This window comes from Kordia sp. (assembly GCF_050633145.1).
Taxonomy (GTDB): Bacteria; Bacteroidota; Bacteroidia; order Flavobacteriales; family Flavobacteriaceae; genus Kordia.
In genome coordinates, this window is the sequence record NZ_JBOEFY010000016.1 from 1 (window position 1) to 56224 (window position 56224).

Sequence of the window (56224 nt, forward strand, 5' to 3'; positions counted from 1 at the left end):
CAAAGGATTTAGAGAATGATTTGGAATCTATTCCTATACGCTCTAAAAAAGGGCATAAGCTAGTTAAAGATATCTTAAAATATTCTTAATATTTCTTATTAGTCTTAGCTTATTGTTAATTTCACTGTCAAAACTAATTAATACAAAATATGTTAAGAAAAATACCACTATTTCTATTGGGAATGTTGTTGATTTCTGTGACTTCTTGTTCTACAGCTAAGAAAGCTTCAGCAAGTAAAAAAGGAGCAGTAGCAGCATCAAAACCAAAGAAAAAACCAAAAAAAGGAGGAATTCAACCTTATAGTAAAGTTATTACTAAAGATGCAAAAAGTGATGAGGGACTATTTACAGTTCATGAAGTAGATGATAAATATTTCTACGAGATTCCAGATTCTCTTTTTAACAGAGAAATGTTAATGGTAACAAGAATTGCAAAGACAGCTTCAGGACTTGGTTTTGGAGGTGGAAAGCAAAATACACAGGTACTTCGTTGGGAAAAAAATAAAAAGAAAGTTTTATTAAGAGTTGTTTCTCATAGTGTAGTTGCAGCAGATTCTTTACCAGTACACGAAGCAGTTGTAAATTCTAATTTTGAACCTATATTATATGCTTTTCCGATTAAAGCATTTAGCAAAGATTCTTTGAATACAGTTATTGATGTAACTCCTTTGTTTTCAAAAGATGTAAAAGCATTAGGTATTCCTCAATTTAGAAGAAGACAATACAAGATTTCACGATTAGATGCTTCTAGATCATATATTGATAAGTTAAAGAGTTATCCATTAAATATTGAAGCAAGACACATTAAAACATATAATGCTGGTTCGCCTCCATCAAATGGAAGTGTAGGTTCTATTTCTGTAGAAATGAGCAACTCAATGATTCTATTGCCAAAAGAACCTATGAAACGACGTTATTTTGATGAACGTGTAGGTTGGTTTACAAGTAGCCAAGTTGATTATGGATTACAGGCGCAAAAAAGTAAAAGACTTACGTTTTTAGATCGTTGGAGATTAGAAGTAAGAGATGAAGATATTGAAAAATTCAAAAGAGGAGAGTTAGTTGTACCTAAAAAACAAATTGTTTATTATGTAGATAGAGCAACTCCAGAAGAATGGAAGCCATATATCAAACAAGGAATCGAAGATTGGCAAGTAGCTTTTGAAGCTGCAGGTTTCAAAGATGCAATTATTGCAAAAGATCCTCCAACAGTAGAAGAAGATCCAGATTGGAGTCCTGAAGATGTACGCTATTCTGTAGTTCGTTATTTAGCATCTCCAATTCCAAATGCAAATGGACCTCACGTAAGTGATCCAAGAAGTGGAGAAATTCTTGAAAGTGATATCAATTGGTATCACAATGTAATGAGTTTATTAAGAAACTGGTTCTTTATTCAAACAGCTGCAATCAATCCTGATGCACAAACATTAGAATTTAAAAATGAAGTAATGGGACGTTTAATTCGTTTCGTATCTGCTCACGAAGTAGGACATACTTTAGGTTTACCTCACAATATGGGAAGTAGTGTTGCATATCCTGTAGAAAAATTACGTGATGCTGCATTCACTAAAAAGTATGGAACAGCACCATCAATCATGGATTATGCACGTTTTAATTATGTAGCACAACCTGGAGATGAAGGTGTAGCATTGATGCCAAATATTGGTCCTTACGACAAGTACTCTATTAGTTGGGGATATCGTCCAATCTTAGACGCTAAAACTGCTACTGATGAAAAGAAGACATTAGATAAGTGGATTTTAGAGAAAGCAGGAGATCCAATGTACAGATTTGGTGGACAGCAAGTTGGAGATATAGTTGATCCAAGTTCTCAAACAGAAGATTTAGGAGATGATGCAATGAAAGCTAGTGCTTATGGTATTGCAAATCTTAAGAGAATTGTTCCAAATTTAATTAAATGGACTGCTAAAGATGGTAAAAACTATGATGATTTAGACGAAATGTACGGACAAGTATTAGGTCAGTATAGTCGTTATATGGGACATGTTTCTTCTAATATTGGAGGAGTTTATGAAAATTTCAAAACATACGATCAAGAAGGAGCTGTATACACACATGTAGCAAAAGAAGATCAAAAAAGAGCATTGAAATTTATCAATGAAGAATTATTCCAAACACAAGATTGGTTATTAGATAAAAACATATTTAGTAAAACGCAATATTCTGGAACTACAGATAGAATTAGAGGATTGCAAGTACGTACACTAAACAAGGTTTTAAGTTTAGGAATACTTGCACGTTTAATGGAAAATGAAACATTAAACGGACGTGATTCTTATACTATTTTAGAAATGATGAAAGATTTACGCACAGGAGTTTGGACAGAGTTACGCTCAGGAAAAACGATTGATGCGTATCGACGCAACTTACAAAGAGCTCATATTGATAGATTAGCATATTTAATGACAGCTAAAAGTCAAAGAAGAAGTCCTGATTTTGGTGGAATTTTCAAGAATACACCACACAACACAAGTCAATCTGACTTACGTTCGGTTGTTAGAGCAGAGTTAAATACTCTAAAAAGACAAATTAGAAATGCAATTGGTCGTACGAGTAACACAATGAGTAAGATACACTTACGTGATGCAGTTGAACGTATCGATGCAATTTTAGATCCGAAATAATATATTTCTCACATACATTATAAAAAGCAGCTTTCGAGCTGCTTTTTTTTTTGCTGCAAAGACAGGAATAAGGACTTTAATTTTTTTCTAAACAATCAACTAGTAATTATTTTTATACATAATTCCCCTTAAGATATGTATGCAATAATTGACTGTAATAGTTTTTTCGCTTCTTGCGAAAGGGCTTTTAATCCTGAGTTGATGGGCAAACCATTGGCAATATTATCAAATAATGATGGCTGTGTTATTTCTAGAAGTAGAGAAGCCAAAGCCTTAGGAATTCCTATGGGCGCACCACTTTTTAAATACAAACAAATCATTGCCGAAAAAAACATTCAAGTACGTTCGTCAAACTATTCTTTATATGGCGATATGAGTGAACGTGTGATGAAACTTCTTGAAAAATTTTCACCCGAAGTAGAAGTATATAGCATTGATGAAGCATTTTTGAAACTGCCTGAATCAAACAACTATCAAACAATAGGATTTACCATAAAAAACTACATCTACCAATGTACAGGAATTCCTGTGAGTGTTGGTATCGCACCGACAAAAGCATTATCAAAAGCGGCAAATAACATCGCAAAAAAGTTTCCCCAAAAAACAGATGGATATCATGTGATTGATACCGAAGAGAAACGTGTTAAAATGCTCAAATGGTTACCAGTAAAAGATATTTGGGGAATTGGACGCGGAAATACCGAACGCTTACAACTCAAAGGCGCACAAACAGCGTATGAGTTTACAAAACTCACAGACGATTGGGTAAAACGAAACATGTCGATTGTTGGCTTACGACTCAAAAAAGATTTAGAAGGTGAACCTACCATTATGATGGATGATGGATTACAAAGCAAAAAAGTAATTGCAACGACACGGAGTTTTGAATTTACATTTTCAGACAAAGAAAACATGAAAGAACGCATTGCTACTTTTGCATCTCGTTGTGCTGAAAAGCTACGCATGCAAGATTCTTCCTGTAATATTGTGATGGTATATTTAAAAAGCGATCGAAACAAACGAGACGCATCACAATACAGAGCTAGTAGAATCTTAACATTACCTTATGCAACAAACTCCACACTAACCATCAATCAATTTGCACAAAAAGCATTGCATGAAATTTTCAAACCTAATATCAAATACAAAAGAGCAGGCGTAATTTTAATGGGACTAGTAAAAACAAATGCATTACAGCTAGATTTATTCAAAAATGAAGATCCAAAACACAAGCAATTAATGAAAACGATGGACACATTAAATGACAAATATGATGGACGAAAAATAAAAATGGCAAACCAAGATTTACAACGTACATGGAAAATGCGACAGGCACATTTATCACCAGAATACACAACAAAATTTAGCGACATTATAACCTTAAACTGTGATACGATTTAATTTAGCGGAAAAATGAACACACAAAAAAATCATATAGCACTCACATTTTACAAATCCATTCAAGGAAACATAAAACTTCAATATGTAGAAGAAGGAATTTCAGCAGGATTTCCGTCACCAGCAGACGATTTTAAGAACAAACGGATCAGTCTAGATAAAGAACTCATCAAAGATGAGAACACAACTTATTACGCACGTGTTAGTGGTGAATCAATGATTGGTGCAGGTTTAGATAACAACGATTTATTAGTAATAGACAAAAGTATTCCTCCAAAAAATGGAAAAATTGCCGTGTGTTATGTAGATGGAGAATTCACAGTAAAGCGTTTAAAAATAACCAAAGAGTGCGTATATCTCATGCCCGAAAATGAAAACTACAAACCAATAAAAGTTACCAAAGACAAGCAATTATTAATATGGGGAATTGTTACCTATGTGATTAAGAAAGTATAGCTACAGATAAATATAAGTAACAATTGTAACAAAATGTATACTCATATAGTCTAGTAAATATCTAGTACAGATGTATTATTTTCTAACAAACCATATTAGCAATCATATAAATGAATATAAACATAAACATAGAAGACTTAGAATTAACAGTCAAAAGAAAGTATAGTTATAAATACAAACCTGAATTTTCAGAATCGTTCACTACAGAAATAAAGGACAATCAAATTATACCATTGGTAATCGAAGTTTTTGAAAAATTAGAATGGCCAATTGTATTTGCAGATGAAAAATCAATAGAAGCAAAAAGGCAAAACAATTGGGGAAAGTCTACAGAAAAAATAACAATTACCAAAAAAGCTTCTGGAAGAATAGAAGTGCATAGTAAAACGATTGAAGGAAATTTTATAGACTTTGGAAAAAACTCTAAACGTACAGGGTTATTTGTTTTGCTTTTTCAAAAGTTTGCAGATGAATATGGAAAGACTGATAAATTAGTCGAGATACAAACGAAGTACGAAAAAGAAAAAAGTTGGGAAGACTATGAAGTTCCTTCCAAATTGCCAAAACCAGGTGTTTATAAGAAGCCTAATTTAGAATTGTCAGTAATTGGCGGACTTATCATTGCTATAGTATTTGGGATACTCATTGCATTACTAACCCAAAATTTTACATATATCATCGGAATATATGAATTAGGAATAGGATTTGGAGTTGGTTACTTACTAGGACAAGTTTTAAAGAAAACGAACTATATCGAATTTAGAACACTTAGTATTTTACTTGCTGTAATGATGGTACTCATATTAATTACCAATCTTTTCACACAATACTTATTAATCACAGCTGAATTTGGTATCAGCGGAGTGAGTTTTGTTGAATTTCTAAAACTCCGCTTTGAAAGTGGATTAACGATTAGAGATTTAAATGTTGGATGGATTGGATTATTAGTAAGCTGGTTATTTCAAATAGTTTTTCCGTTTTTCATCGCACAAGCAAAAATGGCAATAATGGTCATGAATAATGAAATAAAGAAAGTGCCAGAAACAGTACTTGAATATACAATCTATTTATTTGAAACAGGAAAAACTGAAAGCGAAGTAAGAGCTGAATTATCACAAAAAGGTTGGAAAAAAGGAACGGATCAAGACAGTATTTTTAATGCATTTGGTGCGATTCATGAATTTAAAGAAAGCTATCGCGAATAGGATGATAATTTATATTATTGTTTATAATTAATAACAATATCTTAGAAAGCAAATTAGAACTAGTCAAATGGCAAAAAGAAAATCCTATACAGAAGAAGTAGAAAAACTATCTAAAGCTATAGATATCTCTATAGAAGCCTATAAAAAACATCCGCCAAATGGTTGGACTCAAGAACATATAGAAATGGTGACTTCTCATCTTGAAGAAGACAAAGTTAGAAGACTTGAAGCAACAAAGAAATTTAGAACAATGGCGTCTTTAAAATATGATATTGAGGCAGTTTTTACCTATTTTCAAGAAGCGTCAGGTACAACAGTTGAATATTTTTGGACAAAAATAAAAGAAGCTGAACTTGATTATACAAGAGAGAATAAATTAGAAAAAATTCTAAATAGAGGAAAAATAAAAGATGCTATTGAGTATAATTATGTAACAGATATGCTTATGGTTGCTGAGCAAACAGGTTTAACCACCACAACTCAGACGGAACAACTCAATAAAATGCTTGACGATTATGAATCTAAAAAGAAAAAATAACCTTTGGAAGTCTGAATTACGATTCAAACTTCCAAAAGTTATTTTAATAAGGGATATATACTATCGTCCTTCCACTAACTGAGCTGTAAATGGTACTTGACGTAATTTTGGAGCGCTAAACCCTTCCATTTTTACACACAATCCAAAAGCGATTAATGCAGATGAAATAGCACCTTCTTGCCAACCAGGTAATGCAGACAATTGATCGCCTACAATATAAAAACCATCGTCACCTTCTTGCAAAGTATTATAAACCCATTCGGCAGATTCATGTTGCGCATGTTCTGCACGTTTCAAAATAGTACGTTTTCTAATGCGAAGAATATCATGGTAATTCAAATTAGGATCTTTTGTCTGATCATCAATCTTAGTCCAATCTACCCAACCGCCACGTTGCGTTTTAATATTCTGCCAAGCTACTGTAAGTCCATGATTCAACTGTTTAGCAAATTCCTCTCCGTGTAGTAGTGCAGCTTGATCTCTAGCTTCTTCAATTCGCCATGCAGGATCATGATCTCCCCATTCTATAGCATTATCAGAAAAATTATATGCGCCAGTTAAAATTCCTAAATTTTGGTGATAATCATTCGATGGATACCACATTTGTACCATAGATTGATTTGTCCAAGAAATTCCTCCAAAAATTGGAACCGTATTTTTATCTGCTGGATCTTGCCAATACTTACGTTTACTCTGCCAACCTACTTTTACAGTTGGACGTAAAAAGTCTTTATGATCAAACACAATATTCAAGGCTTTTTCAAAATCAGGATTCTTAAACAAACCGTTAGTAATCTTATCTTGTAATAACGGAATTGGCATATTGCTAAAACACTTATTTGCAGTAATGGTTTCCTGAGTTTCTCCATTTGTATAATTCACAATATAGCGATGCCCTTTTCTAATAATTTTAGTTACAGGTGCACTTAATACAATCGTTCCACCTAACTTTTGTACTTCAACAGCTAAAGCTCTCACAATCATATCCATTCCGCCAACAGGTTGAAATGAAGTTTGTTGCCACAGAAAATCATCTGGTTGGTAAAAACTCAAATTCCAAAACTCAGATTCTAACATTGTTGTAAAATCGAGCTTCGGCATAATATTTTCTTCTTCTCCCAACATAGTTTTTCCAGGCAATTCTGTATAACCAGATCTTGAAGTCTTTTCAAAAATGCCGCTTTCGCTCAAATCGCCAAACTTTTTCAACCATGCTTTAAATTTATCTTCATTATCTTCTTCTGCGTCTAAAGCGTCCATTAAAGGTTTTACAAAACTCAAAAACTCCTTATATTTCGTAGGATCGTTACTTTCTTCAATCACATCTAACAAGCTAGGTAAGGCGTATAAAAATTGCGCAAAATAACCTCTAGGATCATTTGCCAATCTTCGGTTGACAACTGTAGTTGGTTTCTCTTTCGCATTTAAAAAACTTTTGCCGTCATACACCACATTGGAACGACTTTGCATGACGTATATTTCCAATTTCACGCCAAGTGTTTTACAATAATTCAATACATCGCGATGTGCAGAAGGAATACGTCCAGGACCACAATTCAAATACGGTAAATTGTACATATCTTCCACAGTAAAATTGCAAGTTTGTGTATAACTTGTGCCCGGTTTATTTTCGGGATTTTCGGTAAAACTATCACCTGGGCGTACGGTCAAACTACGTCCGCCAATTCTATTTTCTGCTTCCAAAATAGTTACTTTAAACTTTGTGTTTTTTAGCAATTCATACGCAATTGACAAGCCTGCAACGCCGGCACCAATTACAATAACTTCTTCGCCTTCACCAATATTTGAAGAAAAAAGCGTAGCGCCAGACTTTCGTTCTAAAATTTTTGTGTTGTCTAAATTCGTTGTGAACATTTCCAGTTCACCGCCACGTTGATCAGTTTTTCGTAAAAAGGTCATTGTAGATGCTAATGTACTTTCATCCATGATTGTAGTTTTTTTAGGTGATTAATAATATGGTATGTTTGAAAGTTAGGGAAAAAATTTCAGAGTATGTAGTATAAATATGAACTTTAAATTAAAACTGAATAGACTTAAATACTTTCTAAACGATTTTGATTTGCATTCTAAAAAAGGTATTTTCAACATTAGATTCGCAAATAAGAATTATGAAGGATGTACTATATGTAATTGCAAAACTCAAATTGTACAAAACAGAAAATGGAGGAAGGCAAACTCCAATAAATACTGGATATAGACCTAGTCATGTATTTGAATATAAAGAAAATTCAAGAGACTTTGTAGCAGGTTATATGGGGCAAATTAACTTTGATATAGATGTAATCCATCCTGGAGAAGTTGCAAATGTAGAAGTCATGTTCTTAAAGCATCAAAATATAGAAAGCTTCCTGAAAAAAGGAAGAGTTTGGTGGATTCATGAAGGTTCACGCGTAATTGGAAAGGCAAAAATTTTAGAAGTTCTAAATGTAGAAGACTAAAATTTATAAAAGAATAAAAACGAAAACCATTGATTTTTGAAAACCATATTTTAGAAAAACCATTAGCAGATTATATTGAATCTATCTTCTATTTTAAAGGCTTTATGCCAGATCATTCTATAGAAAGAGTAGTGCCAACAGGACATCTTTTTATCATATTTGAATTGGATGGTTTTGAAAGGAATACGTTTAATAATGAAACGCTACAACCCAATGGAAACTATAAAAATGTATGGATTTCAGGAATGCATAAAAATCACTTGACCATTTCGGCGCATCAAGATTCTGAAATGTTCGTAATTCAATTCAAAACCAATGGCGCGTATCCTTTTATAAAAACACCAATACACGAATTGAATAATAAAGTTATAGATGGTCAAGAATTTTTTGGTGATGACATTCTAGATTTAAGAACTCAAATTATAGAAGAAACAGAAATTGCTGACAAATTTACAAAAGCCGAAAACTGGTTGCTCAATAAATTTGAAATAAAGAAGACAGCTCCTATAGAAGTTTCAAATGTACTTTCTCAGCTGCAAATAAAACCTGTTTCAGAAACAACTACAATCATTTCTTCCTATCCAAACTCTCAAAAACATTTGATCAATCAGTTTAAAAAATACTTTGGGTTGACGCCAAAAGTATTTCATAGGATTTTTAGATTTAATGAAATTCTAAAGCAAATACACAACAAGCAGCATCTAAAGTGGTCACAAATAACGTATGAATTTGGATATGCAGACCAATCGCACTTTATCAAAGAATTCAAAGAATTTTCTGGGTTCAATCCGCAAGAATTTATAAACTCAGATTATCATAACGACGATGAAACCAATTTTTTCCCTATTGATAGAAAAGGTTAATTTTTTACTATCGTGGTAACTTTTTAATTTCTTAATTTGTATTTCTTACTTTTTAAATCATGCAAAAAATACTAATACAAACTATTCTTCTTTGCTTTCCTTTACTATTGATGGCACAAGAAATTACGGAAAAAAGAGTGCAGTCTACAATAGATTCTTCACATACAAACAACTTAATCCTAAAACAAATTTTTGAGGTAAATGTACCGTTAGATTCTGTTTGGAATGCCTATACAACAAAAAAAGGCTGGGAAAGTTGGGCAACAGCCAAAGCAGAATTTGATTTTAAAATAAACGGTATCATAAAAACAAATTATAACAAAAACGGAACAATTGGAGACGATGCAACTATTACACTACATATTGTAAACTACATTCCTAAACGAATGCTCACACTTCAAGCTGAACTCAACAAGAACTTTCCTGCCTTTATGAAAAAAGATGCGAAGGACTTATTTAACATGATTCTTTTTGAAGAAATCACGCCAACCAAAACAAAAGTAATCTCGTATGGAATTGGGTATAAAAACAATGAGAAATACATGTCTTTGATGAAGTTTTTTATTCAAGGAAATGCACAATCATATCTTAATCTTATATCGTATTTAGAAACCGGAAAACCTTCAGTAAAATATTAAACTATGGACAAAGCACTTCAAACAATGATAGACAACATGCCTGAAAAAACAGGTAAATCTTTAACCGAATGGAAAGCAATGCTAAAAACAAAATCATTTGCAAAGCATTCTGAAGCTGTAAACTTTCTTAAAAAAGAACACGGTGTAACACATGGTTTTGCCAATACAATTGTTACATTATCAAAAGAAGAAAAAACAACACCTGATGGACTTGTAGATACGCAATACAAAGGAAAAGAAAGTTTACTTCCAATGTACAAAGAGCTGCTAGCTGTTGTGAGTGATTTTGGTGACGATGTAACTATTACACCTAAAAAGACAAGTGTAAGCATCATAAGGAAAAAACAATTTGCACTCATAAAACCTGCAACCAAAACCAGAATTGATTTAGGTTTAAAACTAAAAGACAAACCCATTACGGAACGACTTGAAAATTCTGGACCATTCGGAACCATGTGTACACATAGAGTAAAATTGACTGATGTAAACCAAATTGATGCTGAATTAAAAGAATGGCTTCTAGAAGCGTATCAAAAGGCGGAATAACTAAATGAGTTATTGGTTTTAGTATTGAGAAGTTTCAGAGTATAACTAGAAGATCAAATTAATAAATCTAAAAAGTTTAAGTATTCAAACTAAAAGAGAAAAACAAATTAACCAGCTGCTAAAATACTAAAAGGTGAAGTTGCGTCTAAAAGCAAAACAAGTCTAACAATCTAAGAGCGTCAGCGATCTAAAAATCCAAAAGTAAAGCGCGTCTAAGAAGTCTAAAAAAAACTGGCTGAGCGAAGCCGAAATCACGCTTTAATAAAACCCTCATACTCAAAATAAAACGCTTCAAACTTTTGCATCGTTTCGTTGAGGAAGACCATCGTTTCTTGCCATGTATTTTTATTGTGGATAGAAACGTTGTGTATCTCTAAATAAATCCTTGAAATCTCTTTGCCGTTATCCAATACATGATCTTCTGCAAAAATAGCATCAGGAAGAAACTCATCGGTCAAAATAGTTTTAAGCGAAATCATCTTGTCCCAGTACTTAATACGATTTTCAATATTCTGATCTTCAATATCAAGCGTGACCATTGCTTTCTTCTTATCGAAATAAAACTTAAAAGAAAAATCGCGAATCTTTGTATTGTACAAAATCCACTTTCGTGGAAATGATTTTCCAAACGAAATCCAAAAATCTTCTCGTAACTTTCTTGATTCAGCTTTACTAAACATGAAAAAAATGTAATTTTTTTTCATTCCGCGCTTTTACACTGAGCTTATCGAAGTGTAACACAGAACCTATTATTAAACAAAATGCAGTAGACTAAGCTTATATAAAATAAGCGATCACAGTAGCACTAATAATCACTAATAACTTTGTCAAATTAAACTTATGACCTTCCGAGCTTTCAAACAATATCGTAGTCGAAATATGTAAAAAGATTCCAATCACCAAAGCAGTAATCTCGTTTTGATATACTTCTAAAAACGTTAGTTGTTCAGACAAAAAGCTACCCAAAGGTGTCATGATGGCAAACAAACACAAAAAGGTCAAAATAGACACTTTCGACATTTTCGATTGATAAAAGAAAGTCGTCAAAATAATAGCTACAGGAATTTTATGCACTACAATTCCGTACACCAAATGATCGTGATGATGCATTGGAAAACCTTCTAAAATGGCGTGAATACTCAAACTTATAAACAAAAGCCAAGGAAATACGCTGCTATTTTTATGTATATGTACATGTCCGTGTTCGGCTCCTTTAGAGAAAAATTCTAGGAAAATTTGCAGCAGAATTCCTGCCATCACAAAAATTCCATAACTGCTTTTATACGAGCTAAAAACGTTTGGCAATAAATTAAAAACCGTAATTGCTAACAAAAAAGCTCCACTAAACGCTAGCAACAACTTCATATGTTGCTTTTGGCGTAGTTTAAAAACGGTTACAAAAATAAATCCTAACACTACAGAAAGGATAGGTAGTAAGTAATTCATCATTTAAAAATCATAATCAGTCTGTTCGAAGTCTTTCTATGAAACTTTCCCAAACTATAATCCCCAAAAATAGCTAATAAATCAATAGCAGCCGCGGCAAAATACGATTCAAAATCTTTTAAGCTCAAAGCTTTCACCTTTTCAGTATAATGATGATCGCGTCCATCGGCTTCAAAACGAATATCTTTATAAATAAATCCGTCTTCTACATAGCGATGCAAGCGAAAAATAATTCCGTCAACTTCTTTGACTTCATTTTCTACCAAATTCTCAATAATAAAATCGGCATTCAAAAAATCAATCACACCAAAACCGTTTTCATTAAGCTCAGCTTTAATGGACTTAATCGTACGTAAATTATCAGATTCATGTTCAAAATAGCCAAAACTCGTAAACAAATTAAACACGGCATCAAACTGTTTCGGATACGGTTTACACATATCGTGCACTTCAAAACGAAGCGAATCATTCGCAAATTCAGAAGCGTGCGCAATACTGTTTGGAGACAAATCGACTCCTGTAACATCATAACCCATCGTATTCAAAAACACAGAATGTCTGCCTTTTCCACATGCCAAATCTAAAATAGTTCCATCTTCGGGAATGTTTAAAAACTCCACCAAATGTTTCATAAACGCTTCCGCTTCATCATAACCTCTATCCTTATAAAGTATATGATAATACGGAGTGTCAAACCACGACGCGTACCAAGTTGTATCTTCTGTCTGCATAATTTTATTTTGTCATTCTTACGGTATCATTGAGCAAAGCTGAAATGAAAGTAAGAATCTCATAATGATTAAGGTATCTTGAGCGGAGTCGAAAGATTCTTAACCCAATTTGTGCTTCACAATTATTAAAGTGCAAAATTAACATATTTTGTACTTCTATGGTCGTAGCAAACACGAAATAATTTCACAAATGAAAAACAATACTGCAATCGGCAATATTTTAAGACGAAATTTATTTCAAGAATAACAACAAGTAAGTACTGCAACTTGGTGCATTGCTTTTTAAAATGAGTTGCTCAATAAGTGTTTAGTAAACTATAGATAATTCCGTGAATTGCGTGTAAAACCTATATTGTTAACTTCTTATAATTCCGTGAATTGCAGTTAGTGTTCCTATTATAGGCATCCTTTTGTAGCTACTTTTACTCCTGAATCAAAATATGTTTTATAAAATGAAAAATATGAAAAATAAAATTTATGCGCTCTTAGTACTCGTTTTAGTTTCCTGCGAAAATGAACCTGCGCCAATAATAACGTTAAGCAGTGAAAAAGCTATTCTAAGTTTTAGTATTGATAGTATGGATGCATCCATAAATCAAACTGACAAAACAATTACTCTTGTATTGCCAAGCGGAACAGATATTACCGCCGCAGCGCCATTGATTACCATATCTGACAATGCAACGATTTCTCCAGACTCAGGTGTAGCTCAAGATTTTTCTGGTCCTGTACTATATACAGTTACAGCGCAAGACATGAGTACGGTAACATATACCGTTAATGTGACTGTAACTACAGTAGTACTTAGTGCCGAAAAGCAGATAACTAGTTTTAGTGTCAATGCTGTAGATGGAACCATTGATGAAGCTGCAAAAACAGTAATGATTACATTGCCTTTTGGAGCAGATGCTTCTTCATTAAGTCCTACCATTACTATTTCAGATCTAGCAACGATTTCCCCAAATTCGGGAGTAGCTCAAGATTTTACAGGGCCAGTTATGTATACTGTTACCGCAGAAGATAGCAGTACTGTAAATTATACAGTTACAGTTACTGTAACACAAAGTACCTGTGCAAATCCTGCAAATATTTATACGTTTCAGTACAACGGTAAAACTTATGAATTGGTAAGAGAAAATAAAACGTGGGCAAATGCGGCTGCTTGTGCTGTAGATAGAGGCGGATACTTAGCAGAAATTAATGACGCTGCAGAAAATACGGCTATTTTTAACGAGTTGATGAACAACGCTGGTATTTCATTAAACAATACAGTATCTAATAGTGGTGGCGCTGCATCGTATGTATTTTTAGGCGCAAATGATATTGCTTCCGAAGGTGTTTGGGTATGGAATGGAAATAATGACGCAAGTACAACACAATTCTGGCAAGGTGATGCTAATGGAAGTGCTGTTGGCGGATTGTATAACAATTGGGGAACAGAACCAGATAATTTTGCTGGAAACCAAGATGCTTTAGGAATAGGATTAAATGTGTGGCCACAACCTACTGGAGGATTAGGAGTAGCAGGTCAATGGAATGATATTCCTGCTTCTGACGCACTGTATTATTTAATAGAATTTGATTAAAAATTAAGACATAAATAAAAAAAGTCCAACAATCTGTTGGACTTTTCTATTTGTGAATTCTAAAATTCTAGCTTTCTTCTTCTCCTACAGTTTCATTCTGTGTAGTTACAGAACCTGTATCTGCGTTTCCGTAAACAGGAGTTTCATTTCTTAAAATGTCAATAACACGCGCAAAATTTTCTGCGTTCATGTATGGAGTTTCTTTTCGGTTATTTCTAAAATCTGTAAAGTAGAACTTCCCTAAATCTACTTTCGGATCCCAAAGTGCTTGATAACCGATTAACTTTGTCCAACCTTTGGTTCCTTGTGGATGATGTGGCATAACTTTTTTTCTTTAGTGGTTAATAATATATACCACAAATATATTGGGTGTAAGAAAATTACACAGGAGGGAAATCACCCTTATTGCTCTGGTGCTTAGACTGTTTTGTATAGGGGAAGATGTTATTTTTTTTGAAAATATATCATCTATAACTCATTGATATAGTTAATAAGCTGTATCAAATCATTCTCTTTACGAACTTTCAGTTTTTCACTTTTCATATAAGCTACAATCTTTGCTCTTTTATCAGAAAACAAAGCTGCAAACTCTTTATTAGTTCTCGGTAGTGGAATTGCCTTTCCAGAGTGATTAATTTCTACATAAAAACGGCTGCGTACATTCTGAAACTTTCCTGTATCATTAGCTCGTTGTTTTCTAGATGGCACGTACTTTTTACTATCTTTTCTATACAAAGACAAATAGTTATTGTCTTCTAACTGTACAAAATAGGCCAAACTAGCTTTTGCATTTTTATGTTTTTCCCATAAAACTTTATAACTAATATTACCATCTAAAAATGAAATTAAATGCTTTTGGTATTCCTTATCAATTAAAGCAATATCATTTCCGTCTAAAATTTCCATTTCATCCAAAAATGCATTGTATCGTACATTAAAAACATTTTCGGTATTTGAAATTGTTGCTTTTTTAAAAGTTTCTTCATAAAACTGAGAGCCTTCTGCATTGGCAACAAGGCTTTGGTATGTTGCTTCTGTTGGAAGTTTATAATTTGATAACGGATTGATATTATTTGACAAAAAAGAAAATTCTCGATCATGCGGACTTGTTTCTCTTTGGGAATACACTTCAGTAGTTACTGCTATAAGTAACATGCTTATACAGATTGTTTGTAATGATAATTTCATAATAATTTTGGTTTTAATGTTTTATAAATGTAATCAAAAATTGTACCGACATGATGTTTTTTCTTAATTTTTAAAAACTGCTTTTTACAAAAAAACAAAGAAAAAAAGCGATCCGAAGATCGCTTTATAAGGTAAATTAACAAATAGGACTTTAAAATGTATAGCTTTTCAGAATATTTAAAATAAAACGTCCCTTTTACACATTCAAACACATCAATCATTTTTTGTAATGCTGCTGTTAGTTTTTCTTTCACTAAATTGGCAAACCATAAAACCATGTTTACAAACGTTACATTAAATCGAATTTGAAGTAAAAAATAATATGAAATTAAAACACATACTACCATCTTTCCTCATATTTATTACACTTTTCAATTGTAGTGATAAACCCAAATCTACTTTAACAACTGCTCAATACTTTGATTTGGCTAGGCAAAATTTTACAGGAAATCTTGCATATGAAATCACGGCTTTTGTAGAAAAATATTGGCGAGTTGTTGGAAATACAGGTTATAATGCAACCATCTATAAAATAGCTTCAACACTTGAAGAAGCTGGCTATGTGTTAGAATCGAATGCTGCTCCAAATGAAGTCCTAACATACAGAATTGAAAAAAGGGAAATGAAAAGGGACACATGGGAACCTGTAGCTGCAAGTCTTACAATAGTAGGCAACAATCAAAAACTATTAGACCATGCTACCAATAGAAATATGATGTATCTAAATTCTGTATCAACACCACCAGAAGGAGTTGTTGCAGAAGTTGTTCATATAAAAGATAGAAAAGATTTAATGACTGCTGATGTAAAAGGGAAAATTGTTTTCGCAGAAATGAGTTTAGGATTTTTATACAGAAAAGCAATAGTAGAAGGTGAGGCTATTGGTTTAATTACGTATGATAATCCGTCATATTTACAACCAGAAAAGAATACAACTTCTATTCAATTTAGAAGTCTTCCGTATAGTGAAAAAATAAAAACATGGGGAATAGCACTTTCTTACGAAGCCAAGGAAAAGCTTAAAGCAAACCTTCTTAAAGGAAAAGTAACATTGAAAGTTCATATTCAAACGAAGATATATCCTTCTGAAGATTTAACAATTATTGCTAATATTAAAGGATCAGAAGTACCAAAAGAAAGTTTTGTATTTAGCGCTCACATTCAAGAACCTGGAGCTAATGACAATGCTTCTGGAGTCGGAGTTCAGCTAGAAATGGCAACCGTATCTGCAAAGCTTATAAAAGCGGAGAAATTAAACGCAAAACGCACACTGACTTTTCTTTGGGGCGATGAAATAGTTTCTACGAGACGCTATATTATGGAAGAAGAAAAACGAAGCGCTGACATCAATTGGGGAATCAGCTTGGATATGGTTGGCGAGAATACTTCGTTAACTGGAGGATCGTTTCTCATTGAAAAAATGCCTGATCCTAGCGCAGTTTGGACAAGAGGAAATGACAAGCATACCGAATGGGGAGGCAGTGTACTTTCGCTTGAAGATATGAAACCTCATTATCTAAATGATTTTATTATAGAAATCTTTAAAAATCAAGGGAAATTTGCGAATTGGGAAGTAAAGACCAATCCGTTTGAAGGCGGTAGTGATCATACTCCTTTTTTAAAGGCAAACATTCCAGGTGTATTGCTTTGGCATTTTACCGATCAGTTTTATCATACAGATAACGATAGAATTGAAATGGTATCTCAAGAAACATTAAAAAATGTTGGTGTTGGCGCCTTGGTAAGTGCGTATACACTCATAAATGCAGATGATACAACAGGAAAACAAATTATTCAGACCATTTTGGACAAAGCAGAAAAACGTCTTCGTGATGAGTTTGAAATTAGTAAAACGGCAGTTACTAATGGCAAGTTAAACACTGATGAAATCCAAATACTAACTGCTTGGAATAATTGGTACATTGATGCTTTGGGTTCTACTGATGATTTAGTTCCTGCATCTAGCAACCTATTAAAAAACGAAATAAACAAAGCGCAAGAAACATTAAGAAAAATAACAGATACGTTAATTCAGAAACTTGAAAAACATACAAAATAGTTTTACGATACAAGGATTTATAGTAAAAGCTAATGTATTACATTGAGAGCAGATGAGATTCAATTAGAATCCTTTATAAAGTTTAACTAGTCATTTTAAAATATGCTAAAAACAAATTTCTTTATATTTGTTGATATAGCCTTTGCAATTATAAATGCCGTAGCACAAAGAAATGAAGTCAATCAATTGTGATTGGACACTGTATAAAATGCTTGAATTTAGAAAATGAACACTTTAATAAATCACAAAAAATAATAACAATGAGATTGATATTAATTACAATTATTTCGCTAATCGCATTAAATGTAAATGCACAATCTAAAGATGAAATTATTAATGAATTGGAAAGTGTATTAAAAAAACATTGTGAAAGTACCCAATTAAAAAACGCTGAAATTTACTATAATACAGAAGAAAAAATCTTAGATTTTGGTGATCGTTACGATTTAGACACAACCAAACTGACCTATGAGTTTGTTGGAACGCCAGAAGAACCCATTTATATTCTTCAATTTGTACGAGATTCAAACCCGAACTCTTCCACAGGTTTCTTTTTTGACAGTAAAAAAAGTGTGTACCGCGTACTTGACTTAATTTATCTTTTAAAGAAATTAGAATAAAAAATACCGTAAGTAAAAATTAAATTTTATGAAAGTAAGACAACTTTTCTTTGTAGTACTATTGTTATGTATGAGCCAAAGCATATTTGCTCAATATAATTTATCTGATCAGCAAAAGTATATGATTAATGAATGGAAAGATGCTTACGGAGGAAAAATATATTACGCCTATAATTATCCAAAAACATACAATGTATACAAGCAACTAAAGCGTTATTCGGGAATGAGTTATCCCATCATATTTAGTCAAACATTTAATTGGGGACAAGCACATAGAGGCGGACTAATTATTTTAGATTATTCTACCATTAATAAAAATAAGCATGTGTTAGCTTTTGTATTTGCACACGAATGGGGACATCAAGCTTTAGGACATCAACCCAATATATACAATCCGTATGGTTCTACATGGAAAATACGAACTTCTGCCACACAAACCGAAGATGAAGCCGATGTATATGCCGGTAAGTTTTTGGCGACTTATAATTATGATATTAATGTGGTGTATAATTATTTATACAATTTGCCTAAAAATGAAAATGATCACACACATTCATCAGGGAGAAAAAGGGCAAAATTAGTACTAAAAGGATACCGATCTGTAAAAGGAGGTAGCAGTACAACTAGTAGTACAAGTAGGAGTGAAGTACGGTACGAATATGTGACTACAGCATGTAATCATCCTGCGCACCCAAATGGCGATTTGACAAATTGTGTACATAGAGCGCATCCAAACGGAGATGTTTATCAATGTCAGCACAGATGTAGAGACTATTACGGTCGAACTGTACCTTGCCATCCTAATGGAGATGTTGCTGCCTGCTCACACAGAGCGCACCCAAATGGAGATGTAAGTAGATGTCGCCATAGGTTGCACCCAAATGGGCATACCAAAAAAGTAAGGAAATATTAAATGATGAGGTTGTCTAATTTGAAAGGCTATGTAGTATACAATATTTAAAGATTTGACTTTATGATTGTATTTTTAAATCAAGAAATTCTGAAATTGCTACATTAATTCATCGATTAATTGTTTCATTATCAAATTAACGTACTTTTGCAGTCAGATTACAAGCAAATGGGACAAGATAATTTTAAAATGGTTGCCAAGACCTTACACGGTTTTGAAGACTTATTGGAAGACGAACTTAAAAGGTTAGGTGCGCAAGACATCCGTAAAGGAACGCGTAATGTTACTTTTAGAGGCGACAAAGGATTTATGTACAAAGCAAACTTATGCTTGCGTACAGCGATTAAAATCTTGAAGCCAATTCGATATTTTAAAATTAAAAATGAACAAGACTTATATGATCAAGTGTATAGTATGCATTGGGATAAATACCTAACGCATAATGATACATTTATGATTGATGCTACAGTTGCTTCCGAACAGTTTACACATTCACAATTTATTGCCTTAAAAACGAAAGATGCCATTGCAGATAAGTTTCGTAACACAGAAGGAAGAAGACCAAATGTAGATTTAAAGTTTCCGACCTTGCGTATCCATGTACACATTCAAAACAACGATTGCTCAATTTCATTAGATAGTTCGGGCGGTTCGTTACACAAACGTGGTTACAAAACAGCAACCAATATTGCGCCAATTAACGAAGTTTTGGCAGCAGGTTTGGTAATGCTTTCTGGTTGGGATGGACAATCTGATTTATTGGATCCAATGTGTGGAAGTGGAACGCTTGCTATTGAAGCTGCAATGATAGCTTGTAACATTCCGGCAAACATCAACCGAAAAGAATTTGGTTTTGAAAAATGGCAAGATTGGGATGTAGATTTATTTGAAAAGATAGAAGAATCGTCATTGCGTAAAATCCGTGAATTTCATCACAATATCTACGGATACGACAAAGCGCCATCGGCAGTACAAAAAGCAAAGGACAATGTAAAAAATGCTAATTTAGAGGATTACATTAAAATTCGTCGATCAAACTTCTTTGAAACCAAAAAAGAAGGCGATGAAAAATTGCACATTCTATTCAATCCGCCGTATGGAGAGCGTTTGCATATTGACATGGAAGAATTTTACGCAGATATAGGAGATACTTTAAAACAAGGATATTCAAACACAAATGCTTGGTTTATTACTTCAAACTTAGAAGCGTTGAAATTTGTTGGTTTGCGTCCATCACGAAAAATAAAAGTATTCAACGGAAAGTTAGAATCGCGATTGGTGAAGTACGAAATGTATGCAGGAAGCAAGAAAGCCAAACATCAAGATAAAGAAGATTAAAAAGACTTACACATGACATCAAAAACAAAAGCACTGATTTTTAATTTAATAGCGTTTGCATTACTCTTTTTAGTATTTCGTTTAACTATAGGAGCTATCATTAAAGGAGATACTTTTTGGCTTGCGTTAATATCGGCAGTTATTGCAAGTATTTTAGCGCCTAAATTTATTGTGGTAAAAGATGACGGCAAAGAAAAAATATTGATGAAAACTATTTTTAGTAAGGATGTAAGGGAGTTATAATTAATTCCCAACAACTCCAGATTAAATAATTTTTCTCAATTCTTCAACCAGCCTGCAATACTTTTTCTTTCTCTAGTTGAAGAAGGATGTACTTCATGTTCCATTTCATTACTTCGAAAAAACACCATGCGACCTTCTAATGGAGCAATGTCTTTTTGTTCACTGTTTAACGGGTATAAGGATAGAAGTCCATCATCTTTTACCTCCCAATTTTGATTTAAATATAAAACGATAGAATATTTTCGCCCCTTTTCACTTTTAAATTGGTCAAGATGTCTTTTGTAAAAACTTCCGAGTTCGTAGTTGGAATAATGACTTTCAAATGTTTTTATGGAAGTGAAGCATGTTTTGTTGAGGTGATGTATAAATCTCCAAATTTTCTGTAAGTAGATTTTTTCGTATTGATTTGCGCTAAATTTTTCAATCCAATTGACTTTATCGCTTCTAATCAATTGATCATTTTGGAAATCTGTTTTATTACCTATACCTGCCGATTTCAAGTTTCCAGAAGCATTCAGCGTACGGATGTTGTTTCTTAATCCTGTTGCAGTACTTGGAAGTATAAAATCATTACAACAACCGTATTGATTATCAATAAGTCCTTGTATGAGTTCCTCAAATTGGTTTTGCTCCTTTATCTCCTCATTATTCATACTTTTAGGTTTTAGCGTACACCTAAGTGGCTAATTCACACTAAAGTATTTTACAAGAACGTCATTCTTGGAGCCATTCTATCACAATTATATATAAATAATGAATTTGCGACGTAATGTCATTGTATTTTTTCTTGTTTCCCGTAATATGCAACTAAAACCTTTCCGAAAATAAAATAGAGTACCAACACCGTAATTCCGCCAAGGACAAAACCATTTTCTAGCAATGTTGCATATCCGTAGTAATAACTATATAGAGCTACAGCAATTATAAACTGAAGTACAGCATATAATATATTTCCTTTTGCACTATAGCCAAACATACCAAGAAAGTGAGTGTTGGTCAATCCGAAGATTAAATGCGGAATGGCATTGGCAATCAACGCTCCAATAATAAAATCGATTAGATTCATATTTTAAATAGTATAACTTTTCTAATTAAACTTTTAATAATTCATCTAAATACTGAATCACTTCCACATACTTTTCATCATATAACTTTTCAATAAAAGCAGGGTTTTCTTTCCCATACATTGCAAACATTCTACTTCCCGTATTTTTGGAATGTGTTACGTTTGCAATACGATCGCATAACTTTATAAAAGTAGCATACGGTGTATTTCGGATACCTTCATAATAAGCATCACCAGCACGTTCTTTTCGTGTACGACCTTTGTCATTTGTTAGTGCATAAGCAAGTTCGGCAATATCTTCATTCAGTGCGTTTTTGACATCATTATAAGTTTCACGTGCATCTTCAATCACATCATGAACCCAACAACCAGCTAACACATTGTCTTGCGCTTCTTCAGGGATTAAATACAAAAACTGTTTGGCAGCATTGACAACCATTTGCAAGTGAAATTCATACGGATACTCATCATAGTGATGATTAACTGCGCGATGTTTTTCAGATGCGTAGTTGCGTGCTTTTTCGTTGATTGTCATATGCTTTTATAATTTATTCTGTTCTTTTCTTACTCTAATAGGAAATTTTGGTGTCTTCAGTTGAACAGGAGGATTTTCTTTAAGTTGTTTCAATGCAATTTCAATCGCTTTTTCTAGCTGTGGATCTTTACCTGCAATGATATCTTTTGGTAATTGTTCTACATCCACATCTGGCGCAACGCCAACATTTTCAATCCCAAAACCATTTTCATCCCAAAAACCAAAGTGCGGCGCTGTTACATAGCCACCATCTATAAATCTAGGAAAACCCGAAATTCCGACTAATCCTCCCCAAGTTGTTTTACCAACAATGGTACCTAAATTCATCTTACGAAAAGCCCAAGGGAAATAATCACCACCAGAACCAGCAGCTTCATTAATAAGTAATACTTTTGGTCCATCTATAGAAGCGCTCGGAGTAGACATAGTTTTACCATGACTGAAACTCCAATTGGCCATTTTTTTTCTATTTAAAATATCTAAATAATAATCGGCTAAATGACCACCGCCATTAAAGCGTTCATCTACAATAATTCCTTTTTTATTGGTTTGTGGATAAAAATAACGTTTAAAATATTCGTGTCCTCTGTCACTAGTATTAGGTACAAATACATAACCTATTTGTCCATTTGTAGCTTCATGTACTTTTTTTACATTTTCTTCAACCCAGCTTAGGTTTCTAAGATTAATTTCATCATAAATAGGAACTACATTATATGTACGAGCATCAGAACCGTCTGGCTTTGCAGAAACAGTAAGCGTAACAATTTTGTCTACAGTATTTTCAAAAAAGGCATATATGTTTTGTTTCCCAGTAACATTTTTCCCATTTACTTTTATAATATAGTCACCTACATTTACATTAATTCCTGGTTCATTTAAAGGAGCTCGTAAACTAGGTGTCCAATTAGATCCACCGTATATTTTTGTAATTTGATAGCGATTGTTTTTAATTTCATAGTCAGCACCCAGCAAACCTCCATTTATGTATGGAGCATCATGCAACCAATCTCTGGTAAGTCCAAAACGATGATGTCCGACACTTAATTCGCTAAACATCCACTGCATGACTCTATACAAATCATTTTGAGTTGTAACATCCGCTAAAAACGGTTCATATTTCTTTTTCATTTTATTCCAATCAAGTCCATGCATGTTCGGATCATAAAAATAGTCACGATTTACGCGCCAAGCTTCATTAAAAATATTTCGCCATTCTTTAGGAGGATCAATTTTAACCTTGATTGATGATAGACTAACCTCAGAGTTACTAGGTTTTGAACCTACATTGACGACACCATAGTTGCCTTGCTTATAGTATAGCATTTTCTTCCCATCAGCTGAAATATCAAACCATGAAGCTTTCATGATCTCTTTTTCTTTTTGATCAGAAAGACTATATTTTTTTATAGGTTGTGGAGAGTAATAGTAATTTGTATGTGCTTTTCTAGCTACGTATAATAATTCGCCTTCTTTGACAGAAGCTAAATTTGCGTAATGTCCAGATTTAATAGGAAGTGCAACAACTCTATTTTGAATACCATCAAAATCAATAGTAAAGTCACTTACTTCTTTTTTGTCAGCTTTGGTTTTCTCTTCTTCCGTTTTAGTTATAATAGCTTCTTCATCATTCTTTTTAGCTAATGGAGAGACAATATCTTTTCGTAAGGTAACTACGTATATTAAATTTGTCATTTCAGAATCTCTATTAGATAAATCAAACCAATTAACCACAGGACCAGCGTCTGTTGAAGCTGTCATATATACATATTTACCGCTAGGATCAAAAATAGCTTCATTTACGTGAGATGAACCATCAGAAATAGCATGCGATTTATTTTGATCTACAGAGTATATATATGCTTTTTCAAAAAGTGTTTCTGTGATTACTACATACGTAATCCATTTAGAGTTGTGCGACCATGAGCGAAATAAATAACCTATTGAACCGCCTCTGTTCATAACATCAGAGGCAATTTTAGTACTTTTTTTAGAAGCGATATCTAGTATATAGAAACTTCGTGTATGATCGCTATAGGTTATTTTTTTTCCGTCTGGCGACCAATTAATATCACCATAAAAGCCACCATCACCTAGTTTTATTTTTTTGACATTCTTATCTTGAATATTTTGTAAATGCAATTCATATTCTCCAGAAGCATCAGAAAAATAAGCAATGTGTTTTCCATCTGGTGACCATTTAGGAGATTTTTCATGGACATCCACCGTTTCAGTAAGATTGTTTACATCACCTTTTTTAACAGGAATTGTAACAATTTCACCTCTAAAATTAGCAACCAGTCGTTTTCCAGTAGGAGAAATAGATATATTTTTTATATATTTTTTTCCAGAAACAAAACGCGGTCGCATTTCTAATAAATCGGTCGCAATTCCTATAGTTAATTTAGTACTTTTCTTTTCTATAGGATTATATATGTGTAAATAGCCCTCTTGTTCATAGATTAAATCTTTGTAATCAGAAGTCATTCCCAAGATTGGGAATTTTTCATACTCTGTATGTTGTGTAATTTCCTTCGAATTCATATCGAACGAATACATATTGAATTCTCCGTTTCTATCCGATCTAAAATATACTGTATTTCCAATCCATTGCGGATTTGTATCATTGCTACCAGCTGCAGGTTTCGGAATTTCTACAATTTCATGATTGTCAACGTTGTAAATCCAAATACGAGCTTGTTTTCCACCTCGGTAATTTTTCCATTGTTCATGTGCATTTGGAAAAGGAGTATAAGCGATATATTTATTATCTGGTGAATACGACGCATAATGCGCAGTAGGAACAGGAAGTTTTGTCACTGGTCCACCGTTAATATTAACCAAATATAACTGTCGATGCGCATATACATGACTATGCCTTCTAGATGCAAAAAGCACATTTTGCCCTGAAGCATCAAAACCACGAACACGGTCATAGTAAGGATTCCAAGTCAGTCGTTTAGGTATTCCTCCATTAGCATCTACAATAAAAACATCTGTGTTTCCATCATATTCTGCGCTAAAAGCAATTTTAGAACCATCTGGTGAGAATTTAGGGCGCGATTCAATTCCTTCATCAATTGTTAAACGAATAGGGTTGGAGCCATCTCTATTGGCAACCCACAAATCTTCTGCATAAATAAAAGCAATTTTATCTTTACTAATCGCAGGATCTGTCATCAAGCGTGTGTCTTTTGTATTTTGAGCTATACTTATAGAAGAAAAAACACTTATAATTAGTGTTAAAATATTGGTAATGAGGTGGTTGTGTTTTTTCATAAGTAAAAAGTAATTTTTGGAAGATTCAAGATACTAAAAATATATAGCTAAACTACGTTTTATAAACCTCAAATAGTTTACGTTTATGAATAAAAAAAAGCCATCAAAAATTGACAGCTTATACATCTTATATTTTGTAAAATAGTTTACTCTTCTGCTTCTTCTTCCACCTTTTTCTTTCGTTCTTTTTTATAGATTGGAATAGAGTAACTAATTGTATAATTGAATCCTGCACCTACATTATTATCTGTGGTAACTTTATTAAATCCAGGAATGAACAGATTTTGAAAGTTTTCAGGTTCTTTCGTGTTCATTAATCGATTCAAGCGCACGCTAAATCCCATGTAAATGTTATCGAACATTTCTACTTTTATACCAGCAACAACTTCAACCCAATGTCCGTTAAGACTAGAAAATTCGGTGCCAGGAGTTTGTGTCAATAAACTTTCTCCTTCTACATGCTGATTTGTTTGATATGTTGTATAGCTATTAAGTGTTTGCTTATGTGTGCTAAATCCATAACGCATTCCTACAATAATGGCGTTCTCCATTCCAAACCAGTTTTCGTAGGCATTAAAGTCAAATCCTAACTTAACAAAGCTTCCTTCTGTAGTGAAGTTTATTTGCGATTCATCAACTGTTTTCTTTTCGTTTCCAAGTTCGGCAGCGATATAAAATTTTCTTGATACTCTAAAATCGGCTGCAATTTCAAAACCTTGGTAATCGTCTTCCAATAGCATACGAATTGGCTTGCTAATATCGACACCAATTCGCAATGGATACGTATCTAATTTTGGAAGCGTATCGTTTGCCTTTGCTTTTTCAACTTCAGTAATTTGTGCAAAACTGATGCTACAAACTAAAATAGCGAGTATACTAGTGATATATTTTAACATGTGTAACGGTTTCATTTTGAACATTCATTTCAGAAATCTGTATGCCATTTGTAATATCTATCCAATTGTCGCCATCGTCAGTTACTACTACACCGTCAGTTTCATTCAAGGTATAATTTGTAACATATCCGCAGGCGCGAGAAAGAAAAATTTCTTGTGTTTCGTAATTAAACGTCAGTATATCTTCATTCCCTAACTGATTTCCATCAGTGTCAAGTTCGTAATTTGAAATAAATCGATATTCAGTACTCATTTCTTGTGTTCGTAGCGGAATAGAAACAGTATTTGTTGATTGTGCCGTTGTTTGAATAGGATCCACAATAAAAGTAACACCATTAATAACTTCTGTATTTGGATTAACAGCTTCTACCCATAAACCAGTCACATTTTTTGCAACGTCTTCTCCTGAGGTATCAGCAATGTCAAAAAACTCAATTACTAATAATGGCGTAGTAATAGTTCCTTCGACACAAATATCATCTTTTTCACAGGAAAACGACAAAAACGCTACTGTAATGAGCATTCCTAAGATTCCTATATAGGATAACTTTTTCATCTGTATATTTTATTTTATAACTTCTTCGTTAATTTCTTCTTTCTAAAAGTACTACATTCTCAATGTGATGCGTCTGTGGAAACATATCTACGGCTTGTACTTTAGTTACTTTATAAGTTGCATCCATCAAAGCTAAATCGCGTGCTTGTGTAGCGCTATTACAACTTACATACACTACTTTCTTTGGTGCAATATTTAAAATTTGCTGTACAACATCTGCGTGCATTCCGTCACGTGGTGGATCGGTAATAATTACATCTGGCGTTCCGTGTGCATTGATAAACTCAGCATTAAATACCTTTTTCATATCACCAACAAAAAATTCTGTATTCGTAATATCATTAAAAGCAGCATTTTCTTTGGCGGCTTCAATTGCTTCTGGAACAGACTCAACACCAACAACTCTTTTTGCTTTTTTTGATACAAATTGTGCAATGGTTCCTGTTCCTGTGTATAAATCGTATACCAATTCATCACCTTCTAAACCTGCAAAATCGCGCGTAATCTTATACAATTCGTATGCTTGATCGGAATTTGTTTGATAGAATGATTTTGCATTAATCTTAAATTTCAAACCTTCCATTTCCTCAAAAATATGATCGCGTCCGTGAAAGCAAACTACATCTTGATCGTAAATAGTATCATTTCCTTTTCCGTTAATTACATACAATAACGCTGTAATCTCAGGAAACGTCTCTTGTAAATAATTTAAAAGCAATTCACGCTTTTCTTTATCTTCTTTATAGAATTGAATCAACACCATTACTTCACCAATAGATGAGGTACGTAACATTAAGGTACGCAACAATCCTGTTTGATGGCGTGTGTTAAAGAAAGCAATATTGTTTTCAGTAGCAAAAGCTTTTACTGCATTTCGTATTGCGTTTGAAGGATCGGCTTGCAAGTGACATTTCTTTACGTCTAAAATCTTGTCCCACATGCCTGGGATGTGAAAACCAAGTGCATTTCTATCGCCTAAATCTTCTTCAGAATCAACTTCTTCTTGTGTTAACCAACGACTATCAGAAAACGAGAATTCCATTTTATTTCTATAAAAATACTGTTCTGCACTTCCTAAAATAGGAGTCAACTCAGGCAATTCAACCTTTCCAATGCGAGTTAAATTATTAAACACTTCTTTTTGCTTATAAAACAATTGGTGTTCGTACGCCATGTGTTGCCATTTGCAACCACCGCAAGTACCAAAATGTTCGCACACAGGTTCGGTACGTTTATCTGAATACGAATGAAACTTTACAGCTTTCCCTTCGTAAAATGCTTTTCGCTTCTTATATGTTTGAATATCTACCACATCACCAGGAACGGCATTTGGTAAAAATATTACATTTCCATCTTCCGTTTTGGCAACTGTTTTCCCTTTCGTAGCTGTATCGACAACAGTTACATTTTCAAACAATTTCTTACGATTCTTTCTTCCCATGCGGCAAAAATAACAATAGCGGTAAATATATATATTATTTATTGGGCGAATCTTTAAAAAAATGCTAAAAGTTTTGGAAAAATAAAAGTTTTATTTTTTTTGTAAATAAGGAAAATAGTAGTTATTTGGTCGTATTTTACTTATATTGGTGGGTAGTATTTATTACAATTTTTAAAAATGAATATGGTAGAGTCAGAAGTTTCAAGAATACAAAATATTTTGATAGAATCTTTTAAAAGAGGATTTAAAGAGGTTAATTTAAGTTTTAATGATTTACGAAATGTCCCTTATTTTATTTTTGAAAGACCATTTATTGTAAAAAAGAGTAACAAATCTAGTTATAAATCACTTCCATATGAAAAAGTTAGAAAACTTAATTTATCAAATAATTACATAAAGGATTTAGGAAAAGAATTATCTCTTTTTAAGAGTTTAGAAGAACTAGATATTTCTGATAATGAAATATCTAGTTTGCCAAGACAAATAACACAGCTTTCAAAAATAAAGTTTATTAAATTAAATAATAATCCAATTTCATATTTACCTGAAAAGATAGCTTCATTTAATTTATTACAATCAATAGATCTTTCTCAGACTAATATTTACGCATTTCCTCCTAATTTTAAATATTTGCTTAACCTTAAATATTTGAATATCTCAAATTGTAAAATTACCATTTTGCCTAGAGAAATTGTTGAATTGCCTAATTTAGAAACTTTAGAATTAAATGGGACCCCGTTAGTAGAACCACCTATAGAAATAGCTTGTAAAGGTATTGAAGCTATTAAAAGGTACTATGAGGAAATTGATGCATCTAGTGAAAAAGATAACTTATATGAGGTCAAATTATTGCTTGTAGGAGAAGAAAGAGTAGGAAAGACAACAATTGTAGAAGCGTTGAGTAATCCCAATTTTGAATTTGACCTATACAAAGACAGTACTGAAGGAATAGATATAAAAACTTGGATTATTGAAAAAGAAAAATTAAAATTTAAAAAAGAGTTTAAAATAAATATTTGGGATTTTGGAGGGCAAGAAATTTATCACGCTACACATCAATTTTTTTTAACAAAGAGATCAATATATTTTTTAGTTACAGAGGCACGTAAAGATTTAAGACATGATGACTTATTTTATTGGTTAAATTTAATAGAGGTATTAGGAGATAAAAGCCCAGTAATAATTATAAATAATAAATGCGATAAATCTCATACATTTTTTGCAACAGATGCTTATCGAGAAAAATTTCCAAATATTATATGTACAAAAGATATTAGTTGTTTACCTGAAAAAGAATACACGATCAAAGAATTGAAACAATCAATTTATACAATAATTGTTGATGATAAATTAATGCCAGATGTAGGGATTGAATTACCGAAAGTATGGGTAGATATTAGAAACGAACTTAATTTGATCAGAGAGTCTGGTATCAGTTATATATCGAACAAACGATATTTGCAGATATGTAAAAAATATAGTATGAGTTATGAAAGAGCAGATTTTTTGAGCGATTACCTTCATGATTTAGGTGTTTTTTTGCATTTTAAATCTGATAAAACCCTTATTAATACTATATTCTTGGATTTTAAATGGGTAACTAGAGCTGTATATTGTATTTTAGATAATGTAAAAATAATATCTCAAAATGGTTTTTTTGAAGATAAAGATTTAGATCATTTATGGAATAAATATGGATATAATAATAAACGAAAAGAGTTACTCACTTTGATGAAAAATGAAAAGTTTGAAATTTGCTTTGAATTAGAACGAGGTAAATTTTTAGCTCCACAATTATTGCATCCTGATCGAATTAAATTCTCTTTTCCTGATCAAAACATCGACTTGAGATTTGAGTTTTGGTATAAATTTATGCCTAAAGGAATTATCTCAAGGTTTATAGTTAAAAGACATAAACTTGTCTTTGAAAAAAAATATTGGAAACATGGAGTCGTATTGATGTATCATGATACATATGCCATAATCGAAGAAAAATATTTTGAGAGTCCTAAAAAGATATCTGTATCCATTTCTGGAGAAAATTCAAAACAATTATTGTCTTTAATTAGGAAATCAATTTCTGATATAAATTCTAGCTTTAATCATATAGAGACAAGAGAAATGGTGCAATGTAATTGCTCAAGTTGTATCAAAAGTGACTTTCCAAGCTTTTTTAATTTAAAAGAGCTTAATAATAGAATTAAAAATAAAAAATATTTGATTGAATGTAGAAAAGAGCCTTATGAAAAAATAAGTGTTGCAAACTTGATGAACAGTGTAATAGTAGATATTAACTATATAGATGAACCATTAATTCCTGAAGAATTCGAGAAGTATGATGAAAGGCTAGCTATTAAAGAAATTGAAGATGTAAGACAAGTAGCTGGAAAAGCTAAACAAAACTTAATTGATAAAGAAAATGAAATTAAAAAGATAAAAAAGTTAAAAGGAGAAATCGAAATTCGAAAACGCACTTTTTCTGAGCTAGAAAAAAGAAAAAAGTATTTTGATAAACTTGCAGTTTTTAATCTTAAAAAAATATTATTTTTTGTATCTGTTATTAATATTTTATTTTTATCTAGTTGGATTTTATTGATATACTATAAAGGTTGGAATATTATGGAGCCATATACTTACATTGCTGGAGTAGTTTTATTTATGTTAGATTTTTTATATTTTACTTTATACCATAAAAGTTTGAGCATGCAGGATATGTGGTATAAAAAGTTAGAAAATAAAAAAACAGCTATTTATTTAACGAACAATTTCAATAAACCTGAATATGAACATTTGAAAGTTGAATTACAAGAATTAGAAAATGAGTATGATAAATTATTAAAATAGGACTTGAACTTAATACAACAAATGTTAGATCAAAAAAAGAAGCAAAGAAAAATTTCTCAAGCCAACTTTTAAAATAAGTTTCTTACTACCAAATAACATTGAATTTCTAACAGAAGCATGATATTCTTCAATCTATACTTTTAGATTTGGTGATGTTGGCTAATACTTTATTTATTCCTCGTATCTTTAAAAAGAAGAAAATAGTTTCTAAAAATTGAACCTTTCCAAGCTTTTCACGTCTTTAGTGTAAACGGAATGTTTTTTATGCATAAAAAAAATCACATATCAGATGGCGAATTGGTAACACAATATGTTTCAGGCAATCAAAAAGCATTGGCAACCTTGGTGAAACGATTTCACAAAACATTCTGCAATCATGCATATTGGATTGTAAAAGATTCAGAAGTAGCCAAAGACATTGCGCAAGACAGTTGGAAATTGATTATTGATAAAGTAGCTACACTTCAAAATCCGGCACGTTTCAAAAGTTGGGCATTGCGTATTGTTCACAGAAAATCTATTGATTGGACGCGTACTATCGCAAAGCAAAAACAGCAAAAAAATGATTACAAAGTCACCAAATCTATACGAGACATTCCGTTAACAGACATATCGCAGGAAAAACAACAACTTAAAAAAGCGATTTCAAAGCTCTCAATTTCGCAGCAGCAAGTAGTACAACTATTTTATGTACATGAATTGAGTTTGAAAGACATTGCTAACACGTTAAAAATCTCTGTTGGAACTGCAAAATCGCGTTTATATCACGCGAGAGAACATATAAAAAAACAATTAAAAAAATAGAAATTATGAGTACACTAGAAGACATCGACAAATTAATAAAAGAAACACTTACGGAAGAAGAATCTAAATTTTATGACGAGTTAGACGAGCAAGGTCTTTGGGGATCTGTCAAAAGTATTTTTGAAGGAAAATTAGGTTGGCTGGCTGTCATTATGAACATTGTCAATTTAGTCGCATTTGGAGTATTGGTATATTGTATAGTGCAGTTTTTCACTGTTACCGAAACCAACGAAATGCTCAAATGGGGATTGGGAATTTTAATCTGTTCTATGTTTAATGCAATGATCAAATTATATGCTTGGATGCAAATGGATAAACGCGCTATTTTACGAGAAATGAAACGTTTAGAACTGCAAATTTCATCTTTATCAGGAAAAGTAAATGAACATTCATAAAAACTGGAAAACCATTCGGAAACATGTAAACGAAAGCTTCAAAACAAGTTTGCATGTTTCTATTGCAACTGTCGATGCAGAAAATAATCCGACAATAACACCCATAGGTTCACTGTTTTTAAATCGTGATCAGACAGGATTTTATTTTGAAAAATTTACTTCAAAGTTGTCTTCAAACACAGAAAATAACAATAAAATATGTGTCTTAGCGGTGAATAGCAACAAATGGTTTTGGATAAAATCTCTCTGGAAAGGAAAATTTAAAAAACATCCAGCTTTGCAATTGTATGGTGTATTAGGCGAAAAAAGAAACGCTACCGAGATCGAAATCAGTAGATTGAAAAAAAGAATGAAGATGACCAAAGGATTCAAAGGAAACACATACTTGTGGAGTGACATGAAAACGGTAAGAGAAGTTACATTTCATAAAGTAACAAAGATGAAATTAGGAACAATGACTGCTGATTTATAACTACTAAGATGGACTATAAATATCCGTTTTGAATTAAATTCGAAAAAAATAAATTTTAATTCAAGGCGAATATTTAGTAATTTGCAAGCCTCTAGGGATGATTTCTCTCCCACGCTGAATTTTCGAGTCTTTCGAAAGGATAAAGGTAGAGAAGGAATGGTAACTTATGTATCATTTAAAACTTTATTAAAAATGGCTGTTTTAGAACAATTAACATCTCAGCAAGCAATTGAATTAGAAGACAAGTACGGAGCACACAACTACCATCCACTTCCAGTGGTATTGAGTAGAGGAGAAGGTGTGTATGTTTGGGACGTAGAAGGAAAAAAATATTTTGATTTCCTTTCTGCATATTCTGCAGTAAACCAAGGGCATTGTCACCCAAAAATTGTAAATGCAATGGTTTCGCAAGCACAAACATTGACGTTAACGTCTCGTGCATTTTATAATGACATCTTAGGACGTTATGAAAAATTTGCTTCCGAATACTTTAACTTCGACAAATTATTACCTATGAATACAGGTGCAGAAGCGGTAGAAACTGCTTTAAAAATCTGTAGAAAATGGGCATACGAGAAAAAAGGAATCGCAGAAAACAAAGCGGAAATCATTGTATGTGAAAACAACTTTCACGGAAGAACTACAACGATTATTTCGTTTTCAAATGATCCTGTAGCACGTAAAAACTTTGGTCCTTACACGGATGGGTTTATCAAAATAGAATATGACAATCTTGCTGCTTTAGAAGATGCATTAAAAAACAATCCGAATGTTGGTGGATTTATGGCAGAACCTATTCAAGGAGAAGCTGGAGTATATGTTCCATCTGAAGGATATTTAGCAAAAGCAAAAGCATTATGTAAAGCGCACAATGTATTATTCATCGCAGATGAGGTACAGACAGGAATTGCACGTACAGGAAAATTATTAGCGGTAGATCATGAAAATGTAAAACCAGATATCTTAATCTTAGGAAAAGCATTGTCTGGCGGAGCATATCCAGTATCTGCAGTATTAGCAGATGATGATATCATGAGTGTTATTCGTCCTGGAAATCACGGTTCTACTTTTGGAGGAAACCCTGTAGCAGCAGCAGTTGCCATGGCAGCTTTAGAAGTTGTAAGAGACGAAAAATTAGCTGAAAATGCTGAAGAATTAGGAAAACTTTTCAGAAGCGAATTAGATAAATATATTGAAACAAGTCCTATTGTAAACCTTGTGAGAGGTAAAGGATTGTTAAACGCAATTGTAATCAACGATACAGAAGAAAGTGATACTGCTTGGAATATTTGTATGGCATTGCGTGACAATGGTTTATTAGCTAAACCAACACACGGAAACATCATCCGTTTTGCACCACCATTAGTAATGACTGAAGAGCAATTACTAGAATGTGTAGCTATTATCATAAAAACATTAAAACAATTTGAATAGTGCCAATACGCAAACAAGATACTAACGTATTCGATAACTTCGAATTACGATTAAACGAAAGCTCAAAGAAGTTTCTCCGTGAAACTTCAAAATGGGCTTTCGTCCTTTCTATGATTGGCTTTGTGCTTTCAGGTTTCTTGTTATTTGTCGGTATATTTTTATTGATATTTTTTAATGATGCGGGAACTGTGTTTGCGAGTTTAGGCGAACTTCCTCCGTATGTATATTCCATTATTTATATACTCATCGCTATTATTAGTTTCTTTCCAGCATTGTATTTATACACATTTTCTAGGAGAATGAAAACGGCGTTGTTAGAAAAAAACACAGAAGATTTAACTGCGGCATTTTCAAAACTAAAACTGTACTATAAATTTCTAGTAATCTCTATCATAGGTGTAGTATTTATAGTTATCTTAACGATATTGTTTCTAATTCTTATGAACAATGGGTAAAATGTTGATGAGTTTTAAGCTTCTTCAATCACAGTAGTAATATTACTTTCAGTCACAATTAACTTCGATATCTCATGACTATTTTATGAGAATTAGTAGTTTTTCTATGATAATACATAATACTTTTATCGACAGTTAAAGTAGGAGCTTCTATTAAATTTGAAATAGTCTCTGAAAATAAAACGCTAGGAACAGAAAATTCTAATGAAGAGTTACTTCTCACCGCAACGCATATTTCAAAAACAGTATTTGGTGTAATTTCTCCTTTTAAATATCTTGTATAATAAAATTCAAGATTATCACTACTTATACAAGGTGCATAATATATATAGTTTGAATCATTAATGTTTTGTAGTATTGATGAAGAATCTGGAAGTGTATTAAATGTAGAAGCAGTATTTTTTTGAGCAATTCCTATTGTTGTTTCGCAAGGACCTTGGCAATTCGAGCCATCAAATCGTGCATTATTAAAATACAAAAATTGTCCATCCAAACTTATTCCATGATCCATTATTAACCAACCAGGAATATTCATATTAAAATCTCCTTGAACTCTTTCAATATCACTAATATTTCCAGCACTAAAAGTTCCATGAAAAAGGTTGTTTAGTTCCGCAGGATAATTTCTTGTTGAGGTCCAATAAAAATTACCATTCATGTCCATATCAGCAACTGCGTCTAAATGTGGCGATGTTGCTTGATTTGCGCCTGTTAATTCTCCAACAAAATTAAAAGTTGAATCATTGACTTTGGTTGCATAATATAGTTTTGTATTGATGCCATCATTTAAATTATTAAAGAATAAATAATTCCCATCCGATGAAATAAATGGTTCCATTGCATCAAAAGACAAACCATTAATAGTCACGTCAATTTCTGAGCCAAATTCAGGATATATGGTTTGTGGATTATTAATTTCATTGTCATTTGATGTGCATGAAAGTAACATCAGTACTAGAATTGAAACTATATAAATGAGTTTAATCTTCATTTTTTAATTATAAACATTGTCGTAACTGGTTTTATTTATTTTTTCTTCAAGTTTTTTTGAATTGACTAGGAACTAAGTTAGCAAAAGAAAATGACTCAGAGGAAATTCCGTAGAATTTTCCGAACCCACAAAGGGTAAGTTGCTTAGAAATGATTTTTAGCATATCAAACAGTCATTAATACAGAAAATACTATTTTTGTGTCTTAAAACTGTATAAAGTGAACCCTAAATATAAAACAGCAATCTATTTCTTTCTTGTATTTCTTGGAGGAGGATTATTACTCTTTCGAGAAGATATAAAAGGCGAAACGCAAATTGTTGTCACTGTAATTGCTGTCTGCGTGATGATGTTTGGTTTGTATAAAGTGACTTCTGCACGAATGTCAAATCAACAGAAAGAATACAAAGATCAAGAATATTTCAACAGAGAAAAATATTCCAAAGAAGAAGAATTAGAAGAAGAGTAAATATAAATAATCATGAATTTTCAAGTAGGAGATCGCGTAGAAACGATTGATGATGTAATCACAGGAACTGTACAAGCTGTAAATGGCACTACAATAACTGTTGAAACGGATGAAGGTTTTCCACTAATGTATGAAGCTGCCGAATTGGTAAAAATAACTACAGACGAAATTGCACGTCAACTATCCAATCAAGGAATATACAACGCTATTCAAGAAAAAGAAGCTTCGAAAAAACCAAAACGTAACTTAGAAAAAACACGAAAAGAACGTGTAGAAACTGTTATGGAAGTCGATTTGCATATTCATCAACTAACCAATAAGTATAAGGGTTTGAGCAATTATGACATGCTAACATTGCAAACCGATACTGCAAAACGACAATTGGAATTTGCAATTAGAAAACGCATTCCGAAAGTAGTCTTCATTCACGGAGTAGGCGCAGGTGTTCTTAAAGAAGAATTATACTATTTATTTCGTCAATATGACAATGTAAAATACTACGATGCTAACTATCAAAAATACGGATTGGGCGCTACAGAAATCTATATTTATCAAAACCCAAAATAAAAAAAACACATCAAATTGGTAACAAAACAATAGCTATTATATACAAATCTTTTGTAGAATATTTTCAAACCAAATAATTATTCAAAGATGAATAGATTTTTATTGTTTTTATGCTTTAGTTTTTTTTGTTGTGTATCTAATGTTCATTGTCAAAACGATGTCAGAAGTTATCCAACTAGAATACAAAATGTTACTCCTAATTGTGCCGTTTTTTCACATGATGGAAAGCGTATTGCAGCTGGTGTTTTCGGAGCCATTAGAATTTGGGATGTCGCAACAGGTAAAACAACAGATTATAAAACAGCAGTAAGTAATGAAATTCCACCTTTTGTAACCTTTTCTCCTAATGATAAATATATAGCAGCAGGAGTATTCGGGGCAGTAAGAGTATGGGAAGTAAAGTCAAAAAAGGTTAAAGAGTATAGCGTAAGAATAAGTAATATTACTCCTAATTATGTATGTTTTTCTTCAGATGGAAAATACATAGCTGCTGGAATTTACGGAGCAGTAAGAGTTTGGAATCTTTCAACAGGAAAATTTGTAGACTATCAAGCAAAAATAAGTAATGACATGCCTAAATTTGTAAAGTTTTCACCTGATAATCGTTATATTGTTGCTGGTCTATATGGAGAAGTTCGAACTTGGAAAGTGAAAAATTAACCTAAGTTTATTCCAAAATAGTATCCCAATAAAATCTTGCACATTTTAAACTTAAAACATGAAAAAATACATTCCTATACTATGCATATTTTTGATGATACAATTTTCGTGCAGTGAATTGAAAAGTGAGAAGCAACAAGAAATAGAAAAATTTCAGTCTGAAATGAAAAGAATTAATGATTCCTCAGCTTACTACTTTGACAAAGGAATCAAATTATTAAAAGCAGGTGTAGATCCAACTGAAATAGGAGCAAAAATAAGTTCTAAACTAACATACTATAGAACTGAAATCAATAAGAAATCGATGGAATTTCGAATTTCCTCAAAAAAACTAGGAATTCCTCAAGCAGAATACGATTCTATTTTTCGTGAACTAATGAAAAGCTACCAAGCCAATGTAGATAAGTATAAATACCTTGCTAAAAATGGTGTAAAACTGAATTAGAATCTATCAAACACCCAATACCAATAACCCAACACCTATTACCCAAAACCTAACACCAATCAACCCTACAAATCCGTATCAAAAGTTCCGTAAGGAAACTCAGAATAACGTACGTCTTGTCCGTTAGTTCCGGTAAATACAACATCTCTTAGCGTAATTGTATGTGTATAACCATCTAAAGTAGTACCATCTATACCAAAACTTTCTACGGTAATAACTTCAACGGTTCCTGCTACGGCAGTATATTCTAATGAAACGGGAGTGTCAGAAGGCAATTCGTCACAAAAATATGTTCTAGTAATACTAGTTTCAAAACTTCTATAAAAACAAAAAGACTCACTATCTAATATACTCACTCTAGGTGTATCTTCATCTACCGTAATCTCATTGATAATTAAATCATTTGGAACATCTAAGATCAAGGTTTCTGCACCATTAATCTTAAACAATAATGTTACTCCAGATGCTGTTGAGCAAGCATCAATATCAGCATTAGTTGTTAAATCAATTTCTTCTAAAGTTAAATCTCCATCATCACAACTAAAAAAAGTAAACGCGACTACAAAAAGTAACACTATTTTTTTCATAAAAGGTATAATTATAAATTCTGTATCAAAATTAGTAAACAAAAGTATTAAGAAAACTCTATTTATATCCAAACTTATTGTTAATAATTTTATTTAGACTATTTTTGTTGCGTTTATTTTTCAACCAAACCTATTTACACACAAACTAAATGAAGAATGTATATTTTGATAGTGCAGCAACGACGCAAATTCGACCAGAAGTTGTAGATCGTATCAAAAAAGCACTGGAAGACAATTTTGGAAATCCATCTTCAACGCACAGTTACGGACGTTCGTCTAAAACATTGATAGAAACAGCACGAAAAACCATTGCAAAATACTTAAACGCTTCTCCACAAGAAATTATTTTTACTTCTGGAGGAACGGAAGCAGATAATATGGCATTGCGTTGTTCAGTAAGAGACTTAGGTGTAACAACTATTATTACATCTCCAATTGAGCATCACGCAGTATTACACACGGTAGAACAATTGCGTGTAGAGAGCGATATTAAAGTAGCGTATGTAAAATTACAATCGTGCGGAACACCAGATTATGACGATTTGCAAGCATTGTTAAAAGCTGATAACTCTAAAAAATTAGTCAGTTTAATGCATGTCAATAATGAAATTGGAAACCTGTTAGATGTCGATAAAGTAGCCAATATTTGTAAAGAATATGGAGCATTATTTCATTCAGATTCGGTACAATCTATCGGACATTTTGAATGGGATGTACAAAAAACTCCTGTAGATTTCCTCGCAGCAGCAGCACATAAATTCCACGGACCAAAAGGAATTGGTTTTGCATTTATTCGAAAAGATTCAGGATTAAAACCTTTAATTTTTGGAGGATCGCAAGAGCGCGGATTTAGAGCAGGAACAGAAGCTGTACACAATGTAGTTGGTTTGGAAGAAGCTTTTCGTTTGGCGTATGACAATCTAGCCGAAGAAAAAGAGTATGTAGAAGGTTTGAAGACGTACTTTATGGAAGAACTTAAAAGAGTACTTCCAGAAGTAAAATTCAATGGTAACTGTCATGAAACGACTAAAAGCACATACACTTTAATAAATGTTTGTTTACCATTTGATCAGCAAAAAGCATTAATGTTGCTTTTCCACATGGACTTAAAAGGAATTGCCTGTTCAAGAGGAAGTGCTTGTCAATCAGGAAGTAGTAAAGGTTCGCATGTATTAAGAGCAATTTTAAGTGATGAAGATTTAGACAAACCATCGTTGCGTTTCTCTTTCTCAAAATTCAATACCAAAGAAGAAATTGATTATGTTGTGCAAACATTGCACGAGTATGCAAATTCATAAGTAAGAAATTAATCTGAGCAAAATTCAGAATCTCATATATAAAAAAGCGAGTTCATACTATTGAACTCGCTTTTTTACGTTTGTTACCAACTGTAAAATGATTTCACAAGAAGAGATAATTATTTTAAAAATATCTTTATATTGAAAAACCATTTACAAACTAGCTATTTCCTAACCCTAAAACCATAATGATCAACGTCATTGCATCGAATCTTAGTCGTGTCAAAGTTGTATATGTACTACTTTTGATCATTGCCTTTTTTACGATTTACAACACTATTTTTGATGAAAAAGTTAGTTTAGGTGGAGACAATGCAAGTTATTATACCTTAGGGAATTCCATTGCAAATGGTGACGGTTACACAAACATTCAGCATGCAGAAAAAGAAGCACATTACCACTATCCGCCAGGCTATCCTTTGTTGATTGCTGGAGTTGTTAAATGTTTTTCAAACGATATAATAACAATCAAACTCCTAAATGGAGCATTTCTTTTAGGTGTAATTTTATTGGTATTCTTTATCGTAAAAAAACTTTCACAAAATGATCATATTGCTTTTGCTGTCAGTCTAATTAGTTTGCTCAACTATCATATGTTAGGCTATTCCACCATCATGATGAGTGAAATTCCATTTCTGTTTTTCTCCTTGTTGTGCCTGTGGTTATTTTTTAAAATAGATTTCTCTAAACCTGTTTTTAAAAATGGACTTTTCTTTTTAATGCTGATTTGTCTAAGCTTTTCGTTTTACATTCGTTCCGTAGCATTGGCACTATTTGTAAGCATGGCATGTTTCTTAGGAATCAAAAAGCAATGGCGTTATGTATTCAGTTTGATTGCTGGTTTTATCATAGTATATCTCCCATGGATACTTCGAAATAGCAATACAACAGGAAACACGTATGTATCGCAACTGTCGCTAAAAAACCCATACCAACCAGAATTGGGGCAGGTTGACCTTTTAGATATTTTTGAACGAATTTTTCTAAATGCAGAACGATACATCACAAAAGAAATACCTTCAAGTATCTTTTATTCTGATGACTTAGTATATATAAATACTTCTTTTTCAATGGTGGAATTCTTGTTAGGGCTTTTAATTATATCAGGCATATCTTTTGGTATTTTTAGACTTAAAAAGTTTAGAACCTTCATACTCTTATACATCGTAAGCTTTTTTGCTTTACTAATGATTTGGCCGAGTGTTTGGTATGGAACACGCTTTTTAGTGCCACTAATTCCGTTACTTATCTTTCTTTTTATTTTTGGAATGATTTCATTTTTGAAATGGTTGCAGGAAAAAATCATTCCAAAACAACTAAAGCATTTTACAGCAATAACGACAGTTGTACTTTTAAGTTTTTGGTCTTTTATGTATGGAAGCAATTCAATTTCAAAATTGAAAACACAAGCTAACGATGAATATGCAGATAGTTATAAAAATTATTTCGCTTTTGCGGATTGGATCAATAAAAATGCTGATGATGCTTCTATAACTGCCGTACGAAAAGAAGGATTATTTTATCTATTCTCAAAGAAGAATGTGACTAACTATCAGAAAACGCTTGATAGAGAAGCCCAAATAACATATTTAAAAGATAAAAATGTAGACTATGTAATTGTGGAGCAACTTGGATATTCCTCTACGAGTAAATACTTAGTTCCCGTAATTGATAGATATCCAAACAAATTTAAAACCATCAAACAACTTCAAAATCCAAATACATACTTAATGAAATTTCTGCCTGAATTAGGATATTGGGGCGCTTGGGAAAATGATAAAAGAAATGGTTTTGGTACATATGTTTGGGAAGATGGACAAAAGTACACTGGACAATGGAAAAATGATGTGCGACATGGAAAAGGAACAGTATCTTTTAAAAATGGAGAGCGTTTGGAAGGAGCTTGGATAAAAGGAAAACTGAACGGAGAAGTGATTAAAAAAAATAAAAATGGTGTCATAATTGAAAAAAGCATCTACAAGGACAATGTAAAAATAGAAGTCATTAATGAAGCTAACTAAACTCTCCATCATCATACCAGTTTACAATGAAGCTGCTACAGTTCGGTTAATTTTAGACAAGATCAATGCGATACAATTAATCAATAATATTGAAAAAGAACTTGTTATTATTGATGATGGCTCACAAGATGCCTCAAAAACGCTTGTAAAGGCTTTTATTAAAGAAAATCCATCAATAGCAGTACAATTTCACGAACACGAAGAAAACCAAGGAAAAGGCGCTTCTATTCATACAGGAATTTCCAAAGCAACTGGTGAATACCTTATCATTCAAGATGCAGATTTAGAATACAGTCCAGAAGAATACAATTTACTATTGCAACCTATATTAGATGGTACCGCAGATATGATATATGGTTCTCGTTTTCTACATAAAAAAGGAAAGCGCACTTCTTATTTTTGGCATTACAATGCGAATAAATTTCTAACATTTCTCTCCAATCTATTTTCAGGATTAAAGCTGACTGATATGGAAACCTGTTATAAATTGCTACATACAAAAACGTTGCAATCCATTCAACTCAGCGAAAAACGTTTTGGATTTGAACCAGAAGTAACTGCGAAAATTTCAAGAATAAAAAATCTACGTTTGCAAGAAGTTGGTATTTCTTATGAAAGCAGACGTTATAATGAAGGGAAGAAAATTGGCTGGAAAGATGGTGTAAGAGCTATTTATTGCATTCTAAAATATGGACTCTTTCGAATGAATTGAATTTTTAGTTAAATAAGAATTAAGTTGTCTGAGTGGAGTCGAAGACAACTATCGTTTCTCTTCATACGGAAACTTTCTACTAGCCTTACGCATCATACTATTAATGATGTTTTTGGTGTTTTTTCCAGATTTACGATTGATTGTTTTTTCGTAACGCCACAATAGCTTACCAGATTTTTTATCACTTAATTTGATGATGATTTTTCCATAATCAGATTTTCCTTTTAAAAAGGTAATCAAATCAAAAGAGGTATCTACTTCTTTAGAAAGTAATAGGCGAGAAGTTAATGAACCACTAATAATGGCATCTACTTTTAAAATTTTGCATAACTCTTGTGGTGCGTAAATATCAATATTTTCGGAAGTAATTCCTGCTTTTTTCAACAAACGATTGGTTGTGTTGATATCTTGAAACTCAATCTTAAGTTTCTTTTTACGCTTTCTATTCAAAAAATAACTTTCCAACGCTTCCTGTACCGCAATACCTTCACGTTCTTCTAAGTCTTTAATTTGTTCTTTACTATATGAATTGCCTTCAGACTTTAGTTTTAATGTTGTCTGAAAAGGAAGAATAGCAATAATTTTGTGATCTTTTGATAGTTTTTCAAACGAATCACTTACGTAAATCTTCTTCTGTGCGTTGCTTTGTTGTATTCCAAAGCATAGAAATAGTAAGATGATAAGTATTCTTTTCATTTTCCTTCTTTTGTCATTCCTGCGTAGACAGAAATCTAATTATAGCATGATTTTTTTAACTTTCGCAAAGATGTGATTCCAATTATAGTTTATAAGTAAAAACCAGCAACTAACAACTAGTAACTAGCAACTAAAATCGCATTCCCATCTTTACATTAAACACACGACCTGTTAAGAAATTTGGAATTCCAAACTGACGTTTTGAATATACATCACGAACCCACGTATTGGTAATAGAGTTTTGCACATCAAATACGTTGAAAATCTCAAAACCTATGTTCAATTCTTTAAAAACAGATTTCCAACCGCTGTCAAACTGTCTGTCTTTGTCCACCAACACATACGAGAATCCTACGTCGGCACGTTTATAATCAGGTAATTCACTTTGAAACAAATACGGATCAGAATAACTTGGCGATCCACCAGGCAATCCTGTATTATAGGTTAAATTCAAATACAATTTCAAATTCGGAATCTTTCGCATGTAATCTTGAAACAGTACAGCAAATTTTAAACGCTGATCTGTTGGTCTACTTATAAACCCTCGATTATTGATGTTTTCTTCAGTTTTTAAATATCCCAAACTCACCCAACTTTCGGTTCCAGGCACAAACTCACCATTCAAACGCATATCCAAACCATAAGCATACGCTTTTGCATTATTATCTGCTCTATATCGAATACGAACGTTTTCAATAGTATACGCGTTTACATTAGATAAGTTTTTATAATACGCTTCAGTTGTCAGCTTAAAAGGTCTGCCCCACATTTTAAAACTATAGTCGTTTCCTAATACAACATGAATTGATTGCTGTGCTTTTACATTCGGATTTACAACACCATCAGGTCCACGCAATTCTCTATAAAATGGTGGTTGATGATAAAATCCTCCCGACAAGCGAAACAACATATCTTGTTTCCAATTTGGTTTGATAGCAATTTGTGCTCTCGGACTTACTACAGCTTGTGTATTGCTCGCAATACCATCGCCATTTACGGTCCAGCTCTGCGCACGAACACCAATATTTGTATACAATTCATGTTCGCCAACCATCGATTGCTTACTCCATTGTGCAAATCCAGAAAAACGATCAATTTGTGTATTATTTCGAGCACGAATCGATTGAAAAGGTTCTAATGGACCTTCAAAAGCTTCATACGGTTGATTGTTTCCTAAACCAGCTATTGGCGGACGAATAGAAAAACCTGCAGAATCAATCACTTCCCATTCAATCAAACGGTCGCGAATATCTTCATGTGTGTACTTAAGTCCCCAATCTACTTGATTTTCGTCTTCATCAATTTCATAAGTTCCTTTATGTTCTACGTTTACAATTAATGCATCTAAGTCGTTTCGACCATGATTTAACTGTGAACCAATTCCTTCACTAAATTCTACATCGCCTAAATCTTGATCGCCAATATTTGTATTTACTTCACCTAAGCGATATTGTGCAAGAATGTCAAAATGTTCCTGTTCTGTAGTGTGATACATAGAAGTGATAAACTTCAAGGTTACTTCATCATTCAAAAAATAATTAGCTTTCAAGGCTCCAAAATACGTTCGGTAACGATCTTCTTCCTGACCTTCATAAAAAACCAATAAAGCAACAGGATCTTGTAAGGTTCCAAAATTTGTTTGACGTGTTAATGGTTCGTAATCGTAGTCATTAAAAGAAACATTTCCTAAAAAGTTCAAGTGAAACTTATCTGAAAATTTATATGTCAAATACGTTTGAAAATCTACAAAACGCGGTCTGAAATTGGTTTCTGTTTGTTTGCTATTCACCAATAAGCTATTGTCACGATAACGAATTCCAGAAATGGTAGAAAACTTACTGTCTTTGCTAGCTGTTTCAATAGAAGCACTTCCACCCAGTAAACTCAAATTGACTCTTCCGCCAAAGCGTGTAGGTCTTTTATAAGTAATATCTAATACAGAAGAAAGCTTGTCTCCATATTTAGCTTGAAATCCTCCAGCAGAAAAATCTACATTTTGGACTAAGTCTGAGTTCACAAAACTCAATCCTTCTTGCTGTCCAGAACGAATTAAAAACGGACGATATACTTCAATTTCATTAACATATACTAGATTTTCATCGTAATTTCCACCACGAACCGAATATTGTGTACTTAACTCATTATTATTATTAATTCCAGGGAACGACATTAATAAATTCTCTACACCTGGGTTTGCACCAGGAATCAAGCGTACGGCTTCCGCAGAAACAGTTTGTATTCCCTGTACAGCTTTTCGTTTTCGAGAGTCAATAACTACCTGTCCTATTTGTTCAGCTGTTGTAGACATGATAGGGAACATTTCGTAATCTTCTCCATTCTTTAACTCAACAGTAACTGTAATAGGTTTGTGAGCAATATGTGTAAATGTCAACGTAACTTTTTCGTTGGCAGGAATCGCAATTTTGAAAAAACCATTCTTATTGGTTTGTGTTCCTGTTCCGACAGAAGTTTTAATATTTACTCCTTCAATTGGTTCATTATTGGCATCTAAAATGACTCCTCGTACAGTTCCTGTTTGCGCAAGCATAAAGCTGGCAAACAATAAAAAGCTTAAGAAAAGTGTAAAACGTGTGGGTTTCAATAGTATCAGTTTTTAGTTTTTCTATAAAATGTGCTGGTAAAAGTAGTGTTATTTCCAACATTATCAGTAACGATCAACTTTAAATTATGTTTTGCTTCGGTAAAAATAATATCGTTAAAATTGTATGTTAACATGCCTTTTTTAGGATCATATTCGAGTAAAATCCATTTTCCATTAATGGTTCCACGAAAACTTCGCACGCCAGAAAGGTCGTCACTTACTTTTACTTTTAAATATTTTTTAGTGGAAATCCACTTGTCTTTTGCAAAATTAATTGGTTTTACTTTTGGAGGAACAGAGTCCTTAGCAAGGAAATATGTACCCAAACTCTTCGTACTTGTAGTAAAGGTAGTGCCTTTCTTCTTTGTTTTGCTATATGATGGTTTTTTCTTTCTATTTAAGCTAGCTATAAATAATTGCTTTCTGTCTTTTGCAGAATACTTAGAAACGTCAAACGAAATTACAAAGTTTTTATGTGCAGCTACTTCATCATCGTGAATTTTATAGCGTCCTTTTTTATCTTTCGATAGATCAAAATAGAAATCTTCATAAAATGTATTCTTAGGAATATAGACACTTACATCACCTTCTTTAAGTGAATGTTCTGCATTTCGCGTGATTCTATTTTTGGTAATATTCTCTTTTTTCTTTTGTTTGATCTTTTGCGTTTTACCAACAATCGGAACCGTAATCGTAGTGATGTTATTCTTAAAATCTTTGACTTTTAAAACAACAGTATATTCTTTTCCTTCTTCTATTTGAATGCGTCCATTATTAACCACACCATCATAAATGCTAAGTTTATTAGCAGGAGTTACAAAACAGCGTTGTACACGTTGCTTTAACTTCTTAAAACGTGCATAATCAATCAAAGTGTTAATATATCTCGATTCGCCAAAGGAAAACTTATTGAAGGTATAGCTAAAGTTTTTTACACCATTCACAAAAGTTTCCACCTGATACACTCCGTTTTTGTTAAACGCTAAATCTTGTTGATCGTACGAGTTAATTCCTAAGCCAATTTCGCCAGAAGCATATATTTTAGTAGCGATAAAACTATTTTTTTGCTTTTCTTTCTTCAATTGCAATTGAATAACTTTATTGGAAGCATTTATTTGAGCAGCATCAGAAAGTGCATACGCATACACGCCATTTACTTTCGGATTGTGTGAATCTTTCACTTCAATACCAAACAACATCGGATTCATCGGTTTTGAAGCTGCATCCCTAATTTCAAAATGCAAATGCGGTCCGCCAGAAGAACCACTATTCCCTGAATAGGCAATAACTTCTCCTTTTTTAACGACTAATTCCGTAGGTTTTGGATATAGTTGAATAGCATAACTTTCCTTAGTATATTGTTGTTGCTTTAAATAGGCTTCTAACTTTGGAGATAATTTTTTCAAATGCGCATACACAGAAGTATAACCGTTAGAATGTGTTACATATAATGCTTTTCCAAATCCCCAATGTTGAATTTTAATGCGTGAAATATGTCCATCTCCAATAGCAAATACTTCAAAGCCTTCTTTCTGTTTTGTTTTAATATCAATTCCTGAGTGAAAATGATTGCTTCGTAATTCTCCAAAAGTTCCCGATAAAATAATAGGAATATCTAACGGCGATCTAAAATCGGCATTCGTTATCTTATTTTGAGAAGTGACTTGGGAAAAGAAAAATAAAAAAATAAAAAACAGTCTGTACATAAATCAAAAATGCGTTTGAAAAGCTAAAATAGCTAATACTTAGTTAATTTGGAATGTTTGAATTCAAAAACTGCACCAAAAAAATACGAACCTTAAAGTATTACTTTAAATAATAGTAAAAAACCTTGCGAACTAATTTTATGAATGTTAAATTTGTATCCATACGCATTGAATTAAAATGTAATGAGCAGTACTTTGAAAATCGTTGATTCTCTGGAGAATAGAGTAAGTAAGATGCTTCACAGACTTGAAGTTTTGGAGCAAAAGAATCAACTATTACGTCAAGAATTAGCGAATTCAAAGGAACAATCACAACGTTTACACGAAGAAATCTCTCAATGGGAAGAAAAGTTTAACACGTTAAAAATTGCAAATTCAATGCTTGGCAGTGATAACAACAAAAAAGAAGCTAAGCTTAAAATAAATACATTAATTCGGCAAATTGACCATTGTATTGCACAATTGGCTGAATAAAGAAGACAGTTCTTTACACTATGGAAAACAAGCTCAAAATAAAGCTTTCTATTGCGGATAGAGTGTATCCGTTAACCATTTCGGCAAGCCAAGAAGAAGGTTTACGGAAAGCGGCCAAAAAGATAGAAGCCATGATTAAACAGTTTGAGCAAAGCTACGCGGTAAGAGATAAGCAAGATGTATTGGCAATGTGTGCCTTGCAATTTGCAGCCCAAGTAGAACAAAAAGCCATCGATAAAGACACAAATCAAACAGCAATAGAAGAAAAATTAAAAGCGCTCGACGATTTACTGAAAGCGCAGCTTAGTTCATAAGTTCTTTAAAATATAATAGGTTACTGCCTACATTGGTTTTTATTTTTGATAAACTCAACGTTAATTTAATTAAAAAGAGTGAGTCATGGTTGTAAAAGCAAGCTGCCAGTGCAAATTTACTTTGTATTTGGGCAGATCCTTGATCAATCTGTTAGCTCTAAACTTGTTTTTTGGAGTTTATACAAAACTCTAATCAATGTAGGCTTTTTTTATTAGTGAAACTCAGTTTTGAAAAGCTCTAAGAGCATACACAAAAGTGAAAGTTGAACTAAACTCGCTATAGAGCGAGACCCCGAAGTTTGATGCTTTTGGTTTTGAAAAGTCCGTAAGACACACAAAACTATAAGTTGAACTAATCCCACTGAAAAGTGGAATTTAAGGTTTTATACCTTACTAACTAATACATAATTAAGATCGATAGATGATGGATAGTACAACAATTATAATTGCAGTTGCCGTAGGTGCAATTGGTTTAATCATAGGTTTTCTCATAGCAAAAAGCTTAGAGAAAAAACAAGCTTCAAAAATGATTGAAGAGGCAAAAAAAGAAGCTTCTTCTGTATTGAAAGAGGCAAAGGCAAATGCCGAAAATGTGAAGAAAGATAAAATTCTTCAAGCCAAAGAAAAATTCTTAGAATTAAAAGCAGAACACGAAAAATTTATCTTATCAAAGGATAAGAAAATGGCAGAAGCTGAAAAGCGTACACGTGATAAAGAATCTCAAATTTCTAGCGAATTATCAAAGAATAAAAAACTCAACCAAGAGATAGAAACAAAAGTAAAAGATTATAATTATCGATTGGATTTTATCGATAAGAAGAAATCTGAAATTGATCGTTTGCACAAAAGTCAAGTAGAGCAATTGGAAGTAATTTCAGGAATGTCTGCCGATGAAGCAAAAGAACAATTAGTAGCTTCACTTAAAGAAGAAGCAAAAACAGATGCTATGAGCTATATTCAAGGAAAACTTGAAGAAGCAAAGCTAACGGCACAACAAGAAGCAAAGAAAGTAATTATCAATACTATTCAACGTATTGGAACAGAAGAAGCAGTAGAAAACTGTGTTTCTGTCTTTAATATAGAATCAGACGATGTAAAAGGTCGTATTATTGGTAGAGAAGGACGAAATATTAGAGCGCTTGAAGCAGCAACAGGTGTTGAAATTATTGTAGATGATACGCCAGAAGCAATTATTCTTTCTTGTTTTGATTCGGTTCGAAGAGAAATAGCGCGTTTGTCATTACACAGATTGGTAACTGATGGACGTATTCACCCAGCACGTATTGAAGAAATTGTAAAGAAAACACGCAAACAAATTGATGAAGAAATCATTGAAGTTGGTAAGCGTACGGTAATCGATTTAGGAATTCACGGATTGCATCCAGAGTTAATAAAAACGGTTGGACGAATGAAATACCGTTCTTCTTACGGACAAAACTTGTTACAACACTCGCGAGAAGTAGCAAAACTTTGTGGTGTAATGGCTGCCGAATTAGGATTGAATCCGAAACTAGCAAAAAGAGCAGGATTACTTCACGATATTGGAAAAGTGCCAGATACGGAAACAGAAGTGCCACACGCAATTTTAGGAATGCAATGGGCAGAGAAATATGGTGAAAAAGCTGAAGTTTGCAACGCTATTGGAGCACACCACGACGAAATTGAAATGAATTCGTTATTATCACCAATTGTACAAGTTTGTGATGCAATTTCAGGAGCAAGACCAGGCGCACGTCGTCAAGTATTAGACAGTTATATTCAACGTTTAAAAGACTTAGAAGACATTGCATTTGGATTCAGTGGAGTAAAGAAAGCCTATGCAATTCAAGCCGGTAGAGAATTACGTGTAATTGTTGAAAGCGAAAAAGTAGATGATGCTAAAGCAGCTGAATTATCATTCAATATTTCACAAAAAATACAAACGGATATGACATATCCTGGACAAGTGAAAATTACAGTAATTAGAGAAACTAGAGCTGTAAACATTGCTAAGTAAGCAGTAAACGTTATAAATACATTCACAAAACGTGAATATCGAAGTTTTTTTGAAACTACGGTATTCACGTTTATTCTTTATGGCAAACCTATGACGACAGCGGTTTATTTATAGGTATCTTTATGTATAACCTAAATAAAACTTAACATGTTAAAGAAAATCTTGAATCTAACTGGCGCTAATGCTCTTACGAAAGTACAGCAGGTAGGAGCCAATGGAGGAAAAGAGCCCTCCGTAGTGTCTTCTTTTATGTGTTACTGCAACAGTACTTTTATTGGAGAAAAAAACACCGTAAAAGAATGTTGGAAAGCTTGTTAAACCAGTAATGCTGAAAAAGAGGAAAAGCAGAAATCTTTCAAAAAAGGTTTCTGCTTTTTTTATGTTCTTGGATGAAATTTCTCCATAACCATTGCTAAATGACTTCGATCTACATGCATGTAAATTTCCGTCGTAGTAATACTTTCATGACCTAACATAAGTTGTATGGCACGCAAATCGGCTCCGTTTTCTAATAAATGTGTGGCAAAAGAATGACGAAATGTATGTGGTGAAACGTTTTTCTTTAACCCAGTTTTTTCAACCAAACGTTTGATAATTGTAAAAATCATAACACGTGTTAGTTGTTTGCCGCGTCTATTTAAAAAAACAGTATCGCTAAATTCAGGTACTTCTTTTACTAGAGGACGCGATTCTTTTACATAAATCGTAATGTACTTTTGTGTAATAGGACCAATAGGCACAAAACGTTGTTTATCACCTTTTCCAGTGACTCTTATAAAACCTTCATCAAAAAACAAATCGGATAATTTTAAATTCACCAATTCACTTACGCGTAGGCCACAACCGTATAAAGTTTCAATAATGGCTTTATTACGGTGTCCTTCCGCAGAACTTAAATCGATCGCAGTAATTAATCTCTCAATATCTTCAAGTGCTAAGGTATCAGGTAATTTTCTGCCTATTTTAGGCGCTTCAATCATTTCTGCTGGATTGTCTTTTCGATAATCTTCAAATACTAAATAATTAAAGAAACTTTTTAACCCAGAAATAATGCGTGTTTGCGATCGTGCATTTAACACTTTAGCAACTTCATAAATAAATTGCTGTACTGTTTCTTCATCAATAGATAATGGCGAATGATTGATTTTATTATGCTCAATAAATCGAATTAGCTTCTCAATATCATGTGAATAATTTACGATTGTATTGTTAGACAAACCACGTTCAATCTTTAAAAAGTGTTTAAAATCTTTAAGAGTGTGCGTCCATTTCATATTCAAATGTAGCAAGAAAGATGGAAAAGAGTTAAAGAAATATTAAAATTGAAGAGTTTGGCGTCAAAAAATCAATATGTGACACGCTAAAAAACAAGTTCTAACTTAAAATATAACACTTTTAGTACTAAGTAATTGATTCTGTTTTTTCGAAATTTTACATTGGCAGAATGGTGTCAATCGTAGTGAGAGTGGTGCAAAAAGGGGGTTTTTCCCCTTTTGTAATTTACAATATCATATATATATTTGTGCTTGAATTAATTAAAAAACTATTTTAAAATGAAAAAAATTATTTTAGCAGCTGTAGCTGTTTTTGGATTCGCTTTCGCTGCAAATGCACAAGATGATGACAAAGCAACAGGGCAAACAGCAGAAGGAAAGTGGTTAGTAGAAATTAACACTGGATTCGGTGAAGCATCAACATCTAACACAGCTTTTTCTTTACGTTCTATCGACGGAAATACTTCTTGGGGAGTAGGAGCTGAAGGTGGATACTTTATTATGGATGATTTAGCTTTAAAAGCTGGTCTTGGATATGCTGATTCTGGAGTTTCTGGAGTAGATGGTAGATTCAACTGGAAAGTTGGAGGTAAGTACTATGTAGCTAGTCAATTCCCAGTAGGATTAGATTTAAGTGGATCTACTGGAAACAGTACATCTCCATTATGGTTAGGAATTCAAGCTGGTTATGCTTGGTTTGTTGCTGACAACGTTAGTATTGAGCCAGGATTACGTTATGGACTTGGATTGAATGAAGATGCAGGTGATGGAGACTTAAATGTATTCGGAATCAATATCGGATTCAACATTTTCTTATAAGAAAATAATAGTATTACATACCAAAAAGAGGAAGCATCGCTTCCTCTTTTTTTGTTTAAAATTTATTAATACTGAAATATTTAATACTTTCGTTGGTACATTAACTTAGTACTAAAACAGATTTATCAATGAAAAAACGAAGTATTTTTTTAGTCTTACTATTAGTTGGATTTTATACAAACGCACAAAATATTTCCTTTGGTTTTAAAGGCGGATTGAATTTATCTAGTATTTATGGAGACAACTCTGATGGAACTAAAATGCGTGCAGGTGTGCATTTAGGTGTAATGTCTGAATTTAAACTAACAAGCAAATTTTCCATCCAACCAGAATTGCTATACTCACAGCAAGGAGTAAACCAAGATGTATTTTTTACACTTATACAAGATGCAATAGCTCCAGAAATAACACTGAAATCTCGTTATAACTATTTAAACTTACCAATTCTTGCTAAGTATTATGCGTCTGAAAACTTTAGTTTAGAATTTGGGCCGCAAGTAGGATTCTTAGTGTCAGCAAAACAAGAAGGCGATGGACAAGAGCTCGATGTCAAAGATGGTGTTAAAAGCATAGATTTTGGAGTAAGCGTAGGTTTCGGTTATAAACTTTCAAGCGGATTAAATTTTAGTGCTCGCTATAATGCGGGTTTATCTAATATAAATGATGTGGATGGTATTTCAGATGAAAACACAAATGGAGTTATTCAAGTATCAATTGGATATTTCTTGAAATAATTTTCAAACAACATATAAATTATATAAAGGAAGTCAACTTGGCTTCCTTTTTTTATTGAAAATTCACAACTAAAATGATTAGCCTTTAAGTTAATTTAATATTTTAGCAAGTACATTAACATAAATTAAAACAGATTAACATATGAAAAAATTATTAGCATGTATTGTGTTTGCATTTATTGGAATTTCGCAATTGCAAGCACAGGAAAATGGAACTATTGAAGTTGGAGCTATTGGAGGAGTCAGTTTTGTTACCGTATCAGACATCCAAGGAAATTCAGCAAGTGCACGAGTTTCTTTCAATTTTGGAGCTTCGGGAGAATATTATTTCTCAGATCGTTGGGGAATTAAGGCAGGACTTATTTATGACTCAAAAGGTTGGAAAGATGGTTTTATTAATTCTTTGGATCCAGCTGGAAATAGTATACGAACTGATGCTGACTTTAAATTGAACTACTTAACTATTCCTGTCATGGCAAACTGGCATTTTGGAAGTACTAGAAAATGGTACTTAAACTTTGGAGGATATGCTGGATTTTTACTAAATGCAGAAGAAACAGCATTTGGAACAGACGTAAAAGAAGGACTTACCAGTACTGATTTCGGATTGGCGTTAGGAATAGGATACAAATTCCCTATCACTGACAATATTAAATTAACTATCGAATACCAAGAACAATTTGGACTAATAGACACTTTTGAAAATAATACTGGTGATGCAGTAACAAACAGAAGAAGTAGTTTTAATGTTGGAGCATTATTCAACTTATAAAATATTTTTTCAAATATTAAGACAGAATACATACGGTATTCTGTCTTTTTTTATGCTTAAAAATTACCTACTTTTACAAAAACAATTGCCATGAATATCATCATCATTAATGGACCGAACTTAAATCTGCTTGGAAAGCGCGAACCCGAAATCTACGGAAGTGCTACGTTTGAAGATTATTTTAAAACATTACAAACACAGTTTCCAAAAGTGAATTTAAGTTACTATCAATCAAATGTAGAAGGCGAGTTGATTACTAAACTACAAGAAGTTGGTTTTGAATATGATGGTATTATTTTAAACGCAGGTGCTTACACACATACTTCTATAGGAATTGGAGATGCTATCAAAGCCATTTCTACACCAGTTGTAGAAGTACATATTTCCAATACATTTGGTAGGGAAACATTCAGGCATCAATCGTATATATCGCCCAATGCAAAAGGTGTTATCTTAGGTTTCGGAATGCAAAGTTATCAATTAGCAATTCAGAGTTTTTTATCGTAAAAAACATGAAATAAGCTAACGAATTAATTAATAATGGATATCATTCGGTTATTAGTGAATTCCATCTGACAGTATTAAAAAATAAAAAAAACAGATTGAAAAAAGCATACTTTAATTGGAGTACAGGAAAAGATTCTTCACTGGCTTTATATCATGTCTTACGACAGAATGAATACAAGGTAACGCAATTAGTGACTACAGTAAATAAAGACTACGAGCGTGTTTCTATGCATGGTTTGCGAGAATCGTTGTTAGATGCGCAAGTAGAACGTTTGCAACTACCTTTACAAAAAATATATTTTCCTGCACAAGTGACCATGCCTGACTACAATGCAGCCATGCAAAAAGCAACACAGCAATTAGTGGAACAAGATTTTCGTTATGGAATTTTTGGAGATATCTTTTTAGAAGACTTACGAAAATATAGAGAAGAAAAACTACTCGAAGTTGGTATAACAGGCGTATTTCCATTGTGGAAACAAGATACAATTGCTTTATTGAAAGAATTTATCTCGTTAGGTTTTAAAGCAATTACGGTGTGTGTAAATGCAAAGTATTTAGATGAATCTTTTGTGGGAAGAATTTTGGATGAAGATTTCATTAACGATTTACCTTCAACCGTTGATCCTTGCGGGGAAAATGGAGAATTTCATACGTTTGTCTTTGACGGACCTATTTTTTCATCACCAATTGACTTTACTATTGGCGAGAAAGTGTTAAAAACCTATACACCATCTAAAAAAGAGGAAGATAGTTGTACCTCAGATGATTCTGCTTGGGATACAGCTTTTTGGTATTGCGATTTGATACCGAAATAAGAGAAAACTCTTAAAAATTAACGTTTCTCTGTGAAAACTTTAATCAAGTTTTGGCAATTACTTAAGATTAAATTAAGACTCTCATGAGCTATATTTGACTGTGAAACAAAACGAAGTTTCACAGCAATTTTTTCATAGCTGAAGGTGGGATATCAGTTATTAGGTTGGTTGAGGAAAAAGTCATTCAAGTGAGATTGAATGACTTTTTTATTTTAGTGAAACTCAGTTTTGAAAAGCCCAAAAGACGCATTCAAAACTGTAAGTTGAACTAATCCCTTTGGATAAAGAGATCTTATAGTTTGATGTTCTTTGTTTTGAAAAATCTAAAGATGTATGATTTTTATAAAACCATTTTAGTGACAAAAAATGTTTCTAGTTCTTAAAAACCTAAGTGTACCACAACCATCGTATGTAAAGGTTACATTGGAAGCTGTTTGCCCAGCAGTTGCTGCACCTCCCGAATTTCCTGCGTTAGCATTGTTTCCTGCACCTCCTTTTATAAGTACATTATTAATGTTAGAAATTGTTGTTTTTCGAAGTCGAAGCGATGTGAGATTCCTTTTTTTCATACTGTAAAAATTTAATGTTTATACATATATGGGAGCGAAATGGAAAAACATTACCCAAGTCACATAAAAATCTCTTTAAAATAAACAATTACAGCAACAGGAAGTAGCCACTTAATTGCAGTATACACAATAGAAGCAATTACCGCTAA

The 56224-nt window shown here is 32.8% G+C and carries 57 protein-coding genes and 1 other RNA gene; 38 read left to right on the forward strand and 20 right to left on the reverse strand.

The genetic code is table 11. The features are described 5' to 3' along the window. Window positions 1-149 precede the first annotated feature (149 nt). From ACRBBL_RS08455 to ACRBBL_RS08475, 5 genes are all read left to right on the forward strand, one after another. Window positions 150-2645 carry a zinc-dependent metalloprotease gene (locus tag ACRBBL_RS08455; RefSeq protein ID WP_431368596.1) on the forward strand — a complete coding sequence of 832 codons (2496 nt, stop codon included), beginning with the start codon at window positions 150-152 and terminating at the stop codon, window positions 2643-2645. A 135-nt stretch (window positions 2646-2780) separates the two neighbouring features. After that, window positions 2781-4046: a Y-family DNA polymerase gene (locus tag ACRBBL_RS08460; protein ID WP_431368597.1), complete on the forward strand. Its 1266-nt coding sequence runs from the start codon at window positions 2781-2783 to the stop codon at window positions 4044-4046. A gap of 12 nt (window positions 4047-4058) precedes the next feature. Next, the gene (locus ACRBBL_RS08465; RefSeq protein ID WP_431368598.1) at window positions 4059-4499 is read left to right on the forward strand and encodes a LexA family protein; all 441 of its coding nucleotides are present in this window, start codon (window positions 4059-4061) and stop codon (window positions 4497-4499) included. Window positions 4500-4609: 110 nt separating this feature from the next. After that, complete coding sequence (locus ACRBBL_RS08470; RefSeq protein ID WP_431368599.1) at window positions 4610-5704, forward strand: hypothetical protein; 1095 nt, start codon at window positions 4610-4612, stop codon at window positions 5702-5704. Between the two features lie 67 nt (window positions 5705-5771). After that, on the forward strand, window positions 5772-6242 hold the full coding sequence (locus tag ACRBBL_RS08475; protein WP_431368600.1) for a hypothetical protein: 471 nt from the start codon (window positions 5772-5774) through the stop codon (window positions 6240-6242). 60 nt (window positions 6243-6302) lie between these two features. Here ACRBBL_RS08475 and ACRBBL_RS08480 read toward each other — a convergent pair whose 3' ends face one another. Then, the gene (locus ACRBBL_RS08480) at window positions 6303-8189 is read right to left on the reverse strand and encodes a flavin monoamine oxidase family protein (RefSeq protein WP_431368601.1); all 1887 of its coding nucleotides are present in this window, start codon (window positions 8187-8189) and stop codon (window positions 6303-6305) included. Between the two features lie 182 nt (window positions 8190-8371). On the opposite strand from ACRBBL_RS08480, the gene ACRBBL_RS08485 reads away from it, so the two are divergent. Genes ACRBBL_RS08485 through ACRBBL_RS08500 form a run of 4 tightly spaced genes read left to right on the forward strand, consistent with a single transcriptional unit; the run spans window position 8372 to window position 10748 of the window. Next, window positions 8372-8701 carry a hypothetical protein gene (locus tag ACRBBL_RS08485; RefSeq protein WP_431368602.1) on the forward strand — a complete coding sequence of 110 codons (330 nt, stop codon included), beginning with the start codon at window positions 8372-8374 and terminating at the stop codon, window positions 8699-8701. Window positions 8702-8730: 29 nt separating this feature from the next. Beyond that, window positions 8731-9564 carry a DUF6597 domain-containing transcriptional factor gene (locus tag ACRBBL_RS08490; RefSeq protein WP_431368603.1) on the forward strand — a complete coding sequence of 278 codons (834 nt, stop codon included), beginning with the start codon at window positions 8731-8733 and terminating at the stop codon, window positions 9562-9564. Between the two features lie 59 nt (window positions 9565-9623). Further along, window positions 9624-10202, forward strand: coding sequence for an SRPBCC domain-containing protein (locus ACRBBL_RS08495; protein ID WP_431368604.1), 579 nt, complete (start codon window positions 9624-9626; stop codon window positions 10200-10202). Window positions 10203-10205: 3 nt separating this feature from the next. After that, entirely contained in the window at window positions 10206-10748 is a 543-nt protein-coding gene (locus ACRBBL_RS08500; RefSeq protein WP_431368605.1) for a DUF4287 domain-containing protein, read from the forward strand. Window positions 10749-10999: 251 nt separating this feature from the next. On the opposite strand, the gene ACRBBL_RS08505 is transcribed toward ACRBBL_RS08500, so the two are convergent. The 3 genes from ACRBBL_RS08505 to ACRBBL_RS08515 form a co-directional block, all read right to left on the reverse strand. Beyond that, window positions 11000-11428, reverse strand: a complete 429-nt coding sequence (locus tag ACRBBL_RS08505; protein WP_431368649.1) for a DUF4268 domain-containing protein — start codon at window positions 11426-11428, stop codon at window positions 11000-11002. 97 nt (window positions 11429-11525) lie between these two features. Next, complete coding sequence (locus ACRBBL_RS08510) at window positions 11526-12194, reverse strand: ZIP family metal transporter (RefSeq protein ID WP_431368606.1); 669 nt, start codon at window positions 12192-12194, stop codon at window positions 11526-11528. Beyond that, the gene (locus ACRBBL_RS08515) at window positions 12194-12925 is read right to left on the reverse strand and encodes a class I SAM-dependent methyltransferase (protein ID WP_431368607.1); all 732 of its coding nucleotides are present in this window, start codon (window positions 12923-12925) and stop codon (window positions 12194-12196) included. Before ACRBBL_RS08515 ends, ACRBBL_RS08510 begins: the two co-directional genes overlap by 1 nt. A gap of 461 nt (window positions 12926-13386) precedes the next feature. On the opposite strand from ACRBBL_RS08515, the gene ACRBBL_RS08520 reads away from it, so the two are divergent. Then, window positions 13387-14511, forward strand: a complete 1125-nt coding sequence (locus ACRBBL_RS08520; RefSeq protein WP_431368608.1) for a DUF5018 domain-containing protein — start codon at window positions 13387-13389, stop codon at window positions 14509-14511. A 67-nt stretch (window positions 14512-14578) separates the two neighbouring features. On the opposite strand, the gene ACRBBL_RS08525 is transcribed toward ACRBBL_RS08520, so the two are convergent. Beyond that, window positions 14579-14833, reverse strand: coding sequence for a hypothetical protein (locus tag ACRBBL_RS08525; protein ID WP_431368609.1), 255 nt, complete (start codon window positions 14831-14833; stop codon window positions 14579-14581). Window positions 14834-14979: 146 nt separating this feature from the next. Continuing rightward, window positions 14980-15699 carry a hypothetical protein gene (locus ACRBBL_RS08530; protein ID WP_431368610.1) on the reverse strand — a complete coding sequence of 240 codons (720 nt, stop codon included), beginning with the start codon at window positions 15697-15699 and terminating at the stop codon, window positions 14980-14982. Window positions 15700-16021: 322 nt separating this feature from the next. Between ACRBBL_RS08530 and ACRBBL_RS08535 the strand changes: the two genes are divergently transcribed. The 5 genes from ACRBBL_RS08535 to ACRBBL_RS08555 all read left to right on the forward strand — a co-directional run bounded on the left by ACRBBL_RS08535 (window position 16022) and on the right by ACRBBL_RS08555 (window position 20869). Further along, window positions 16022-17758: a M28 family peptidase gene (locus ACRBBL_RS08535; protein WP_431368611.1), complete on the forward strand. Its 1737-nt coding sequence runs from the start codon at window positions 16022-16024 to the stop codon at window positions 17756-17758. 260 nt (window positions 17759-18018) lie between these two features. Beyond that, window positions 18019-18378 carry a hypothetical protein gene (locus ACRBBL_RS08540; protein ID WP_431368612.1) on the forward strand — a complete coding sequence of 120 codons (360 nt, stop codon included), beginning with the start codon at window positions 18019-18021 and terminating at the stop codon, window positions 18376-18378. A gap of 28 nt (window positions 18379-18406) precedes the next feature. Continuing rightward, on the forward strand, window positions 18407-19291 hold the full coding sequence (locus ACRBBL_RS08545) for a hypothetical protein (protein ID WP_431368613.1): 885 nt from the start codon (window positions 18407-18409) through the stop codon (window positions 19289-19291). Window positions 19292-19456: 165 nt separating this feature from the next. Next, window positions 19457-20626 carry a THUMP domain-containing class I SAM-dependent RNA methyltransferase gene (locus ACRBBL_RS08550; RefSeq protein ID WP_431368650.1) on the forward strand — a complete coding sequence of 390 codons (1170 nt, stop codon included), beginning with the start codon at window positions 19457-19459 and terminating at the stop codon, window positions 20624-20626. Window positions 20627-20638: 12 nt separating this feature from the next. Continuing rightward, window positions 20639-20869, forward strand: coding sequence for a hypothetical protein (locus tag ACRBBL_RS08555; RefSeq protein ID WP_431368614.1), 231 nt, complete (start codon window positions 20639-20641; stop codon window positions 20867-20869). A gap of 35 nt (window positions 20870-20904) precedes the next feature. Here the strand turns inward: ACRBBL_RS08555 and ACRBBL_RS08560 are convergent, their stop codons facing one another. The 7 genes from ACRBBL_RS08560 to rlmD form a co-directional block, all read right to left on the reverse strand. Continuing rightward, window positions 20905-21522: a 2OG-Fe(II) oxygenase gene (locus tag ACRBBL_RS08560; RefSeq protein WP_431368615.1), complete on the reverse strand. Its 618-nt coding sequence runs from the start codon at window positions 21520-21522 to the stop codon at window positions 20905-20907. A gap of 119 nt (window positions 21523-21641) precedes the next feature. Further along, a complete protein-coding gene (locus tag ACRBBL_RS08565; RefSeq protein ID WP_431368616.1) occupies window positions 21642-21935 on the reverse strand; it encodes a hypothetical protein in 294 nt (97 codons plus the stop codon). A 25-nt stretch (window positions 21936-21960) separates the two neighbouring features. Next, window positions 21961-22470, reverse strand: a complete 510-nt coding sequence (locus tag ACRBBL_RS08570; RefSeq protein ID WP_431368617.1) for a phosphohydrolase — start codon at window positions 22468-22470, stop codon at window positions 21961-21963. Between the two features lie 6 nt (window positions 22471-22476). Beyond that, entirely contained in the window at window positions 22477-25749 is a 3273-nt protein-coding gene (locus tag ACRBBL_RS08575) for a S41 family peptidase (protein ID WP_431368618.1), read from the reverse strand. Window positions 25750-25895: 146 nt separating this feature from the next. Then, window positions 25896-26645 (reverse strand): DUF6048 family protein, encoded by a 750-nt coding sequence (locus tag ACRBBL_RS08580; RefSeq protein ID WP_431368619.1) that lies wholly within the window; start codon window positions 26643-26645, stop codon window positions 25896-25898. After that, complete coding sequence (locus ACRBBL_RS08585; protein WP_431368620.1) at window positions 26626-27201, reverse strand: DUF6452 family protein; 576 nt, start codon at window positions 27199-27201, stop codon at window positions 26626-26628. Before ACRBBL_RS08585 ends, ACRBBL_RS08580 begins: the two co-directional genes overlap by 20 nt. A gap of 28 nt (window positions 27202-27229) precedes the next feature. Beyond that, the gene (rlmD, locus tag ACRBBL_RS08590; RefSeq protein WP_431368621.1) at window positions 27230-28642 is read right to left on the reverse strand and encodes a 23S rRNA (uracil(1939)-C(5))-methyltransferase RlmD; all 1413 of its coding nucleotides are present in this window, start codon (window positions 28640-28642) and stop codon (window positions 27230-27232) included. A 177-nt stretch (window positions 28643-28819) separates the two neighbouring features. On the opposite strand from rlmD, the gene ACRBBL_RS08595 reads away from it, so the two are divergent. The 6 genes from ACRBBL_RS08595 to ACRBBL_RS08620 all read left to right on the forward strand — a co-directional run bounded on the left by ACRBBL_RS08595 (window position 28820) and on the right by ACRBBL_RS08620 (window position 35046). Next, window positions 28820-31486, forward strand: coding sequence for a COR domain-containing protein (locus ACRBBL_RS08595; protein ID WP_431368622.1), 2667 nt, complete (start codon window positions 28820-28822; stop codon window positions 31484-31486). 264 nt (window positions 31487-31750) lie between these two features. Next, window positions 31751-32290 carry an RNA polymerase sigma factor gene (locus ACRBBL_RS08600; RefSeq protein WP_431368623.1) on the forward strand — a complete coding sequence of 180 codons (540 nt, stop codon included), beginning with the start codon at window positions 31751-31753 and terminating at the stop codon, window positions 32288-32290. Window positions 32291-32295: 5 nt separating this feature from the next. Further along, entirely contained in the window at window positions 32296-32685 is a 390-nt protein-coding gene (locus ACRBBL_RS08605; protein ID WP_431368624.1) for a DUF6768 family protein, read from the forward strand. Next, a complete protein-coding gene (locus ACRBBL_RS08610; RefSeq protein WP_431368625.1) occupies window positions 32672-33157 on the forward strand; it encodes a pyridoxamine 5'-phosphate oxidase family protein in 486 nt (161 codons plus the stop codon). The genes ACRBBL_RS08605 and ACRBBL_RS08610 overlap by 14 nt, the downstream gene beginning before the upstream one ends. Before the next feature lie 192 nt (window positions 33158-33349). After that, a complete protein-coding gene (rocD, locus tag ACRBBL_RS08615; RefSeq protein ID WP_431368626.1) occupies window positions 33350-34591 on the forward strand; it encodes an ornithine--oxo-acid transaminase in 1242 nt (413 codons plus the stop codon). Then, window positions 34591-35046 (forward strand): DUF5362 family protein, encoded by a 456-nt coding sequence (locus ACRBBL_RS08620; RefSeq protein WP_431368627.1) that lies wholly within the window; start codon window positions 34591-34593, stop codon window positions 35044-35046. The genes rocD and ACRBBL_RS08620 overlap by 1 nt, the downstream gene beginning before the upstream one ends. A 58-nt stretch (window positions 35047-35104) precedes the next feature. On the opposite strand, the gene ACRBBL_RS08625 is transcribed toward ACRBBL_RS08620, so the two are convergent. After that, window positions 35105-36037, reverse strand: coding sequence for a hypothetical protein (locus tag ACRBBL_RS08625; RefSeq protein ID WP_431368628.1), 933 nt, complete (start codon window positions 36035-36037; stop codon window positions 35105-35107). Between the two features lie 218 nt (window positions 36038-36255). Between ACRBBL_RS08625 and ACRBBL_RS08630 the strand changes: the two genes are divergently transcribed. From ACRBBL_RS08630 to ACRBBL_RS08645, 4 genes are all read left to right on the forward strand, one after another. Then, the gene (locus ACRBBL_RS08630; protein ID WP_431368629.1) at window positions 36256-36504 is read left to right on the forward strand and encodes a hypothetical protein; all 249 of its coding nucleotides are present in this window, start codon (window positions 36256-36258) and stop codon (window positions 36502-36504) included. Window positions 36505-36516: 12 nt separating this feature from the next. Then, entirely contained in the window at window positions 36517-37071 is a 555-nt protein-coding gene (locus ACRBBL_RS08635; RefSeq protein WP_431368630.1) for a Smr/MutS family protein, read from the forward strand. An 87-nt stretch (window positions 37072-37158) separates the two neighbouring features. Further along, window positions 37159-37731, forward strand: coding sequence for a WD40 repeat domain-containing protein (locus tag ACRBBL_RS08640; RefSeq protein ID WP_431368631.1), 573 nt, complete (start codon window positions 37159-37161; stop codon window positions 37729-37731). 163 nt (window positions 37732-37894) lie between these two features. Beyond that, on the forward strand, window positions 37895-38176 hold the full coding sequence (locus ACRBBL_RS08645; protein ID WP_431368632.1) for a hypothetical protein: 282 nt from the start codon (window positions 37895-37897) through the stop codon (window positions 38174-38176). 65 nt (window positions 38177-38241) lie between these two features. Here ACRBBL_RS08645 and ACRBBL_RS08650 read toward each other — a convergent pair whose 3' ends face one another. Further along, window positions 38242-38763, reverse strand: a complete 522-nt coding sequence (locus ACRBBL_RS08650; RefSeq protein ID WP_431368633.1) for a hypothetical protein — start codon at window positions 38761-38763, stop codon at window positions 38242-38244. Between the two features lie 149 nt (window positions 38764-38912). Here ACRBBL_RS08650 and ACRBBL_RS08655 point away from each other — a divergent pair, with 149 nt between their 5' ends. From ACRBBL_RS08655 to ACRBBL_RS08665, 3 genes are all read left to right on the forward strand, one after another. Further along, complete coding sequence (locus ACRBBL_RS08655) at window positions 38913-40061, forward strand: cysteine desulfurase family protein (protein ID WP_431368634.1); 1149 nt, start codon at window positions 38913-38915, stop codon at window positions 40059-40061. 188 nt (window positions 40062-40249) lie between these two features. Next, window positions 40250-42082 carry a phospholipid carrier-dependent glycosyltransferase gene (locus tag ACRBBL_RS08660; RefSeq protein WP_431368635.1) on the forward strand — a complete coding sequence of 611 codons (1833 nt, stop codon included), beginning with the start codon at window positions 40250-40252 and terminating at the stop codon, window positions 42080-42082. Beyond that, on the forward strand, window positions 42069-42794 hold the full coding sequence (locus ACRBBL_RS08665) for a glycosyltransferase family 2 protein (RefSeq protein WP_431368636.1): 726 nt from the start codon (window positions 42069-42071) through the stop codon (window positions 42792-42794). The genes ACRBBL_RS08660 and ACRBBL_RS08665 overlap by 14 nt, the downstream gene beginning before the upstream one ends. Before the next feature lie 48 nt (window positions 42795-42842). Here ACRBBL_RS08665 and ACRBBL_RS08670 read toward each other — a convergent pair whose 3' ends face one another. The 3 genes from ACRBBL_RS08670 to ACRBBL_RS08680 form a co-directional block, all read right to left on the reverse strand. Continuing rightward, window positions 42843-43490, reverse strand: a complete 648-nt coding sequence (locus tag ACRBBL_RS08670) for a hypothetical protein (RefSeq protein ID WP_431368637.1) — start codon at window positions 43488-43490, stop codon at window positions 42843-42845. Between the two features lie 130 nt (window positions 43491-43620). After that, window positions 43621-46038 (reverse strand): TonB-dependent receptor, encoded by a 2418-nt coding sequence (locus ACRBBL_RS08675; protein ID WP_431368651.1) that lies wholly within the window; start codon window positions 46036-46038, stop codon window positions 43621-43623. 59 nt (window positions 46039-46097) lie between these two features. Beyond that, window positions 46098-47798 (reverse strand): M23 family metallopeptidase, encoded by a 1701-nt coding sequence (locus ACRBBL_RS08680; protein ID WP_431368638.1) that lies wholly within the window; start codon window positions 47796-47798, stop codon window positions 46098-46100. 183 nt (window positions 47799-47981) lie between these two features. On the opposite strand from ACRBBL_RS08680, the gene ACRBBL_RS08685 reads away from it, so the two are divergent. From ACRBBL_RS08685 to ACRBBL_RS08705, 5 genes are all read left to right on the forward strand, one after another. Then, the gene (locus ACRBBL_RS08685) at window positions 47982-48272 is read left to right on the forward strand and encodes a hypothetical protein (protein WP_431368639.1); all 291 of its coding nucleotides are present in this window, start codon (window positions 47982-47984) and stop codon (window positions 48270-48272) included. A 20-nt stretch (window positions 48273-48292) separates the two neighbouring features. Beyond that, on the forward strand, window positions 48293-48586 hold the full coding sequence (locus ACRBBL_RS08690; protein WP_431368640.1) for a cell division protein ZapA: 294 nt from the start codon (window positions 48293-48295) through the stop codon (window positions 48584-48586). Between the two features lie 52 nt (window positions 48587-48638). Then, window positions 48639-48765, forward strand: a non-coding RNA gene (gene ssrS, locus ACRBBL_RS08695) — 6S RNA. 245 nt (window positions 48766-49010) lie between these two features. After that, window positions 49011-50582, forward strand: a complete 1572-nt coding sequence (gene rny / locus ACRBBL_RS08700; RefSeq protein WP_431368652.1) for a ribonuclease Y — start codon at window positions 49011-49013, stop codon at window positions 50580-50582. 147 nt (window positions 50583-50729) lie between these two features. After that, the gene (locus tag ACRBBL_RS08705) at window positions 50730-50900 is read left to right on the forward strand and encodes a hypothetical protein (protein ID WP_431368641.1); all 171 of its coding nucleotides are present in this window, start codon (window positions 50730-50732) and stop codon (window positions 50898-50900) included. Window positions 50901-50959: 59 nt separating this feature from the next. Here ACRBBL_RS08705 and xerD read toward each other — a convergent pair whose 3' ends face one another. After that, window positions 50960-51856: a site-specific tyrosine recombinase XerD gene (gene xerD / locus ACRBBL_RS08710; protein ID WP_431368642.1), complete on the reverse strand. Its 897-nt coding sequence runs from the start codon at window positions 51854-51856 to the stop codon at window positions 50960-50962. A 279-nt stretch (window positions 51857-52135) separates the two neighbouring features. Between xerD and ACRBBL_RS08715 the strand changes: the two genes are divergently transcribed. The 5 genes from ACRBBL_RS08715 (at window position 52136) to ACRBBL_RS08735 (ending at window position 55506) form a co-directional block, all read left to right on the forward strand. After that, on the forward strand, window positions 52136-52675 hold the full coding sequence (locus ACRBBL_RS08715) for a hypothetical protein (RefSeq protein ID WP_431368643.1): 540 nt from the start codon (window positions 52136-52138) through the stop codon (window positions 52673-52675). Window positions 52676-52803: 128 nt separating this feature from the next. Then, window positions 52804-53409, forward strand: a complete 606-nt coding sequence (locus ACRBBL_RS08720; RefSeq protein ID WP_431368644.1) for a porin family protein — start codon at window positions 52804-52806, stop codon at window positions 53407-53409. 142 nt (window positions 53410-53551) lie between these two features. Beyond that, on the forward strand, window positions 53552-54181 hold the full coding sequence (locus tag ACRBBL_RS08725) for a porin family protein (protein ID WP_431368645.1): 630 nt from the start codon (window positions 53552-53554) through the stop codon (window positions 54179-54181). 90 nt (window positions 54182-54271) lie between these two features. Continuing rightward, window positions 54272-54688 carry a type II 3-dehydroquinate dehydratase gene (gene aroQ, locus ACRBBL_RS08730; RefSeq protein ID WP_431368646.1) on the forward strand — a complete coding sequence of 139 codons (417 nt, stop codon included), beginning with the start codon at window positions 54272-54274 and terminating at the stop codon, window positions 54686-54688. A 95-nt stretch (window positions 54689-54783) separates the two neighbouring features. Continuing rightward, complete coding sequence (locus ACRBBL_RS08735) at window positions 54784-55506, forward strand: diphthine--ammonia ligase (protein ID WP_431368647.1); 723 nt, start codon at window positions 54784-54786, stop codon at window positions 55504-55506. Window positions 55507-55859: 353 nt separating this feature from the next. Here ACRBBL_RS08735 and ACRBBL_RS08740 read toward each other — a convergent pair whose 3' ends face one another. Next, window positions 55860-56075: a hypothetical protein gene (locus ACRBBL_RS08740; protein ID WP_431368648.1), complete on the reverse strand. Its 216-nt coding sequence runs from the start codon at window positions 56073-56075 to the stop codon at window positions 55860-55862. Window positions 56076-56224 lie beyond the last annotated feature (149 nt).

Excerpts from the sequence above, each read along its gene's own strand:
- ACRBBL_RS08555 (WP_431368614.1), top strand. The coding sequence starts at position 20,639 with ATGACATCAAAAACAAAAGCACTGATTTTTAATTTAATAGCGTTTGCA.
- ACRBBL_RS08725 (WP_431368645.1), top strand. The coding sequence starts at position 53,552 with ATGAAAAAATTATTAGCATGTATTGTGTTTGCATTTATTGGAATTTCG.
- ACRBBL_RS08460 (WP_431368597.1), top strand. The coding sequence starts at position 2,781 with ATGTATGCAATAATTGACTGTAATAGTTTTTTCGCTTCTTGCGAAAGG.
- ACRBBL_RS08500 (WP_431368605.1), top strand. The coding sequence starts at position 10,206 with ATGGACAAAGCACTTCAAACAATGATAGACAACATGCCTGAAAAAACA.
- ACRBBL_RS08575 (WP_431368618.1), bottom strand. The coding sequence starts at position 25,749 with ATGAAAAAACACAACCACCTCATTACCAATATTTTAACACTAATTATA.
- xerD (WP_431368642.1), bottom strand. The coding sequence starts at position 51,856 with ATGAAATGGACGCACACTCTTAAAGATTTTAAACACTTTTTAAAGATT.
- ACRBBL_RS08605 (WP_431368624.1), top strand. The coding sequence starts at position 32,296 with ATGAGTACACTAGAAGACATCGACAAATTAATAAAAGAAACACTTACG.
- ACRBBL_RS08495 (WP_431368604.1), top strand. The coding sequence starts at position 9,624 with ATGCAAAAAATACTAATACAAACTATTCTTCTTTGCTTTCCTTTACTA.
- ACRBBL_RS08635 (WP_431368630.1), top strand. The coding sequence starts at position 36,517 with ATGAATTTTCAAGTAGGAGATCGCGTAGAAACGATTGATGATGTAATC.
- ACRBBL_RS08715 (WP_431368643.1), top strand. The coding sequence starts at position 52,136 with ATGAAAAAAATTATTTTAGCAGCTGTAGCTGTTTTTGGATTCGCTTTC.
- ACRBBL_RS08690 (WP_431368640.1), top strand. The coding sequence starts at position 48,293 with ATGGAAAACAAGCTCAAAATAAAGCTTTCTATTGCGGATAGAGTGTAT.
- ACRBBL_RS08645 (WP_431368632.1), top strand. The coding sequence starts at position 37,895 with ATGAAAAGAATTAATGATTCCTCAGCTTACTACTTTGACAAAGGAATC.
- ACRBBL_RS08565 (WP_431368616.1), bottom strand. The coding sequence starts at position 21,935 with ATGAATCTAATCGATTTTATTATTGGAGCGTTGATTGCCAATGCCATT.
- ACRBBL_RS08570 (WP_431368617.1), bottom strand. The coding sequence starts at position 22,470 with ATGACAATCAACGAAAAAGCACGCAACTACGCATCTGAAAAACATCGC.
- ACRBBL_RS08670 (WP_431368637.1), bottom strand. The coding sequence starts at position 43,490 with ATGAAAAGAATACTTATCATCTTACTATTTCTATGCTTTGGAATACAA.
- ACRBBL_RS08540 (WP_431368612.1), top strand. The coding sequence starts at position 18,019 with ATGAGATTGATATTAATTACAATTATTTCGCTAATCGCATTAAATGTA.
- ACRBBL_RS08675 (WP_431368651.1), bottom strand. The coding sequence starts at position 46,038 with ATGCTTGCGCAAACAGGAACTGTACGAGGAGTCATTTTAGATGCCAAT.
- rocD (WP_431368626.1), top strand. The coding sequence starts at position 33,350 with ATGGCTGTTTTAGAACAATTAACATCTCAGCAAGCAATTGAATTAGAA.
- ACRBBL_RS08535 (WP_431368611.1), top strand. The coding sequence starts at position 16,022 with ATGAAATTAAAACACATACTACCATCTTTCCTCATATTTATTACACTT.
- ACRBBL_RS08465 (WP_431368598.1), top strand. The coding sequence starts at position 4,059 with ATGAACACACAAAAAAATCATATAGCACTCACATTTTACAAATCCATT.
- ACRBBL_RS08665 (WP_431368636.1), top strand. The coding sequence starts at position 42,069 with ATGAAGCTAACTAAACTCTCCATCATCATACCAGTTTACAATGAAGCT.
- ACRBBL_RS08680 (WP_431368638.1), bottom strand. The coding sequence starts at position 47,798 with ATGTACAGACTGTTTTTTATTTTTTTATTTTTCTTTTCCCAAGTCACT.
- ACRBBL_RS08640 (WP_431368631.1), top strand. The coding sequence starts at position 37,159 with ATGAATAGATTTTTATTGTTTTTATGCTTTAGTTTTTTTTGTTGTGTA.
- rny (WP_431368652.1), top strand. The coding sequence starts at position 49,011 with ATGGATAGTACAACAATTATAATTGCAGTTGCCGTAGGTGCAATTGGT.
- ACRBBL_RS08480 (WP_431368601.1), bottom strand. The coding sequence starts at position 8,189 with ATGGATGAAAGTACATTAGCATCTACAATGACCTTTTTACGAAAAACT.
- ACRBBL_RS08610 (WP_431368625.1), top strand. The coding sequence starts at position 32,672 with ATGAACATTCATAAAAACTGGAAAACCATTCGGAAACATGTAAACGAA.
- ACRBBL_RS08685 (WP_431368639.1), top strand. The coding sequence starts at position 47,982 with ATGAGCAGTACTTTGAAAATCGTTGATTCTCTGGAGAATAGAGTAAGT.
- ACRBBL_RS08720 (WP_431368644.1), top strand. The coding sequence starts at position 52,804 with ATGAAAAAACGAAGTATTTTTTTAGTCTTACTATTAGTTGGATTTTAT.
- ACRBBL_RS08525 (WP_431368609.1), bottom strand. The coding sequence starts at position 14,833 with ATGCCACATCATCCACAAGGAACCAAAGGTTGGACAAAGTTAATCGGT.
- ACRBBL_RS08530 (WP_431368610.1), bottom strand. The coding sequence starts at position 15,699 with ATGAAATTATCATTACAAACAATCTGTATAAGCATGTTACTTATAGCA.
- ACRBBL_RS08580 (WP_431368619.1), bottom strand. The coding sequence starts at position 26,645 with ATGTTAAAATATATCACTAGTATACTCGCTATTTTAGTTTGTAGCATC.
- ACRBBL_RS08505 (WP_431368649.1), bottom strand. The coding sequence starts at position 11,428 with ATGTTTAGTAAAGCTGAATCAAGAAAGTTACGAGAAGATTTTTGGATT.
- ACRBBL_RS08585 (WP_431368620.1), bottom strand. The coding sequence starts at position 27,201 with ATGAAAAAGTTATCCTATATAGGAATCTTAGGAATGCTCATTACAGTA.
- ACRBBL_RS08485 (WP_431368602.1), top strand. The coding sequence starts at position 8,372 with ATGAAGGATGTACTATATGTAATTGCAAAACTCAAATTGTACAAAACA.
- ACRBBL_RS08660 (WP_431368635.1), top strand. The coding sequence starts at position 40,250 with ATGATCAACGTCATTGCATCGAATCTTAGTCGTGTCAAAGTTGTATAT.
- ACRBBL_RS08550 (WP_431368650.1), top strand. The coding sequence starts at position 19,457 with ATGGGACAAGATAATTTTAAAATGGTTGCCAAGACCTTACACGGTTTT.
- ACRBBL_RS08625 (WP_431368628.1), bottom strand. The coding sequence starts at position 36,037 with ATGAAGATTAAACTCATTTATATAGTTTCAATTCTAGTACTGATGTTA.
- ACRBBL_RS08510 (WP_431368606.1), bottom strand. The coding sequence starts at position 12,194 with ATGAATTACTTACTACCTATCCTTTCTGTAGTGTTAGGATTTATTTTT.
- ACRBBL_RS08545 (WP_431368613.1), top strand. The coding sequence starts at position 18,407 with ATGAAAGTAAGACAACTTTTCTTTGTAGTACTATTGTTATGTATGAGC.
- ACRBBL_RS08740 (WP_431368648.1), bottom strand. The coding sequence starts at position 56,075 with ATGAAAAAAAGGAATCTCACATCGCTTCGACTTCGAAAAACAACAATT.
- ACRBBL_RS08600 (WP_431368623.1), top strand. The coding sequence starts at position 31,751 with ATGCATAAAAAAAATCACATATCAGATGGCGAATTGGTAACACAATAT.
- ACRBBL_RS08520 (WP_431368608.1), top strand. The coding sequence starts at position 13,387 with ATGAAAAATAAAATTTATGCGCTCTTAGTACTCGTTTTAGTTTCCTGC.
- ACRBBL_RS08470 (WP_431368599.1), top strand. The coding sequence starts at position 4,610 with ATGAATATAAACATAAACATAGAAGACTTAGAATTAACAGTCAAAAGA.
- ACRBBL_RS08705 (WP_431368641.1), top strand. The coding sequence starts at position 50,730 with ATGTTAAAGAAAATCTTGAATCTAACTGGCGCTAATGCTCTTACGAAA.
- ACRBBL_RS08595 (WP_431368622.1), top strand. The coding sequence starts at position 28,820 with ATGAATATGGTAGAGTCAGAAGTTTCAAGAATACAAAATATTTTGATA.
- aroQ (WP_431368646.1), top strand. The coding sequence starts at position 54,272 with ATGAATATCATCATCATTAATGGACCGAACTTAAATCTGCTTGGAAAG.
- ACRBBL_RS08655 (WP_431368634.1), top strand. The coding sequence starts at position 38,913 with ATGAAGAATGTATATTTTGATAGTGCAGCAACGACGCAAATTCGACCA.
- ACRBBL_RS08455 (WP_431368596.1), top strand. The coding sequence starts at position 150 with ATGTTAAGAAAAATACCACTATTTCTATTGGGAATGTTGTTGATTTCT.
- ACRBBL_RS08560 (WP_431368615.1), bottom strand. The coding sequence starts at position 21,522 with ATGAATAATGAGGAGATAAAGGAGCAAAACCAATTTGAGGAACTCATA.
- rlmD (WP_431368621.1), bottom strand. The coding sequence starts at position 28,642 with ATGGGAAGAAAGAATCGTAAGAAATTGTTTGAAAATGTAACTGTTGTC.
- ACRBBL_RS08650 (WP_431368633.1), bottom strand. The coding sequence starts at position 38,763 with ATGAAAAAAATAGTGTTACTTTTTGTAGTCGCGTTTACTTTTTTTAGT.
- ACRBBL_RS08515 (WP_431368607.1), bottom strand. The coding sequence starts at position 12,925 with ATGCAGACAGAAGATACAACTTGGTACGCGTCGTGGTTTGACACTCCG.
- ACRBBL_RS08475 (WP_431368600.1), top strand. The coding sequence starts at position 5,772 with ATGGCAAAAAGAAAATCCTATACAGAAGAAGTAGAAAAACTATCTAAA.